This is a genomic window from Pontibacter sp. YIM B11418 (genome assembly GCF_059278805.1).
In genome coordinates this window covers 1-57,671 of the sequence record NZ_JCAEMH010000010.1, presented here as the reverse complement: position 1 = coordinate 57,671, position 57,671 = coordinate 1, and the positions used below count along the sequence as shown (strand labels likewise).

General features: G+C 51.4%; 46 protein-coding genes (1 of these 46 running past the window's edge). 16 read left to right on the top strand and 30 right to left on the bottom strand.

The features are described from left to right. From porU to AC4QZR_RS19440, 3 genes are all read right to left on the bottom strand, one after another. Positions 1 to 258 carry the start of a type IX secretion system sortase PorU gene (gene porU, locus AC4QZR_RS19450; RefSeq protein WP_494482401.1) on the bottom strand. Its footprint begins 3,300 nt before the window's first position, so 258 of the gene's 3,558 nt are visible here — the first part of the coding sequence; the start codon lies at positions 256 to 258; the stop codon falls past the left edge of the window. A gap of 202 nt (positions 259 to 460) precedes the next feature. Then, positions 461 to 1,183: a CDP-diacylglycerol--serine O-phosphatidyltransferase gene (pssA, locus tag AC4QZR_RS19445; protein WP_494482400.1), complete on the bottom strand. Its 723-nt coding sequence runs from the start codon at positions 1,181 to 1,183 to the stop codon at positions 461 to 463. An 8-nt stretch (positions 1,184 to 1,191) separates the two neighbouring features. Next, the gene (locus AC4QZR_RS19440) at positions 1,192 to 1,830 is read right to left on the bottom strand and encodes an MBL fold metallo-hydrolase (protein WP_494482405.1); all 639 of its coding nucleotides are present in this window, start codon (positions 1,828 to 1,830) and stop codon (positions 1,192 to 1,194) included. An 81-nt stretch (positions 1,831 to 1,911) separates the two neighbouring features. Between AC4QZR_RS19440 and AC4QZR_RS19435 the strand changes: the two genes are divergently transcribed. The 5 genes from AC4QZR_RS19435 to AC4QZR_RS19415 all read left to right on the top strand — a co-directional run bounded on the left by AC4QZR_RS19435 (position 1,912) and on the right by AC4QZR_RS19415 (position 9,582). Continuing rightward, a complete protein-coding gene (locus AC4QZR_RS19435) occupies positions 1,912 to 3,003 on the top strand; it encodes an NAD(P)/FAD-dependent oxidoreductase (protein ID WP_494482399.1) in 1,092 nt (363 codons plus the stop codon). A 4-nt stretch (positions 3,004 to 3,007) separates the two neighbouring features. Then, the gene (locus AC4QZR_RS19430; RefSeq protein ID WP_494482398.1) at positions 3,008 to 6,211 is read left to right on the top strand and encodes a hypothetical protein; all 3,204 of its coding nucleotides are present in this window, start codon (positions 3,008 to 3,010) and stop codon (positions 6,209 to 6,211) included. 7 nt (positions 6,212 to 6,218) lie between these two features. Further along, positions 6,219 to 7,370 carry a serine hydrolase domain-containing protein gene (locus AC4QZR_RS19425; RefSeq protein WP_494482397.1) on the top strand — a complete coding sequence of 384 codons (1,152 nt, stop codon included), beginning with the start codon at positions 6,219 to 6,221 and terminating at the stop codon, positions 7,368 to 7,370. Positions 7,371 to 7,527: 157 nt separating this feature from the next. Then, on the top strand, positions 7,528 to 8,409 hold the full coding sequence (locus AC4QZR_RS19420; protein ID WP_494482396.1) for a YicC/YloC family endoribonuclease: 882 nt from the start codon (positions 7,528 to 7,530) through the stop codon (positions 8,407 to 8,409). Between the two features lie 369 nt (positions 8,410 to 8,778). Continuing rightward, positions 8,779 to 9,582: a M57 family metalloprotease gene (locus AC4QZR_RS19415; RefSeq protein WP_494482395.1), complete on the top strand. Its 804-nt coding sequence runs from the start codon at positions 8,779 to 8,781 to the stop codon at positions 9,580 to 9,582. Here AC4QZR_RS19415 and AC4QZR_RS19410 read toward each other — a convergent pair. The 18 genes from AC4QZR_RS19410 to AC4QZR_RS19325 all read right to left on the bottom strand — a co-directional run bounded on the left by AC4QZR_RS19410 (position 9,562) and on the right by AC4QZR_RS19325 (position 35,783). After that, the gene (locus AC4QZR_RS19410) at positions 9,562 to 9,774 is read right to left on the bottom strand and encodes a hypothetical protein (protein WP_494482394.1); all 213 of its coding nucleotides are present in this window, start codon (positions 9,772 to 9,774) and stop codon (positions 9,562 to 9,564) included. The two genes, AC4QZR_RS19415 and AC4QZR_RS19410, sit on opposite strands and share 21 nt — an antisense overlap. A gap of 19 nt (positions 9,775 to 9,793) precedes the next feature. Then, entirely contained in the window at positions 9,794 to 12,436 is a 2,643-nt protein-coding gene (locus AC4QZR_RS19405; RefSeq protein ID WP_494482393.1) for a S8 family serine peptidase, read from the bottom strand. Positions 12,437 to 12,601: 165 nt separating this feature from the next. Beyond that, positions 12,602 to 12,976, bottom strand: a complete 375-nt coding sequence (locus AC4QZR_RS19400) for a VanZ family protein (protein WP_256488483.1) — start codon at positions 12,974 to 12,976, stop codon at positions 12,602 to 12,604. A 22-nt stretch (positions 12,977 to 12,998) separates the two neighbouring features. Then, positions 12,999 to 13,379 carry a glycine cleavage system protein GcvH gene (gcvH, locus tag AC4QZR_RS19395; RefSeq protein WP_494482392.1) on the bottom strand — a complete coding sequence of 127 codons (381 nt, stop codon included), beginning with the start codon at positions 13,377 to 13,379 and terminating at the stop codon, positions 12,999 to 13,001. A gap of 59 nt (positions 13,380 to 13,438) precedes the next feature. Further along, complete coding sequence (sov, locus tag AC4QZR_RS19390; RefSeq protein ID WP_494482391.1) at positions 13,439 to 20,569, bottom strand: T9SS outer membrane translocon Sov/SprA; 7,131 nt, start codon at positions 20,567 to 20,569, stop codon at positions 13,439 to 13,441. 72 nt (positions 20,570 to 20,641) lie between these two features. Continuing rightward, positions 20,642 to 21,235 (bottom strand): Holliday junction branch migration protein RuvA, encoded by a 594-nt coding sequence (ruvA, locus tag AC4QZR_RS19385; protein WP_494482390.1) that lies wholly within the window; start codon positions 21,233 to 21,235, stop codon positions 20,642 to 20,644. Next, the gene (locus AC4QZR_RS19380; protein ID WP_494482389.1) at positions 21,236 to 23,509 is read right to left on the bottom strand and encodes an NADP-dependent malic enzyme; all 2,274 of its coding nucleotides are present in this window, start codon (positions 23,507 to 23,509) and stop codon (positions 21,236 to 21,238) included. A 296-nt stretch (positions 23,510 to 23,805) separates the two neighbouring features. Beyond that, entirely contained in the window at positions 23,806 to 25,314 is a 1,509-nt protein-coding gene (locus AC4QZR_RS19375; RefSeq protein WP_494482388.1) for a lytic transglycosylase domain-containing protein, read from the bottom strand. 6 nt (positions 25,315 to 25,320) lie between these two features. Then, complete coding sequence (gatA, locus tag AC4QZR_RS19370; protein WP_494482387.1) at positions 25,321 to 26,757, bottom strand: Asp-tRNA(Asn)/Glu-tRNA(Gln) amidotransferase subunit GatA; 1,437 nt, start codon at positions 26,755 to 26,757, stop codon at positions 25,321 to 25,323. Position 26,758: 1 nt separating this feature from the next. Next, positions 26,759 to 26,971: a twin-arginine translocase TatA/TatE family subunit gene (locus tag AC4QZR_RS19365; protein ID WP_188502295.1), complete on the bottom strand. Its 213-nt coding sequence runs from the start codon at positions 26,969 to 26,971 to the stop codon at positions 26,759 to 26,761. A 20-nt stretch (positions 26,972 to 26,991) separates the two neighbouring features. After that, positions 26,992 to 27,207, bottom strand: coding sequence for a twin-arginine translocase TatA/TatE family subunit (gene tatA / locus AC4QZR_RS19360; RefSeq protein WP_303414055.1), 216 nt, complete (start codon positions 27,205 to 27,207; stop codon positions 26,992 to 26,994). Positions 27,208 to 27,933: 726 nt separating this feature from the next. Beyond that, positions 27,934 to 29,169, bottom strand: coding sequence for a murein hydrolase activator EnvC family protein (locus AC4QZR_RS19355; RefSeq protein WP_494482386.1), 1,236 nt, complete (start codon positions 29,167 to 29,169; stop codon positions 27,934 to 27,936). A gap of 83 nt (positions 29,170 to 29,252) precedes the next feature. Continuing rightward, the gene (gene lolB1, locus AC4QZR_RS19350; protein WP_494482385.1) at positions 29,253 to 29,996 is read right to left on the bottom strand and encodes a lipoprotein insertase outer membrane protein LolB1; all 744 of its coding nucleotides are present in this window, start codon (positions 29,994 to 29,996) and stop codon (positions 29,253 to 29,255) included. Continuing rightward, positions 29,989 to 31,761 (bottom strand): tetratricopeptide repeat protein, encoded by a 1,773-nt coding sequence (locus AC4QZR_RS19345; RefSeq protein ID WP_494482384.1) that lies wholly within the window; start codon positions 31,759 to 31,761, stop codon positions 29,989 to 29,991. The genes lolB1 and AC4QZR_RS19345 overlap by 8 nt, the downstream gene beginning before the upstream one ends. Positions 31,762 to 31,773: 12 nt before the next feature. Continuing rightward, complete coding sequence (locus AC4QZR_RS19340) at positions 31,774 to 32,781, bottom strand: sugar phosphate nucleotidyltransferase (RefSeq protein ID WP_494482383.1); 1,008 nt, start codon at positions 32,779 to 32,781, stop codon at positions 31,774 to 31,776. Between the two features lie 155 nt (positions 32,782 to 32,936). Then, positions 32,937 to 33,386: a dUTP diphosphatase gene (dut, locus tag AC4QZR_RS19335; protein ID WP_494482382.1), complete on the bottom strand. Its 450-nt coding sequence runs from the start codon at positions 33,384 to 33,386 to the stop codon at positions 32,937 to 32,939. Positions 33,387 to 33,402: 16 nt separating this feature from the next. Next, on the bottom strand, positions 33,403 to 34,896 hold the full coding sequence (locus tag AC4QZR_RS19330) for a lipopolysaccharide biosynthesis protein (RefSeq protein ID WP_494482381.1): 1,494 nt from the start codon (positions 34,894 to 34,896) through the stop codon (positions 33,403 to 33,405). Positions 34,897 to 35,000: 104 nt separating this feature from the next. Continuing rightward, complete coding sequence (locus AC4QZR_RS19325) at positions 35,001 to 35,783, bottom strand: enoyl-CoA hydratase/isomerase family protein (RefSeq protein ID WP_494482380.1); 783 nt, start codon at positions 35,781 to 35,783, stop codon at positions 35,001 to 35,003. Positions 35,784 to 35,981: 198 nt separating this feature from the next. Between AC4QZR_RS19325 and AC4QZR_RS19320 the strand changes: the two genes are divergently transcribed. Further along, a complete protein-coding gene (locus tag AC4QZR_RS19320) occupies positions 35,982 to 36,941 on the top strand; it encodes a DUF3078 domain-containing protein (protein WP_494482379.1) in 960 nt (319 codons plus the stop codon). A 93-nt stretch (positions 36,942 to 37,034) separates the two neighbouring features. Then, positions 37,035 to 37,379, top strand: coding sequence for a hypothetical protein (locus AC4QZR_RS19315; protein WP_253402019.1), 345 nt, complete (start codon positions 37,035 to 37,037; stop codon positions 37,377 to 37,379). Between the two features lie 681 nt (positions 37,380 to 38,060). Here AC4QZR_RS19315 and infB read toward each other — a convergent pair. The 3 genes from infB to rimP all read right to left on the bottom strand — a co-directional run bounded on the left by infB (position 38,061) and on the right by rimP (position 42,987). Beyond that, complete coding sequence (gene infB, locus AC4QZR_RS19310) at positions 38,061 to 41,135, bottom strand: translation initiation factor IF-2 (protein ID WP_494482378.1); 3,075 nt, start codon at positions 41,133 to 41,135, stop codon at positions 38,061 to 38,063. Positions 41,136 to 41,252: 117 nt separating this feature from the next. Beyond that, a complete protein-coding gene (nusA, locus tag AC4QZR_RS19305; RefSeq protein WP_188502283.1) occupies positions 41,253 to 42,506 on the bottom strand; it encodes a transcription termination factor NusA in 1,254 nt (417 codons plus the stop codon). A gap of 7 nt (positions 42,507 to 42,513) precedes the next feature. Next, positions 42,514 to 42,987, bottom strand: coding sequence for a ribosome maturation factor RimP (gene rimP, locus AC4QZR_RS19300; RefSeq protein WP_494482377.1), 474 nt, complete (start codon positions 42,985 to 42,987; stop codon positions 42,514 to 42,516). A gap of 310 nt (positions 42,988 to 43,297) precedes the next feature. On the opposite strand from rimP, the gene AC4QZR_RS19295 reads away from it, so the two are divergent. The 3 genes from AC4QZR_RS19295 to AC4QZR_RS19285 all read left to right on the top strand — a co-directional run bounded on the left by AC4QZR_RS19295 (position 43,298) and on the right by AC4QZR_RS19285 (position 47,045). Then, positions 43,298 to 44,428, top strand: a complete 1,131-nt coding sequence (locus AC4QZR_RS19295; RefSeq protein ID WP_494482376.1) for an endonuclease/exonuclease/phosphatase family protein — start codon at positions 43,298 to 43,300, stop codon at positions 44,426 to 44,428. Positions 44,429 to 44,545: 117 nt separating this feature from the next. Then, positions 44,546 to 46,039, top strand: a complete 1,494-nt coding sequence (cysS, locus tag AC4QZR_RS19290) for a cysteine--tRNA ligase (RefSeq protein ID WP_494482375.1) — start codon at positions 44,546 to 44,548, stop codon at positions 46,037 to 46,039. Further along, complete coding sequence (locus AC4QZR_RS19285; RefSeq protein WP_494482374.1) at positions 46,029 to 47,045, top strand: M28 family peptidase; 1,017 nt, start codon at positions 46,029 to 46,031, stop codon at positions 47,043 to 47,045. Before cysS ends, AC4QZR_RS19285 begins: the two co-directional genes overlap by 11 nt. Before the next feature lie 47 nt (positions 47,046 to 47,092). Here the strand turns inward: AC4QZR_RS19285 and AC4QZR_RS19280 are convergent, their stop codons facing one another. Continuing rightward, complete coding sequence (locus tag AC4QZR_RS19280) at positions 47,093 to 47,752, bottom strand: DUF4136 domain-containing protein (RefSeq protein ID WP_494482373.1); 660 nt, start codon at positions 47,750 to 47,752, stop codon at positions 47,093 to 47,095. Positions 47,753 to 48,031: 279 nt separating this feature from the next. Here AC4QZR_RS19280 and AC4QZR_RS19275 point away from each other — a divergent pair, with 279 nt between their 5' ends. The 4 genes from AC4QZR_RS19275 to AC4QZR_RS19260 all read left to right on the top strand — a co-directional run bounded on the left by AC4QZR_RS19275 (position 48,032) and on the right by AC4QZR_RS19260 (position 52,175). Continuing rightward, entirely contained in the window at positions 48,032 to 49,090 is a 1,059-nt protein-coding gene (locus tag AC4QZR_RS19275) for a class I fructose-bisphosphate aldolase (protein ID WP_494482372.1), read from the top strand. Positions 49,091 to 49,260: 170 nt separating this feature from the next. Further along, positions 49,261 to 50,160 carry an acetyl-CoA carboxylase, carboxyltransferase subunit beta gene (gene accD / locus AC4QZR_RS19270; protein WP_253403327.1) on the top strand — a complete coding sequence of 300 codons (900 nt, stop codon included), beginning with the start codon at positions 49,261 to 49,263 and terminating at the stop codon, positions 50,158 to 50,160. 311 nt (positions 50,161 to 50,471) lie between these two features. Next, a complete protein-coding gene (locus AC4QZR_RS19265; protein WP_494482404.1) occupies positions 50,472 to 51,188 on the top strand; it encodes a YiaD family glycine zipper/OmpA-like lipoprotein in 717 nt (238 codons plus the stop codon). A 321-nt stretch (positions 51,189 to 51,509) separates the two neighbouring features. Further along, the gene (locus tag AC4QZR_RS19260) at positions 51,510 to 52,175 is read left to right on the top strand and encodes a YiaD family glycine zipper/OmpA-like lipoprotein (protein ID WP_253402039.1); all 666 of its coding nucleotides are present in this window, start codon (positions 51,510 to 51,512) and stop codon (positions 52,173 to 52,175) included. Positions 52,176 to 52,240: 65 nt separating this feature from the next. On the opposite strand, the gene AC4QZR_RS19255 is transcribed toward AC4QZR_RS19260, so the two are convergent. Both AC4QZR_RS19255 and AC4QZR_RS19250 read right to left on the bottom strand, forming a co-directional pair. Then, positions 52,241 to 52,903: a DUF2238 domain-containing protein gene (locus AC4QZR_RS19255; protein WP_494482371.1), complete on the bottom strand. Its 663-nt coding sequence runs from the start codon at positions 52,901 to 52,903 to the stop codon at positions 52,241 to 52,243. Positions 52,904 to 52,992: 89 nt separating this feature from the next. Next, a complete protein-coding gene (locus tag AC4QZR_RS19250) occupies positions 52,993 to 53,685 on the bottom strand; it encodes an MBL fold metallo-hydrolase (RefSeq protein ID WP_494482370.1) in 693 nt (230 codons plus the stop codon). Positions 53,686 to 53,874: 189 nt separating this feature from the next. Between AC4QZR_RS19250 and AC4QZR_RS19245 the strand changes: the two genes are divergently transcribed. Further along, on the top strand, positions 53,875 to 54,582 hold the full coding sequence (locus AC4QZR_RS19245) for an endonuclease III domain-containing protein (protein WP_494482369.1): 708 nt from the start codon (positions 53,875 to 53,877) through the stop codon (positions 54,580 to 54,582). Positions 54,583 to 54,663: 81 nt separating this feature from the next. Here AC4QZR_RS19245 and AC4QZR_RS19240 read toward each other — a convergent pair whose 3' ends face one another. The 3 genes from AC4QZR_RS19240 to AC4QZR_RS19230 all read right to left on the bottom strand — a co-directional run bounded on the left by AC4QZR_RS19240 (position 54,664) and on the right by AC4QZR_RS19230 (position 57,472). Further along, the gene (locus tag AC4QZR_RS19240) at positions 54,664 to 55,905 is read right to left on the bottom strand and encodes a serine hydrolase (RefSeq protein ID WP_494482368.1); all 1,242 of its coding nucleotides are present in this window, start codon (positions 55,903 to 55,905) and stop codon (positions 54,664 to 54,666) included. Positions 55,906 to 56,133: 228 nt separating this feature from the next. Further along, positions 56,134 to 56,652, bottom strand: coding sequence for a GNAT family N-acetyltransferase (locus tag AC4QZR_RS19235; protein ID WP_494482367.1), 519 nt, complete (start codon positions 56,650 to 56,652; stop codon positions 56,134 to 56,136). Positions 56,653 to 56,794: 142 nt separating this feature from the next. Further along, positions 56,795 to 57,472 carry an HAD family hydrolase gene (locus tag AC4QZR_RS19230; RefSeq protein WP_494482366.1) on the bottom strand — a complete coding sequence of 226 codons (678 nt, stop codon included), beginning with the start codon at positions 57,470 to 57,472 and terminating at the stop codon, positions 56,795 to 56,797. A gap of 16 nt (positions 57,473 to 57,488) precedes the next feature. Here AC4QZR_RS19230 and AC4QZR_RS19225 point away from each other — a divergent pair. Next, positions 57,489 to 57,671 (top strand): hypothetical protein (locus AC4QZR_RS19225; protein ID WP_494482365.1); only part of this gene is annotated, 183 nt, incomplete at its 3' end.

Sequence of the window (57,671 nt, the reverse complement as noted above, 5' to 3'; positions counted from 1 at the left end):
GATGCCCAGCGACTGCAGTAGCGCCCTGTCGATGCGGTGTATACCTGACTCGGTTACGCCGATCTTGTACCAGCTGCCTGTGCTGAGAACCGATGATGTGGCAAATTCGCTTTGACTATTTTCTGTGCTCTGTGTAGTATGAGATGGTTGCGCTGTACTTTGCTGAGTGGTTGTTATACCTCCCTGTGCCCTTGCATGAGGGGCTAGCAGGTTGCAGCCAAATAGCAGACAGGTATACAGCAGAGGAAAAATCCGCATGGCAGGCGCAGGTAAATGAAAGGATAATACGCTTTCTAAATTTACAGAAGATTATCCTTTCAGCTAAATAAATCGGCGATAATTGCAGTTACGGAGCAGACAAGTAGGTGGCTGTCTGCCAGTCGTTGGAAGTCGTATACCTTAGCTCTGCTATACCTGCTCCTACCTTAAGCTGATCCTTGTACCGAGCAAAGTATACCCTCTACTCCAGCGGAGAATTTGAAGGGACGGGCGTTTTTTTAAAGATCGACAAGATAACGTAAAGCACGATGATCAAAGGTATGGCGGCGAATTTAGCGAGTGCTAACAAGATAACGGACAGACCAAGGAAAATGAAGCGGATAGCGTTGTCTTTCCAGGTCAGGTTCTTGAATTTAAGCGCAAACAAGGGCAGTTCCGCCACCAGCAGGTATGAGAAAATGACTGTTACCGCCAGCAGAAAATAAGGGTTCAGGATGATGTTGTCGTAGAGGTTGCCGGAGGTGGCCAGTATAAGCGGCAGCGAACCAATAAACATAGAGCATGCCGGCGTTGGCACTCCGATAAATGACTCAGCCTGCCGTGTGTCGATGTTGAATTTAGCCAGGCGCAGCGCCGAGAAGATCGTGATCAGGAAACCGAAAAACGGCAAAATATCAGTTGGTATACCTAGCACAGAAGCTTCGGTCTGCGATAACAGCCCAAACATAATAGCACCCGGTGCGGCTCCAAACGAAACCATGTCCGCCAGCGAGTCGAGCTGCTTTCCGATCTCGGAGTAAGCATTCAAGACACGGGCTATCATGCCGTCCATAAAATCGAAAATGGCTGCTATACCTATGAGGTAGGCGGCATATTCCAGCCGGAAGTTAAAGGCAAAATATAGCGCCAGGCAACCGCAAAACAGATTGATGCACGTGATGGCGTTAGGTATGTGTTTTTTCATCCGGAGGGCTAGCGCAGAAATGGGTTATACTTTTTTTCGTACGCAATGGTGGTTTCAGGTCCGTGACCCGGGTATACCACGGTGTCATCCGGCAGCGTAAATAGCTTGGTTCTGATACTGTTGATCAAGGTATCGAAGTCGCCGCCAGGCAGGTCGGTGCGGCCAATGCTCCCTTTGAACAACACATCGCCTCCGATGCATACTTTGTCAGCGGCGCTGTAGAACACCACATGGCCGGGTGCGTGTCCGGGGGCAAATAGAATCTGAAGCTCGGTGTTGCCAAACGTAATGGTATCGCCTTCTTTCAGGTAATTGGTAGAGGCTTCTATGCCGCTGTACATCTGAAAGCCATAATTCGGGGCGTATACCGGTACTGAGCGCAGCGTCTGCAGTTCGTCCTCGTGTATCTCCAGCTCCACCTTGTAGGTATCGGCCACAAACCTGTTGCCCAGCACATGGTCGATGTGGCAATGGGTGTTGAGCAGGCGTACTACTTTCAGATCGTTTGCTTCGATGTAGCGTTTTAATTCTTGCTGTTCGGTTAGCTCATAGCAACCAGGGTCTACCACCACGCATTCCTTAGTGTCGTCGTGCAGCAGGTATGTGTTTTCCTGGAAGGGGTTAAATGTAAGGCAGGTAACGTTCATGTTCTTCTCGTTCACAGGGCGCGGGCCCACAAATTCGGCTTCTAAGTTACGAACTTCAGGCGTAAGTCGTAAATTGCCTGTATGAATTATGACTTCGTAGTCGTGGGGCATGGCATTGCCGGCGCCACACTGGCCTATACCTTACGCAAACAGGGCCAGCAGGTGCTGGTGATTGACGAGCCCAAAGCCAACTCCGCCTCCCGTGTAGCGGCCGGACTCGTAAACCCGGTGGCGGGCAAGCGTTTCGCCAAGTCCTGGCTCGTGGATACGCTGCTGCCTTATGCCGACAGCTTTTACGACGAACTGGAGACTCGATTCGAGCAGCAGCTTTTCATACATAAACCGATTTACAAAGTATTCTCTACCATAGAGGAGCAGAACAACTGGATGGCCAAAAGCGCCGAAGGCAACTGGAGCGAATATATTGGCGCCACCTATACGCAGAGCACGGGACAGGACGCTTCTATACAAGACCCATTCGGCGGGATCATGATCAGCAAGGGTGGTTACCTGCGCATTGCCGATACGCTGGACCTCTTGCTGCAAGACTTGGAACAGGATAACGCGCTGCTGCCGGAGCGTTTTGAGATAGAACAATTGCAACTGACGGAGCAAGGTATAGCTTACAAAAACATAACAGCAAGGCATCTGGTTTTCTGTGAGGGCTGGCAGGCGGTGAACAATCCGTACTTTAGCTGGTTGCCGCTGCAGCCTACCAAAGGCGAGGTGCTGGAAGTGCAAACACAGGATTTTAACCCGGAGTGCATCTATAATAAAGCCGTTTACGTTGTTCCGGTAGGAGAGGGCCGCTTTAAGATAGGGGCCACCTACAACTGGCGCCAACCCGACGAGCTTCCAACCCCCGAGGGCAAGGAAGAGCTAAGCGAGCGCTTTGAGCAGATTACCACACAAACTTACCAGGTGAGCAGGCACTGGGCCGGTATAAGGCCTGCCGTGCGCAACCGCCGTCCGCTTGTTGGGCGGCATCCGGAGTATACACAACTGAGTGTGTTCAACGGCATGGGATCCAAAGGTGTGCTGATGGCGCCATACTTGGCTGATGTGTTTGCCAAAGCATTGATTGGAGGGGGAGAAATACTGCCGGACGTACACATTTCGAGATATTATTCGTTATATTACGACTACATAAAACACCATAACCCTGAACTCTAAGCGCATGCGTTTTCCTATAAGGTTATTGTTACTGTTCCTGTGCTGCGCTGCGGTAGGCGAAGTGGCTATGGCCCAGCCTAATGTGCAGACTTTTGGCCGGAGCCGAATTCAGTATAAGAACTTCGATTGGAAGCTTTACAGCACCCAGAACTTTAACATATACTTCTACGAAGGCGGTGACCAGTCGGCCCGTAACGCAGCCGAGCATGCCGAGCGCGAACTCAAGCGCATCACCAGTTTTATTGGCTACTATCCTTACTCCAAGATTACGCTCATCGTCTACAACTCGATGACGGATCTGAAGCAAAGCAACATCGGTATGCAGCGCGACCAGTTCCAGACCGGTGGCGAAACGCTCTTTCTCAAAAACAAGCTGGAACTGGCCTACGACGGTACCCAAACCGACTTCAAGCGCGACCTGAGCTACCAGCTGACCGAGCTTCTGTTGAACGACATGATGTATGGCGGCAGCCTGAAAGAAGCCCTGCAGAGCAGCTACTTGCTGCGCCTGCCTGACTGGTTTATCAGTGGGGTGGCGGCTTACACTGCCGAGGGCTGGAGCCTGCGCATGGACAACTACGTGCGCGATATGCTGATGGTGAACAGCAAGGCCCGCATGGAAGACGTGCTGGCCCGTGACCAGCAACTGGGCGGTCAGGCCATCTGGAACTACATTGCGGAGCGCTACGGCTATACCTCCATCCAGAACATTCTCAACCTGACCCGCATTACCCGCGATACGGAGGTGGGCATCACGAGTAGCCTCAACATTCCCTACAAGCGATTTCTGCAGGACTGCCACAACTACTACATGCAGATCAACACCCGCGGCGAGAATCCGCTGGTAAGCCTGCCTGCTGAAAATAAAGTTTTCAAGAAGAACAAAAAAGACATCCACTATACCCAGCCAGTGCTGAACCCGGCCGGGACGCTGATGGCCTATGCCGAAAACGAGAATGGCAGTTACCAGATCATCGTGAAAGAAGTAGGCAGCAACCGCAGTCGTGTGGTATGGAAGAGCGGGTATAAAACTGTAGACCAGCGGATCGACTACAAACTGCCGGTTCTGGCATGGCGTACCAATACCCAGCTTGGTTTTGTGGAGGCAAGACGTGGCCAGATGGTGCTGCGGCAGATCAACTCGACACGTCGCCGTTCCCGTATTCCAATTTTTGACGACATCCGTACCACAGCTGTTACCCTCAGCCAGTTCTCGCAGGTGCGCGATATGAGTTATTCTGAAGACGGCAATACCCTGCTGATAAGTGCGGTGCGCGATGGACAGACGGACTTATACCTGCTCTCCAGCGGCGGTCGTATGCAACAGCAACTCACCAATGATATTTACGACGACATTCAACCGGTTTTCCTGAAAGGAGGCAGTAACAACATCGCTTTCAGTTCCAACCGCTTTGTCGACACAACAGGCCAGACAGCAACAGGAAGTTTCTCGGGTGTGGTGAATAACTACGATATTTTCCTGATGCCACGCGACGGAGGCAGTGCGCGTCAGATCACCTTCTCGATTGCAAGCGAGTTGCGGCCGCGTGCCACAGCAGACGGCAACCTGGTATACCTGAGCGAAGAGACCGGGGTGCGCAGTCTGTACCAGTACAACATCGCCACAGGCGCTCGCCGTCCCTTAACCAACTTCCTGCAGGACATCGAAAGCTACGACCTTAGGGGCGATGCAAATGCCCTGGTGCTGACGGCCACTGACGATGCCCGCAGCTTTGTGTACGCTTTCCCGACATTCAGCCCAACCACCCAGGAGGCACTGCCAAAAACATCCCGCCAGATCATACTGGAAACCCGCGCCAGAACCTCTGCCTCAACTGCCGCCACCGCCCGTAAGATCGTGGAGGGGGCCATACCCAAGAAAACCCAGCGACAGGGAGAGGTAGACATTGAGAACTACCAGTTTGAGAGCGACGCCAAAGAGCAGCAGCAGGCCGAAACGCAGGCAAAAACACAGGTCGCAGCGCCACAGCGTGCCCGCACCACCGACGGCGGTGTGCCCATCGCTGGCCCTGTCGATTATGACTTGCGCTTCAGTGTGCAGGAGGTGATTACGTCGGTATATGCTGATCCGCAACTGGGCTTTGGTATAGTAGGCGGTGTGAACATGAGCGATCTGTTTGAGAACCATCATATCCGGGGCAACGCCTTTGTGCGCACCGACCTGGAAACCAGCCGCATGTTCGCTGAGTACATGAACCTGAAAAATCGCTTCGATATCGGATTGCAATACCGACGCGATGTGATCGTGGGCCAGGCACCGGAGTTTCCGGGCTCTGTGGTGCGCTTCGGTAAACACGAGTTCTCCCCAACACTGGTATACCCGCTTAGCTACAGTACCAGCATCCGCATGCAGCCCCGGTTCGTGAACACACGCTTCACCTATATCAACAGCTTCGTGACGCCAGACAGGGTCGATTACTTCGGTGGCGGCAGTGTGGAATTGGTGTACGACAACTCCGTGGTGCGCGGCGTCAACATGCTGGAAGGCACCCGCATGAAAGCAGGCATCATGAGCCTGAAGAACTTTGAGCACAGCTCGGAGAACTTCAGCAAGTTTTACCTGGATGTACGCCGCTACCAGAAAATACACCGCCAGATCATATTGGCGGGCCGCATCAATTATGGCGCCTTCTTCGGCAATGCACCCAAAAACTTCCTGATCGGAGGGATGGACAACTGGCTTTTTGCATCAGAGGACGACGGTACAGCAACCCGTGAGGATGTCGTGGTAAGCACACCTGCCGACCTCTTTTACCTCGATTACACCACCCCGCTGCGCGGCTTCAATTTCAACGCACGTCGTGGGTCCAAGGTGCTGCTGGCCAATCTGGAGCTGCGTGTGCCTATTGTGCAGTACCTCTATGATGGGCCAATCCCGTCGGGCTTCTTCCGCAACCTGCAGTTTACCGCCTTCGGTGACGCCGGATCGGCCTACAACGGTACCAACCCCTTCACAGGCAACAACTCCATCAACACCCGCGTGATCGGCGGCCGCATTGACCAGACAAACACGAGTCCGTTTGAGATCACGGTGATCAACTACCGCAACCCATTCCTGTTGGGCTATGGTGTGGGAGCACGCACCACTTTGTTCGGCGTGTATGGCAAGGTCGATATGGCCTGGAGTGAGGAAGATGATTCGCGGAGAGGGCCTAAATTTTACATCACTTTAGGTTACGACTTCTAGTAGGGGCATGAACCGGAAAACCAAACGATTTGGTATTGGCTTTATTCTGGTACTCGGACTGGCGGCCGCCTGGCTGCACATGGCCGACAAAAACTATGTGTACAAGGCGCTATACCATAACTTCGCTGATATTGACGACAACCTGATTTTTCATCAGCGTAGGATAGAGACAGCCGACACGCCACAGCCCTGGCCGCTTGCCACCAGGTATAACCAGCTTTCCCCTCCAAAAGAGCTACAGCAGCTCCACGAACAATTAGAGTCAGTGGCTTTTGTGGTCGTGCACCGCGACTCGCTGCTGTATGAGCAGTACTGGGATGGCTATTCGGAAGAGTCGCTGAGCAATTCCTTCTCGGTGGCTAAGAGTATTGTGAGCATCCTGGTAGGTATAGCTCTGCAGGAAGGGGCGATACAAAGTATAGACCAGCCGGTAGGGGACTTTTTGCCAGAGTTCAAAGAAGGAGCCAAGGCAAAAGTCACAATCCGGCACTTGCTCTGGATGAGTTCCGGCTTGAACTGGGATGAATCCTATGCTAACCCGCTTTCCGTTACCACAGAAGCCTACTATGGATCTGACCTGAAGAAAGTAGTCCGAAGGCTGGAAGCGGTGGAGGAACCGGGGCGGAAGTTCTCTTATAAAAGCGGGGATACCCAGGTACTGGGATTCGTGCTGGAAGCGGCCACCGGGCAGAACCTGGCGGACTATGCCGAGGAAAAACTGTGGCGTCCGCTGGGAGCCGAGCAAAAAGCCGAGTGGAGCATCGACCACCCGCTTGGCAATGAGAAAGCCTACTGCTGCTTCTTCTCCAATGCCCGCGATTTCGCCCGTATCGGCCAGCTGTACCTGCAAAATGGCGTCTGGCAGGACGATACCCTGGTTTCGCCGGAGTACGTGCAGGCCTCCATTACCCCAAGCGGCCTGACCGATGCCAACACTGGCAAACCGACTACGCACTATGGCTACCAGTGGTGGCTGTTGCCGGATTACAAAGGCCAGTTTGTATTTTACGCGCGCGGCATATTGGGCCAGTATATTATTGTCATACCTGAGAAAGAGCTCGTGATCGTGCGGCTCGGCAAAAAGCGGGGAGAACGCCAGGACGGCCATCCTTCGGAGGTCATGGCCATGATTGATGCTGTAAACCAGATGGTGCCCTAGTTGTAATGCCTTGCTCTAAGCAAGGGCCTTCAACTAATATTTTCCCTACAGTAGTGGAGGCGCCATTACGGTGCCAGTTTTAAGCTTTTGGCTTTCCGGCTGCGTATAAGTGAGGAATTATACCTAATTTGCCGGAACATCATACTTTAAAGTGCTTATGTTGCAGTCCATGACAGGCTATGGCAGTGCCCGCCTCGATACTGACCAGTATTCCCTCCACGTCGAAATCAGATCGCTCAATTCTAAGAGTATGGACCTGACCGTGCGTCTGCCACGCTTCCTCTCGGAGCATGAGTACGAGATACGCACCATGCTAACAAAAGCGCTTGTGCGCGGCAAAGTGAGCATCTGTGTTGACTATACCAAAAACAAAGCGCAGCGAGCCAAGAGCAATATCAACAAAGAGCTGCTCAGGGCCTATTACGAAGAGTTGAATACTGCCGCTGACATGGTGGGAGGCTCTAAAAACGATCTTTTCCGACTGGCCCTGCACATGCCGGATGTGCTGCAGCAGGACCAGGGCGAAGATGAGGATGGCGAAGCTGATTGGGATACCGTGCAGCCACTGGTAGAGCAGGCGATCGAGAGCATCAACGTATTTCGGGCCGACGAAGGGAAAGCTTTAACCACTGAGATTATGTCCTACATCGATCGTATCCGGATACTGCTGGCCGAGGTGGAGAAGCAGGACCCGGTGCGTATGGAGCATATCCGCAACCGCATCAAAAATCACATCATTGAAGTGTCAACCTCCGAGCATTACGATCAGAACCGTTATGAGCAGGAGATGATCTACTATATGGAGAAGCTCGACATTGCGGAGGAAAAGGTTCGCCTGATCAACCACCTGCACTACTTCACCGAAACGGTATACCTGCCAGAGCCAACGGGCAAGAAGCTGGGTTTCATTTCGCAGGAAATTGGCCGAGAAATAAACACGATCGGCTCTAAAGCCAACGATTCGGCCATACAGCATCATGTGGTGGAAATGAAAGAGGAACTGGAGAAGATAAAAGAACAGGTCAACAACATTCTGTAGCAACACCAGCTACAGCGCTTACCTAAAGCAGCTACCCACAGGTAGCTGCTTTTTTTTGTGACCATACGTTGGAATGTAGCCTTTTGGGATCGATGTTTTAACACATATGGAAGAAGAGAAAAGTGCATGAATTTTTTTTTAATTTTTTTAATTTTTTTTCAGCTGCGGGTGCTCGATGTTATTGCAACCCAGTTTCATAAGCATACTTAAATTCTTATATAAATTATATTTAATGTTTGTTATGTTCGAAACCTTTTTTCGAGCTCATAAACACTGTTAAAACGCTGGTTTTCAGTAATTTCTGGGTGTTGTTTAGTGGGTTTCTTTCTTATATATTTCGTCCATGTTTAACTATAAAAATATATTTTAATGAAAACAACACGTTTACTTTCGCTCCTGGCCCTCGCGGTCATGTTTGGTTTCTCCTCTTGCCAGAAAGAAGAAGCCGATGTAACAGCCAACGAGATTTCACCCCTTGCTATGGCTAAAATTTCAGAGATGGGTTTCAACACAGACAATGTGCAGCGCACTGAAGGTGGCTACATTGTGGAAGGTGACATCTTCTTCTCTGAGAGCGACCTGCAAACCTCTCCTGAAACCACTGCCCTGCGCGTGGGTGAGGAGGAGCAGTACCGCACCAACAACCTGGTAAGCGTGGGCACCAGCCGCACCATCAACGTGGCCATCACCACCAGCCTGCCTTCTTCCTATGTAACGGCGCTGGACGAGGCCATCCGCCGCTTTAACGCAGAGAGCCTGCGCCTGAAGTTCCGCCGCGTGTCTTCCGGCTACAACATCCTGATCTCGAAGGCGCCAAGCGGTTCCTCTTATCTGGCCTCGGCTGGCTTCCCGTCTGGTGGCAACCCTTACAACTCCGTGAAGGTGAACTCTGACTACCTGGGCACCAACCCGGGCACCAACTACCTGGCCACGATCCTGGCGCATGAGATCGGTCATACCATCGGCTTCCGCCACACCGACTACATGAACAGAGCCTACAGCTGTGGTGGTTCGTACTACAATGAGGGCGCCTCTACCGTAGGTGCTGTGCACATCCCGGGCACGCCAACCGGCGCCGATCCGAACTCCTGGATGCTGGCTTGCATCGGTACGGGTGTGAACCGCTACTTTAACTCAAACGACAGAACTGCCCTAAGATACCTGTACCAGTAGTCGGGTTCTAAATGCTAACAGAAAGGCATAGTCCCTCGAGAGGGGCTGTGCCTTTTTTTGTGCCCCTGATTGTGCAGGTATAGGTATATCTGCTACGCCTGCTATAGTGGCAGATAGGTATAGGTATAGGTATAGGTATAGGTATAGGTATGCGGCTCGGGAAGAAGAGACAGGTGGTCCTATACCTGACATAGAATGGGTAGATGTGGCTTTACTGCACCAGCATTTTACTCGACAGGACGTTGCCTTTGTCAGTGGTCAACCGGAGGATGTAGAGCCCGGGCAGGAGGCCTTTGGTCTGTAGTTCCTTCAGCATGCCTGTTTCCTGCGATTCCCGCACCGGCCTGCCCAGGTGGTCTATTACCTGCAATCTTACAGTCTCGCTTTCCATGGCTACAAACACGGTTTTGCCAGCCGCTACCGGATTAGGATATACCTGCACAAAGTTTTGCGGGGTATGAATTACGATCTCTTCCTGGCTGTAGATCGTTTTACCATCCACAGTGGTCGCGCTGGCACGGTATACATTTCGGCCAGGTGTGGGTTTTTCGTCCAGAAGTTGGTATTGCAAGTTGGTCGAAGGAACGCTGGTTTGCACTGCCTTAAAGTTACCTTTCTCCAGGCGCTCAAGTCGGATGTTTGCCAACAAGTACGCGGTACTGAGGCCCAGAGAAAATTGGGCTTTGTCAGGGGTAACCAACTGGTGCGCCTGGAAGCTGCTTATGTAGCAGGGAGATGATTCAGAAGCTGCAGCGATGCTTCGACTGTAGGCTGCCTGGGTGCCCTGAATGAGAGGCGCTACTGCCAGGTAACTCCCCTGTAGCATGCTTCTATCGATAATGGCAAGGGTGTCTGATGTCTTCAAAAGTGGCTCCAAGTGAGTCGCACCTAGCTGGAATAATTGGTACTCCTGCGCATTGGGCTGTCTGGACCAGTGCACCATCACCTGCTTCCCGCAGTTAAAACCGATCTGCAGATCCGAAGGCCGGGCGAGGATAAACTCTTCTGTTTGCAAAGCTATACCTTCATGAAGCAGGCGCAGTTGCGCCCGCGCCGCCGTATCAGGCGTTTGCCAGGTATAGCTGCCCTGAATCATGTCTATGCCCTCGGCGATGGAATACCAGGTATCGGATCCATGCAGGCGGTACTGCAGCTTGGCATACCCAGCAACGGTGCCGGACTGCCAGGCAAGCCGGTTGGGCTGGCCAGCTATGAGTGTAGAGGCAGCGACAGGGTATAGCCACTCTGTGCCCTGCTCCAGTTCATACACCAGACTAAAATCTTGTACCCCCTGCGCTACACGGAAACCGGATATCTGCAAGGTATAGGTGCCGGCTGCCGGCGCTTCAATCGTGACCTGCTCTACGTTGTTCAGGCGGTCCACGCTGCGGCGGGCCGGCTGCTGTAGGGAGTCGGGGTGAGGGAAAGTGCTCAGGACCCAGGGCTGCCAACTCTTATCGGAAGGCGTAAGGCGCAGCACCAGATCCAGGTCATTGACAAGCGCTTTTTCAGCGTTGGGCTCCGCTTCAGTGTCATGCCATACCAGCGTCGCCTTCAGACGCCGTACTCCTTTGGGCACAGTCAGTTGAAAAGTGCGCGTTTGGCCTGCTGCCACCGCATCCAGTTTGAAGCGTTGTGCTTTAATGCTTCGAAGTGCCCCGAGGGCATCGGCATTGCCAAAGCCTGAGGCGAAATCGGGACCAGGGTTCCCCGCATCCTCTGCACTATTGATCAAGGCGGCTTTTACCAGCGAAGCCGGCGGCAGACTGCCGTGTAGTGCTTTGTAAAGCTGCTGTACCAGCAAGGCTATACCTGAGACCACCGCAGCTGATTCCGAAGTGCCCGCAGCGCCATGCGCCACCAGTTCCGGTTTGATGCGGCCATCGTAGGCAGGGCCCTTGGAACTGCGTATACCTACCTGCCCATCCGGGTCCAGTGCCCCGACGCTCAGTGTGTTTTTGGAAGTCTTGAATTGACCGGTCAGGTTGGCTATACCTGGCAGGTTGGCATAGGTGCCGCTTGTCTCGGCTTTGTCGCCGCTGTTGCCAGACGAAAATATGTGAAGCAGTTCCGGATGCTGGAAGCTTTGCTGGTCGTAGGCCTGTGCTTCCAGTCCGTAGTAGTTCTCCACACCCACGCCATACGAGTGGTTCTGCACGCTTATATCCTGGCTCAAAAGGGTTTCGCTGTCGTCAGGGAACAGCTCTTCGAAACTGGAGTGAGCGATATGGGCATGCTGCGTCACACCTTTGCCATTGGGACCCGTGTTGCCTGCACCAGCTATCAGGGTGGCCATGGTGGTAGCGTGCGAACTGTGGTTTCCCGCTATGGACTGCGGATCCACAACGCGGCCCTGCAGGTCGATATCGGTTGGGTCGAAGGCAGCCTCTTTCACTGACACGGCCATACCTTGTCCGGCTATATCCCGAAAGGCCCCATGTGCCGCATAAATATTGTTCACCACGAAATCAGTGTCTTTCAGCTCCAGTTCCTCCACGGCACGGCGGTTAGGCTTGTCCACATAAAGCACTTCAGGCGAAGCGGCCAGTTGTAACAGTTGCGCTGGTTTAATGCCGGTTATCAGCAGGGTATTGCCTTGTGCGCCGGACTCTTTTACAGTGGCATTGAGTTGTTGCTGTTGCAGCCAGGTAAAGAACGCTTTCTTGCTGGATACCTGTATTCGGTACGAGGCAGCAGGAGCGGCCTGATGGAGTTGCTGCAGGTGAGGTGCGAGCTTGTGGGCTATTTGCCTCGGAAGCAGGGCTTGTTGTGCCTGCAACTGGAGCGGGAGCAGCGCCAGCAGGTAAAGTACAGGTATGCAAAGTGTTTGTTTCAGTTGGTAGCGTGGTGGCATAGAGCGGACGTAAGTGTAAAGCTCAGTTTCTAACTTAATAGAATAGCACTAAAGCTACTCAATCGCTACCATATAGGCAATAGCGAATAAAGCCTGATCTGCTGAAAATCAAGCCTATACCTGTGTTTGAACACGAAGAATTATTGGAGAGATAGCCTGCTTGCGCTACAATTGGTAGATCCACTTAAAGAGCAGGATGCCAATTATACAGCCAATGGTGTTGCTTAGCACATCTACAATATCGCCCTGGCGGCCAGGTACAAAAAAGTGCTGCAATAGTTCGATCGCGATGCCAAACATAGAGCTCACGAAAAAAGCCGTGCGGATGGCGAAGAGTTGCACACGCATGTAGGTATACTGCTTTTTGAGGCCCACCACCATCAGGTACGTGAGCACGGCAAACATAAAAGCGTGGGCAAACGAATCAAAAGAGAAAATCTCCCAGATGGAAAGGGAGGGCATAGAAGAGGAGGGCAGCAGCGTCAAAACCATGATCACTGCTGCCCAAATGATGGTAAAGAAATTATACCGTAGGATCAAGCCTGCCTCTATACTTGAAAAATTACTGACCGATTACTTCGCGGTAACCTTCAGCCGTCAACAGGCCTTCGATTTCGCTTTTGTCGCTGATAGACAATTTGATGATCCAACCGTCGCCGTATGGATCAGAGTTTACCAATTCAGGGCTGCCGTCCAGCTTCTCGTTGAATTCCTGCACGGTACCGCTCAGTGGGCTGAACAGGTCAGACACAGTCTTTACTGCCTCTACCGTACCAAAAACATCGTTCTGGCTGATTTCTTTGTCCACCGTGTCGATGTCAACATACACGATGTCACCCAGCTCGCTCTGAGCGAAGTCGGTGATGCCAATGTAGGCTACGTCGCCTTCTATGCGAACCCACTCGTGGTCTTTGGTATACTTTAGGTTGTCAGGTAAATTCATATCTATTGCTTTGGGTTAAATGATGTCCAAAAATACGCTCTTTTTCGCAATGCTAAAAATTATTGCAGACTAACTCGTAGCTGTACTCCACCTTCCGACACACTGTTACGGAACGAAGTAGATATTTTAGGGTCAGACACCGTGCGCAGCAGGTAGAACTGTATGTTCACGCGCTGGCTCAGCACATAGTCCACGGTTGGGCGCAGCTGCAGCTGGCGGGTACCGTTGGTGATCTGGTTCTGGCTAATCTCGTTCCCCTGTTCGTCCTGCGTAATGGCCCGCTGCACGGTCTGGTTGTCACGCACCGACATATCCATCCGCACGGTCAGCTCGTTCTCCAGCGTGCGTCGCTCCCCGCCTATCTTGAAAGGTATACGGAAGTTAGTAGTGGCATATCCGAAGCCGAAGGTATAATCCTTCACGTTGGTTTCAGTTACCTGGGCATTGGTCAGGTTAAGCGACAGGTTACGTTCTATTCTATACCCTATGCGGCCGGTCAGGTTGGTGTTGGTTCGGAAGTTTACACCCAGCAGTTCCAGTCGCTCCTGTACCGTGAGTTGGTTCAGGATGTAGTACGGAATCAGCTGCCCAAACTCGTTGGTGCGCGTTGGGTAGTCGCCCGGGTTGTTCTCATAGGCCAGCGAGGTCGTGAAGCTCGTCACGTTGTAAGTCGAGTTGTAGGAGTGCGTGAGGTTTACCTGGCTGAACCAGCGTTTGAAGAACTCCAACTGCGACAGGCCATTGTAATCGATGCGCCAGTTAGGTATAGGCATCCGCTTAACCGGGTTACCGCCCTTGGCCTTGAAGCCACTGGCATCGCGCCCTTGGTAAGCGTACAGGAACGACTGCAGGAGCACATCCTGCGAGTTCAAGGTATAGCCTGAGTCGCTGGCTGCCGCATTGGCGTTGGTGAGGCGGTCACGTATCTCGTAGCGGTTGCGGATAAAGTTGTCGAATGCGGCCGAAGTTCCGTCTGCTGTAGGCTCGAAAATAGTGCCCAGCGCAAAGAAGGACGTGCTGAACGAGCCGGTGTTGATCGGGTTCTGTCGCTCATTGACGGTGCCGATATTTCCGAAGTCATCAAACTGCTTGCGGTAGAATACCTCTTCGATCTCCGACATGTTGCGGCGCGCATCAAGCTGCAGGTTAAAGTTTCGGAATGGCTCCATGTTAGCCCTGGCCGTGAAAGTCTCGGTATTGATGCCACTGAATGGCGTGTTCAGGTATTGGCTGCTGTCGGTATACCAGCCGCTGGTAAAGGCGCGGTTATAGAGCTCATCCAGGTCGTACTGGCGACCCAGTACAAACGGAAGTCCCGGCGCATCAAAGCCATCGTCGAAGCCAAACATGTGGGTGCGCGGCAGGTAGCCCGGCATCATAGTGCCCTGGTTTTGGAGGTATGTGAAGTTCACAGAGCGGGTCATCATCAGGAAGCGGGCCAATCCCTTGGCAAGTTTCATTTCAGAGCGCTTCTGTACCACGCTATCGCCTGGCGCTGGCACCGGTGGCCCTGCTTGCGGCTGCGTCGGACTGTTCACCTCTTTAAGGAACTTCACCTTGTTGTAAAGCTTCACCATGTCAAAGCGGCCATTCACGCTGAACTCGGTGTTGTTCTCGGCGGTGTTACCCAACTGGAAAGCAGCATCCTGGTTCAGGGCAGTAGAACCCGCCGTCCAGATGTAGGTAACAGCATAGCGTGTTTCGGCGCCTAGCCAGTCGGTGAGCGGGAATTTATCAAACGGCACCTTGTAATTGGCGGCTACCAGCTGATTGAAGTGCGTGTTACGCCCCAGATTGCGCAGGTTATTCCAGATCACTTTGTTCTTATACCTGAGCGAGTCCACGTCGCGGTTGATGCGGTAATCCGGTTCGTCCACCACGGCACGGTTGGTGGCCGTGTAGTCCAGCGAGAGGCTCTTGCTGATGTCCCACTTGAGGTCGTAGATACGGTTGAAGAAGAAGTATTTCTGGAACGTAGGTTCTATACCTCGGGAAGTGATCAGGCCCGAACCTGGATCGCGGCGCTGCAGGAAAGTTTCGTTATACCTGCGGTCGAGGTCGGCGCGGAAGGCAAAACGGCTTGGCAGCGGCGTAAAGTTCAGGTCTTTGATCAGGCGCATGTACGGCGACTTGAGGCGCTCGCTCTTAGCAAACAGCTCGTAGTTGCGCGGCGTGTTGGTATAGGTATAGGCTACCGCTCCGGTATAGGTGCGGGTAAAGTCGCGGTCTGTTTCGATGTTGGTGAACAGGCGCTCGGCATAGGAGTACGAGAAGGACAGGTTTTCGACATCATACGGGCGCACCTTGGCCTCCGGGTTGGTCCGTTCTTTCCGTACGTTCAGCAGACTCACGCTTTTCCGGGTCTCCCGGGTACTCACTTCCTGCCTGTACTCCCGCTGCGCTTCGTTGGTCTCATACCTGGTCAGCGACTGCTCCAGCGGCACGTCCTTGTCGAGTGGGTCAAACTGCGGGGCGCTATTCATGGTGCCATACTGCACCGATACCGGCACTTTTATGCCTAACTTTTCGGGCAGGAACTTATCGGCTACAATGTTGGCGCTTACATCAAATATGGCTGTGTTTTCGCGGGCCCGCTGGGCGATCTTCTGCTGCAGGGCACCGAAACCGATGGTGGTGTAGCTGCCCGTGGCTGTGATGTTGGCAAAGTCGGCCAATTTGGTGTTGAGGCGGGCATTGGCGGCCCAGCCCGAATTGTTTCTAAAGTCTGTCACGCGCAGTTCGTTCACCCAAACGCAAACCGATTGCGGACGGGCATCCTCGCCGGGCACGGTAGGGTTGCGCAAACCGATCATCACACTTTGAACCTCACTGAAATCCGGGTTACCCACCACGCGGATCATCTTGCCACCCTCGAGCATTACTTCCCACGGACGGCGGTTGTCCCAGCCTCCTGCGGTTCGGTTTCGCTCTACTTTGGCATTCACAAAATCCTCCAGGGCAACATCCACTTCGTTCTCGGCCAGCCAGATACCTTCGCGGCTAGTCGTTCCGGCTGGTGTCAGTTTGAGCGGCACCACGTATTCGTAGTAGTTTTGGGTATAGTCCGTACCAATACGCACAAAGGCCTGCACATCATTATCGCGGGTGTTCGGGTCGCGGGTCTGGGCATGCAGGAACAGCTTGAGGCGCTTGTAGATCAGCATGTCGATGGACAGGTTCTTATAAACTGCCTTGGAGAAAGAATCTTTCAGATCCTCCACGCACAGCTGCATCGCCTGCTCGTTCTGGCGGCGGTTGTTGGTGGCAGCATAGTCGCGCAGACGCTCTATACCTGGAGGCATCACGTAAGGGATGATCGTTTCATCCTGTACTGTTTCGCTGTTCTCTTCTATGTTCACGGTGGAAACAGTAAACGAGCGGGCATCGTCGGTACAGTTCAGGCAAGGGTTGCCGTCGGTGATCGGCTGCAGGAAAGTACGCCACTGGTTGGCCACAAACTGGAACTGCACAAAACGGAGCACCACCGGATCGGCAAACTCAGTCATGTACATACGCATGAAGCGGATCGATTTGAAACCGCTGATGCCGCCCACATTGCCCGTTGGCTGGCGCACCGGCACACGGAACTGGTACCAAGTAACGTTTTCGCCGGTTTTGGTATCCACGATCTTGTCTACGATGTAGTTCTCGCCTACGCTCATACCGCCCGGCTGCAGTTTGATCTTGTACTCATAGTACTGCTCCAGATCGCTGATCACGTTGTCGCGGTTCAGGTCTTCTTTGTCAGGGAAGGCGTAGTTAGAAAAGCGACTCTGCTCCGGCGAGTTGCCTTCCATACCGTTGAAGCGCTTGTAGCGCTCCAGGATGCCGGCATTCTGCTGGTCATAGGCCTCATCGAGGTGGTGCAGAAAGTTGTCGGCCGAAGGGTCAGAAAGGACAGTCTGCGGTGCTCCGCCAGGTATACGACCCAAGAAATCGCGCTGGAAAAACTCACGCTCTGCGTTGTCGCCTAAACCATCCAGACCGATGTCCTGAAAACCGCGGGCGCCCGGTACGGCCGAGAAGGCATCGGTCAGGAACTGCTGCGTGGTCACGCGGCCCCATTCGGTGGTTTGCATGTTTTGGTTATCGGTAGCGGAGGTCGGCAAGCCGTTCTCAAATGAATAGCGGTTGTCTTTCAGGATATCCTCCGACACGTTACCCAGGTTGATCACCAGTTCACCACCATCGTTGCTCGCTATCGGGTTGCCGTTCGCGTCTTTGCGTCCATTTGGTCCGGTCAAGAAAGGGTCCATCAGCCAGAACTCCACATATTCAACGTTGGCATTGTCAAAGTCCGTGTCGAAAGTAATCTCGCGGCTGATACCGCCCCAGTTCTTGCGCGGATCGTTCTGTAGTCTGCCCTGTCCATCCAACTCTGGGTTGTAGTTGTACTGTCCGCGCTCCTGTGGGTAGTAGGCCACATCAAAGGTATACTCGTAGGCGTTGGCTATCTCACGATCGCGGCCCGGGAACACCTCATACCGTTGAACAGGGCGTACATAGTGGTTCTTGAGTTCCTCGTCGCCGATGTTGCTAGGGCGCAGGCCTTCGCTGTCGCGGTAGAAGATCTGGTCGATAGTATACCAGGCTACGCGGGCGCGGTTGTAGGCATACCCCAGGCCTTGTCCCTGCGCCAGTGGGGCAGGAGTGGCCGCCAACCGCCAGGTGGTGTTGTTAAAACCACCCAGACTGAAAGGCGTTTCGGCTCCCTCGAAGTCATCCAGGTATGAGGTACCGTCCTCGTTTACCGGCGACTCAGTGGCAGATGGCACAAGATGTGCAAACTCACCGCTAAACGTCACACTCGACGGTACTTTGGTCTGAATGAACGGGATCATGTCCGTCATCTTCGTCAAAAAGCGCGACTCCCGGTTGAAGTTCACGTCTAGGCCGTATACTGTGTTGTTGGTTGGTTCGTCACCTATGCTCACGCGGTTGATGTAAGGCCTTTCGTTGAGGTGCAGTACCGTGCCACCTAAGTTCAGGTCGTTGTTTACACGGTAGTCGAAGCGGGCGCCCAGCAGGGTGCGGGGCTGTATGTTGAGCAGTTCGGCTTTCTCGTAGGTTACGCGCAGGTCGCTGGCCGAAGCGATGTAACTTGGGTTAAGAATTTTGATACGGCCAAGGTCATAGAAAACCTGGTAGTCAGTGCCTTCTTCGAGGCGCGTGCCACCGGAGTATACCGCCACAGAACCTTCGGCAATTCGGAAGCCTGGTAGCATGATCTCATCTGTAGAACTCGCTTGGAAACGACCCTTGAGATAGAACTTTGCTTTCAGTGTGTTCTGCTGCGCGTCCGTCTGGGTTTGTTCGTAAAGTTCCTGGAAAACGTAGCGCTCAATCAGGTCCTGCCGCCCTTCGAACTGACTAGCCAGGTATGAGCCAAATGGTTCCACAACCGGAAAGATGATGCGCCCTGTTTCAGGGTCAATGGTTATACCTTCCAAAAAGTCAAAGTTGCCGTCGCGTGGTTTGTCGTTGTTCGTGTTGACATTGTCCAGGTTGAGCACTTCGATCAACGGGATGTTCTGAATAGGGCTTGGCTCTTTCAAGCTGGTGATGTCCACACCTGTTTCATCGTCTTTGTAAACGATCTGCAGCTGGAAATTCTGACGGTTTACCTGTGTTGCGTCCAGACTGTAGACGTTCTTCATCATCAGGTCCCAGGTTGGGTATTCTAGCGCCGGGTTAGTCGCCTTCAGCAACTTCATATGGATCACCTGATCGTCGCGCAGGTTCTGGTAATCCTCCATTAACTCACCTACCTTGTAAGTCTGTCCGTTGTAGGTATACTCAAAGGCCACGCCCAGTACCTGGTCGGGCAGCAGCGCGGTGGTCAGGGAAATGTAACCCAGCTGCGGGTTGAACTTATACTCACGCGGGTCCAGGCGTCGGGCGCGCACATGCTCAAAGTCAATGGCTTTCTGCAAACCAAGGCTGTTCAGGTATGAGTCCACCTGGTCGTTGTTGCGGGCCTGCGGGTTGGTGTTGATCAGGCTATACAGCGCGTTGGCGTTGTTAGCGGCCGGAGCCAGCGGATTGCGCTCAAACTGGTTTCTAAATGGATCGGATTCGCCTAAGTCCATGTAAGCGACCATGTTGCGCAGGTTCTCAGTGCTGCGGTTGTTGTTGGTTACGTATAGCTCCAGACGCCGGATCACGATGCCAGAGTTCACCAGCGGCAGGTTCTGCAGCGTTTTGTCGTAGCGGCCCCGGAAGAACTGCGACAGGAAGAAATGGCGGTCGCGGTCATAGCTGTCTGCCCGGATCTCAAAAGGCTTGTTCTGCGCCCCGTTCTGAATTACTACTTCATCATTACGGCCACGCACGTTAGCGGCAATCGTCGTCACGCCCAAGCGACCGAACTGCAACTGCGTTTTTAAACCAAAGAGGTTCTGGGCGCCCGTGATCAAAGAGTTGTTGAGCGGCAGGCTCACGTTACCAGCCTCTACCTTACGAATGATCTCCTCCTCGAAGCCGGTGTAGTCCAGCTTCATGTTGTTCTCGAACTCGAAGTTGGCGTTGTTGTCCCAGTTGAAGTTGAGGCGCATTTTCTCCCCGATCTTACCCACCAGGTTGAGCGAAATGTTCTGATCGAAATCAAAGTCGCCGGTGCGCTGCTGCCGGAGAGGTATAGAAGGGTTCTCGTTGCGGTTAAAGCGGGCTCCGAACTTCAGGTTGACGTTACCATTCGGCTGAATATCCACAAAGTTGCCTCCGAACACGCGGTCAAACACCGGGCTGATGTAGATCTTCGGAACCAGGCGGCGTCCACTTACTACGCTTTCGCCATCCAGGCCGGCTGACTTGGTGCGCCAGTAGTCGCGGATGGCCTGTTGGCGCTGGTAGCGGTTGTATTCCTCCCACGACATGGTGGAAGGCAGGCGATAGTCCAGCTCACCCATGCGCTCGTTGATGTTGTACTGCCGCAGACTGTCGTCGAGCTGTATTTCGAGCTCAATGTTAGAAGGCTGACCAAGCAGCAGGGGAGAAGCACTCGGGCGGGTGCCGAAAGGGTTCCCAATGCGGTCGCTTGGTGTAAAGGTCGGGCGGCGGCTCGGAATGTAGGGCTGTAAGCGGGCAGAGTCCTGCGGAATGGTATCCTGGACGAAAAAATCTGAAAAAATCAGGGTGCTATACCTGTTGTGAGAGCGCAATGCCGCGGCCTGCGACCACCATGCCAGCATAGTGATAGCAGCAACCGTTGCAAACAGCAGGCTGTTTTTTTTACTTTTCCAGATCAAGTTGGGCTCTACCGATTAAGAAGACTTTAAGGCAAATTTTATTAGTTCCTCTACGCTCAGGCTTCTGTCTTCCCGCTTAATGATCGCATCAAGCGTTTTCTCTGCCACGTTCTTAGCAAAGCCTAGTGTAACTAAAGCTGATAACGCTTCTGCACGAGACGTATTGTGTGCTGAAACGGGAACTGCTGTGCCACCAGCCAGCATGGTTTCTTTCTTTATTTTATCTTTTAATTCCAATATAATACGCTGCGCGGTTTTAGCCCCTATCCCCTTCACCTGCTGTATGGTGCGCACGTCCTCACGCACAATGGCCTGCTGCACTTCGTCCACCGAAAGCGACGACAAAATCATCAGGCCCGTGTTTGGCCCCACACCTGAAATCGAGATCAGTAGCAGGAAAGTTTCCCTCTCGGCGGCTGTCGTAAACCCATACAAGGTATGGGCATCCTCTTTGATGTGCAGGTAGGTATGCAGCTTGCAGCGCTCCCCCTCAGGCAGTGACGAGTACGTGTTCAGGGAAATTTTGATCTGATAACCTATGCCATTGACATCGACAACGACATAGGTTGGATCTTTCAGAGCGAGCTTACCGTCAATGTATGCGATCATCTATATATGTTTATTATTATAGTTCTGAGCATCTACGACAGCAATGGACACCATGTTAACAATCTCACGGATAGAACTGCCCAATTGTAGAATATGCACAGGCTTGCGCATACCCATTAGTACCGGTCCAATTGCCTCAGCACCACCTATTTCCTGCAGCAGTTTATAGGCGATGTTACCTGATGTAAGGGTCGGAAAAACAAGTGTATTTGCTCCCTTTTCAGCCAGTTCACTGAACGGATAGTGCTCACGCAGCAGGTTCTTGTTCATGGCCGTATTCGCCTGTAACTCACCGTCTATCAGCAGGTCCGGGTATCGCTGCTTCGCCTTGCGCACTGCCTCAGCCCCTTTGTTAGGTATATCACCCTGAACGGAGCCAAAGTTAGAGTACGACAGCACAGCCATACGCGGTTCCGTGTCGAAGAAACGAACGGCACGGGCAGTCAGGCCGATGATGTCCACCAGTTCGTCGGCAGTTGGGTTGACGTTTACAGTGGTATCAGCGAAGAAGTACGGTTCCTTTTTGTTAAGGATGATGTACATACCTGCCACTTTGTTTATACCATCCTCAACCCCTATTATTTGTAAGGACGGCAGAATGGTTTTGGAATAGTCGCGGGTAAGACCTGAGATAAGCGCATCTGCTTCGCCTGTTTCGAGCATCATGGCGCCGAAGTAGTTGCGGTCACGCATCTGCCGACGGCTGTCGAACAGGGTAAGCCCTTTGCGCTGACGTTTCTTATAAAGCAGTTGGGCAAACTCTTCCCGCTTGGCATCTTCCTCGTACGGGTCGATGATCACACAATCGTGCAGGTCGAGGTTGGTTTCCTCTATGATCGCGGCAATTCGGGCTCTGTTACCCAGCAGGATCGGGTTCGCGATGAGCTGCTCTTTCACGATTTGGGCCGCTTTCAGAATCTTATAGTGGTCCGCTTCTGCGAAGACTACCGTTTTAGGATCTTTCTTGGCCTGGTTGGTGATACGGGTCATCAGTTTCTGGTCGATGCCGATGCGCTCCTGCAGTTCAATCTCGTATGCCTCCCAGTTGGTGATAGGGTGCTTGGCCACGCCGCTTTCCATGGCTGCTCTGGCTACTGCCGGCGACACTGTGGTGATCAGGCGCGGATCAAGTGGCTTTGGTATCAGGTAGGTACGGCCGAATGAGATAGTGTTGTCTCCGTAGGCTTTGTGCACCAGTTCCGGAACAGGCTCTTTCGCCAGATCAGCCAGGGCGCGCACAGCAGCCAGCTTCATGGCTTCATTGATCTCCGTGGCGCGCACGTCCAAGGCTCCTCTGAAAATGTAAGGGAAGCCCAGTACGTTGTTCACCTGGTTCGGATGGTCGGAGCGGCCGGTCGCCATGATCAGGTCATCCCGGGTATCCATGGCTAAATCATAATCAATCTCCGGGTCTGGGTTGGCCAGCGCGAAAATGATCGGGTTAGGAGCCATCAGTTTCACCAGTTCTGGCGCCAGTACGTTGCCAGCTGAAAGTCCGATGAACACGTCAGCACCTTCCATGGCCTCCCGCAGTGTGTTGATCTTGCGGAGGGTTACGAACTGCGCTCTGTAGATGTCGAGGTCGTTGCGCTCCGGACGGATGATACCGTCCTTGTCGAACATGACGATGTTATCCAGCTTGGCGCCCAGAGCTACGTATAGCTTAGTGCAAGCAATGGCAGCTGCGCCCGCGCCATTTATCACAATCTGGATTTCTTCAATTCTTTTGCCCGCCAGTTCCAGTGCGTTGAGTAGGGCAGCTGAAGAGATAATGGCCGTGCCGTGCTGGTCGTCGTGCATGAGCGGAATGTTCATCTGCTCCTTCAGTGCGTTCTCTATCTTGAAGCTCTCAGGGGCTTTGATGTCTTCCAGGTTGATGCCACCGAAGGTAGGCTCCAGCGACTTCACAATGCGGATGAACTCTTCGGGGTCGGTGCAGTCGATTTCAATATCGAACACGTCTATACCTGCGAACTTCTTGAAAAGAACGCCTTTGCCTTCCATTACTGGTTTTGATGCATCCGGCCCAATGTTGCCAAGTCCAAGTACGGCAGTTCCGTTAGATATTACCCCTACCAGGTTTCCCTTGGCGGTATACTTATAAACATTCTCTTTGTCAGCAGCTATTTCTTTGCAGGGCTCAGCTACTCCAGGAGAGTAAGCCAGGGCCAGGTCATGCTGTGTACTCAGCATTTTAGTCGGCACTACTTCTATTTTGCCGGGTTGCCCCTGCATGTGGTAGTTGAGTGCGTCCTCTTTGTTTACTTTGATCATGGTATGCGTTATTGGTGTTGTCTCGTGTTAGTTGTTCCCTTGCGTTGTGTGGCTCCTGCGCCGGGCAGAAGCTTAAAGCCAAGTTGATAAGATTTTATGGTTTATCAAAGCTGTAATCGACAAAGATACACCCTGAACAATCTTCATCTAGCAGAATATTGTTTTTTTATCAGGCTGCTGAGGTTATGCTGTTATCTGATGGCTCGTATGGCAATAAGCTGATAAAACAGGAAGGGTATAAACGACGAAACACCCTTCCGTGAGAAGAGTGTTTCGTTCGATCTATACCTGTTAACTTAGCTAAGGATGAGTTGCTGTCCCGGTTTGATGGCGCTGTTTTTGAGTTTGTTCAGCTTCTTTATTTTTTCGACCGTTACGCCTTCGTGACGTTGGGAGATCGTCCAGAGTGTGTCGCCTGGTTGCACATGGTAAACGCGCTCGGGTTGGGTTTTGCTTGGAGCAGGCTTAGCTTTGGCCGGCGTGCTGGCTGCCTTCTGAGTGCTGTTTCCTGCAGATGCCAGCAAAACCGGAGCTGCTTCCGGAGCGGGCTGCCATACCAGCAGTTTATCCTGCACTCTGATAGAGGAACCGTCCAGCTTATTCCATTCCTTCAGATCCTCTAACGTGACGCCGTGCTTGCGGGCAATCGTATACAAGTTATCTCCGCGCTGCACAATGTAGGTTTTTTGCACCAGGCTGTCTTTAGGTGTTTCCTTGGCAGTGGCAGCGGCTAGCATAACGGGTGCTTCGGCTGGTACAGTGTGTTTTGCAGGAGGAGGTGTTGGTGCAGCGGCGAGTAGAATGCAGCTCTGCTCAGCAGCCAGCAACTTGGCAGCTTGGGCCGGGATGCGCAATTTATAATTACGGGTCGTAGCTGGAAGCTTCGGTTTTTTAATCTCCGGGTTCAGGGCCAACAGCGCCAACGTATCCACGTGTAGCTCAGTTGCCAGTTTCTCCAGATCCAGTGCCTGGTTCACAGTCAGGTGGGTGTAGTCAGCTGCGTAAAGGATAGAGTCAGAGAAGATGTTGTGCTCCGGGGCGTACTTCATAGCATAGATCACCGCCGTCATAGACGGTATATAGTTGCGGGTTTCTCTTGGCAGGTATGGGTAAATTTCCCAGAATGTCTTTTTGCCACCGCCTGCTCTTCTGATCGCTTTGTTCACGTTGCCCTGACCGCAGTTGTAAGCAGCCATGGCCAACTCCCAGTCGCCGTACGTGCGGTATAGCCTGCTCAGGAAGCGCATCGCCGCATCCGTAGATTTCTCTATGTCCATCCGCTCGTCGATGTACTGGTCCTGGTTCAAGCCATACTCTTTGCCAGTCGACTTGATAAACTGCCAGGGACCAACCGCGCCTGCCCAGGAGGCCGCTTTCGGGTTCAGGCCAGACTCTACAATGGAAAGGTATTTGATGTCCTGCGGCATGTTATACTTCTTCAGGTACTTCTCGTAGATCGGGAAATACACATTTTCGCGGGAAATCATGGTGCGCGTATACTTTCTGTTACGGACAGTAAAGTAATCGATGTGATTGCGCACAAATTTATTGAATACTAGGGGGATATCGGCCTCTATACAGCTCAGCCTGTCCTGAATCACCTCGTCAGGCTCATAGGGGATATACTCCACGAGCAGCGCCAGTTCCTCATCTGAAAGGAAGGTAGTGTCTGCCTGTGGTTTCTTTAAGGAATCCTCTTCTATGAGTTTTTCGAACCTGATCGTATAGTCAGAAGCCTGGGCATGGATCGCCCATATACTTCCAGCCAGTGCTGCAAGTACTGTAAAGAGTCTAAACTGCGTCATTATAATTTATGCTTCAACGGTTAGCTTGTCCAGTATGCAATTTGAGAAAGCCAGCAGTTGCGGCTCCTCAAATGAGCGGGTCATTAACTGCAACCCGATGGAAAGGCCGTTCGCATCGCGACCTGCCGGAATAGAAATGGCAGGAACACCAGCAAGCGAGGCCTGAACCGTAAAGATGTCAGCTAAATACATAGCCAACGGATTCGCCGTATTCTCCTCTATCCTGAAGGCCGTAGTAGGAGCAGTAGGCAATATAAGAAAATCATAATGTTGCAGCAACTCATCCGTCTTATCTTTTATGAGACGGCGTACGCGCTGCGCCTTGGTATAGTAGGCGTCGTAGTAGTCGGCGCTCAGCACAAAAGTGCCCAGCATAATGCGGCGCTGCACCTCCGGACCAAAGCCCTCGGCTCGCGTTTTTTTGTAAAGGGAGGTAAGGTCGGTTGCGTTCTCGCTGCGGTAGCCATACTTCACCCCGTCAAAGCGACCCAGGTTAGAGCTGGCTTCAGCAGTCGTGAGGATGTAGTAAGTTGGCACCATGAAGTCCAGGTATGGAAACTCCACGGCTTCTACCTGGTGGCCTGCCTCCTGTAACATGTCTTTTACACCCAGGAGGATTTCTTTCACCTCCGCGTCCAGACCCTCACTTTCGAAGCAGTCGCGGATATAACCAATCTTGTATTTCTTGTCTGTCTGCAGCATCTGGCTGTAAGCGGGCACCGGGCGGTGGCTTACCGTGCTGTCATACTCGTCGCTGCCAGCCATTACTTCCAGCAGCAGGGCGGCGTCTTCCACGCTTTTCGAAATAATGCCGATCTGGTCAAAAGAAGAAGCATAGGCGATCAGGCCATAGCGGGAAATGCGCGAATAAGTAGGCTTCAGACCTACCACACCGCAAAAAGAAGCGGGCTGGCGAACAGAACCTCCGGTATCAGACCCAATAGAAGCCAGGCAAAGGTCTGCCTGTACAGCTACGGCTGATCCTCCAGACGAGCCACCTGGTACGCGGGTCGTATCGTCGGCGTTGAGCACAGGACCGAAGGAAGAGTTTTCGTTAGAAGCTCCCATCGCAAACTCGTCACAGTTCTGGCGACCGATGATAATCGCATCTTCAGCAAGCAGGCGCTGCACTGCCGTAGCGGTATAAAGCGACTTAAAACCGTCCAGGATCTGGCTGGATGCCTGCAGACTATGGCCTTCGTAAGCCAGCACGTCTTTAAGGCCGATCACCATACCTGCGAGTTTGCCGGCGTGGCCTGAGGCGAGTTTCTTGTCTACGGCGTCGGCCTGGGCAAATGCTTCTTCCTCGAATAGCTCCAGGAAAGCGTTTAGCTCAGGCTTCTGCTTGATATTATGAAGGTAGTGCTCTACCAGCTGTCTGCACGAAAGTTGCCCGTTGGCAATATCGCTGCGAATGTCACGAAGTGAGTGGTATGATTTCAAACTAGTCAGGCTTTTTTATGTCCTTGATGGAGCGTTCAAGCTCGTCCTGGATTTCTTTTTTTGCATCGTTAAAGCTACGCAGACCGCGACCAGCAGAACGTGCCAGGCCTGGGAGCTTGTCTGTGCCAAAAAGGAGAAGTACTGCGGTTAGTACAACAAGTAATTCTCCTCCCCCTATGTCTCCCAGGAAGAGGAGGATTGTACTAAGAATCATAAAATATTATTCTGAAAAGATTACTTCGTAGTGTTGCTGTCGTCTTTAACAGAGCTTTCGATATCAGACTTGATCTCTTTGGTGGCGTCTTTGAACTCACGGATGCCGCGACCCAGTCCTTTCGCAAGTTCAGGTATACGCTTGGCGCCGAACAGTAAGAGAATAGCGAACAAGATCAGGACTACCTCTGTGCCTCCTAAACCTCCGATAAATGCAAAAATGTTGGTAATTACCATGGTCTTAAAGTTTTAAGAATGAATAGCTGCAAAAATAAAGCTTATATTTTAATTTAACCCACATTTGGAAACATTAGTTTAGCCCCAGGTCATTATCTAGGGAAATCACCCTGAGGCAGCTGTAGGGCAGGACACGTGAATGTCTTTTCAAGATACGATGCAAGCAAGGTGCAACCTCATATGTCAATAGGCGTATAGAGGGTCAAATTAATCTGATATCTTGCTGCTGGCGAGATATTCCAGCGCTTATTTGTGCCTGTCTTTTTCCCAAAATGAAAAAAACATTTCCGGCAGAGGGAAATTCTAAACAATAGGCGTAAATATTCCTACTGATAATCAACTAGTTAATGGTGTTGGTGTTTTTGGCAAGCTACTTGTAATAGGCCATATACAACGGAATTACACTACATCGCCTAACAGAGGGATAGAACTAAGAATAAAAATAAATATTAAGTTTTTTTAATCTTCTGTTTGCAAGTGTAATTTAAAGGTTGTAAATTAATCCATAGAAATTTAACGCACCCCCTTTGGTGGGGAGAAAGTGTCTAAATATAATTTTAAGTTTGTTTTCATAGCTTGGAAAGGCACCCTGCTTTGTAGGGTGTTTTTTCTTTTATAGGGGTATAGAAAACCAAACTCTTATCGAAATACAAGCTAAAAAGGCACGGCCGGGCATCTTCAAAGATGCCCGGCCGTGCCTTTCTTTTACCAGGTATAACAGCAGGTCTACTTCGGCCTGATCCAGCTTTCCGGGTTTAGGTTGGTATTGTTTTTCCAGAGCTGGAACTGCAGTTCGGTCGTGCCGTTGGCGTCGGTGTACACCGTCCCGATCACATCTTTATGCTTTACGACCTGTCCCTCTTTCACAGTAACAGTGCGCAGCTTTGCATATACTGCAAAGTATTCGCCATGCTGCACCATTACAATATTGTTCATGCCCGGCACGCTGGCCACTGTTAGTACCTTGCCTTCGAATATGGCGCGCGCAGGCTCTCCCTGACCGGTCTGAATATCAATTCCTCTGTTTTCTACCACCACACCCTTCAGTACCGGGTGATTGTGGCGGCCAAACTTCTGCGAGATGAAGCCACGGTCCACAGGCCAGGCCAGTCGTCCACGGTTGCCTGCAAATGACGAAGAGATAAGGGCGGCTTCCGGAGTGAGCGTGATCTTGCTGGAGCTTCCGCTGGTGGCGCGTCCTTCTTCTCGGGCGGCACGGGCGGCACGGGCGATCTCCTCTTTCACAATATCGGCTATGAGGTTGTCCAGCTTTCTAACGGCCTGCTGGCGTTGTGCCACTTCTTTTTTGAGTTGCTCTTCCTGCTTGCTGAGCTTTTGGATCATGCCATCCTGCTGGGTGCGCAGCGACAGTAGGTTTTTGTTCTCCACCACCTGCTTATTAAGCAGACCGCGCTTCTCTTCCCGCTGTGATTCCAGTGTGCGCAGCTGTCCTGTGAGGGCCACCTGTACCTTGTTAATTTGTTCTACCTGTTTCTTGCGGGCCTCGGAGTACTGCTGAAGGTAACGCAGGCGGCGCACCATCTGGTTGAAAGAGTCAGCGGCAAACACGAACATGAGTTTGTTGTAGCTGTTAGCAGTCTTGGAGGCAGCGTAAACCATGGTGGCATACTCGGCTTTCAGGCTTTCCAGGTCGGATTGCAGTTCACCTACTATACCTTCGGTTTCTTTCAAGCCTGTTTCCAGCAATTTTATTTCGCGTGATATGGTGCTGATAACGCCTTTCTGTACCGTAATTTTTTCCTGTATGGCGTTGAGCTGGCCAATAGAAGCCTCTTTCTGCACCTTGGTTTGCTGCAGAATGCGGTTCGCTTCTTTAATACGGTTTAGGTTTTCCTTTTTCTCTTTCTCGAGCTGCGCCTTCGATTTTTGTTTCTGGGCTTGGGTAACCAATGGCAACAGCAGGATAATCAGGAAAAAGGCTGATTTGTAAAGGGCCTTCATCAGAAATAGGGGTATACTACACTTAGCCTACAAATATGGCAAAACTATATTGCCCGTACCAGAACCCCGCCTATTTTATTAGGCTAAAGTCGCTTGTAACCAGAAGGAACACTGAAAGGAAACTCCAGTACGTCCTCAGAAACGGTAACTTTGGTGTGGCTTAGATTGAAGTCAGATATCTGGCCCGACTGTAGAATCTGAGCCAGCATGTTGTAGGCAAAAGGGACGTCGCCCAAGGGCTGAAAACTCTCATACTGCACCACAATGCTATTGCCCGATTGCTGGTCTTTGACGTTGAGCTGCTGTAGTTTCAGGTTTTCGGAGCTGATGAAATAGTCGAAAAGCAGGTTTTTGCGCAACTGCTGCACGTGCTGCATCTGGCCCTGGCTGGTGGCTTTTTCGGAGCCGTTGGCCTGGTAGTTGCCTAGCAGAATAGCTTGTACTACCTGGAAGTCAAGCGCTACGTTGAAGCGCTTGCTCAGAAAAGCATAGTCTGTGGCGGCATACTCCCGTTGGATGCGATTCATCATGTACACCGAGTCGGGCGTGAGCTTGATGCGGGCAGCCTCTATACCTAAGCCCGGCAGTACCGAAACCCAGATCACACTGTCCTTCTGCATGCGCAGGGCATAACCCGACGAAGTGCTCTGGCCTTTGTCATCAAACTTGAGCTGGCCGCGGGCATTCAGGTATGTGAATTCCAGGTTTTGGACAGTGACATTGCCAACAGTTTCAGTGGTGGCGGTAGCGGCAGTCGGGATCGTTTCTTTTTTGCAGGCGGAAAACAGGAGTATGCCCAGCAGGCATAGCAGGAGCTGTTTATTCATAGAGTTTCTTTTCTTTTATCTTTCTGTCCAAGAAAGCGGATGCCTCTCCTTTGAGTTTGGCTTTTTCCCACTGCCTCACCGCCTCGTCTTTTTTGCCCATCTTGAACAGCACATCACCGTAATGCTCTACAATGGTCGCATCCTCCGAAACAGCAATGGCCTGTTCCAGGTATTTCAGCGCACTCTCGTAATCTTCCATCTTGTACAGCACCCAGGCATAGGTATCCAGATAAGTAGGGTTGGCAGGGTGTTGCTCAACTAAACGGCCAGCCATGGCTTTGGCTTTAGGCAGTTGCTCGCCTCGCAGCGATAGAAAGTAACTGTAGTTGTTAAGAACGTGCTCATTGTTGGGGTCCTGCGATAGCACGGCCTCATACGCCTCGTCTGATTTTTTATACTCTTTGATGGAGTTATAGGCATCTCCTAACTGGGCGTTGAACTGCGTCACCAGCTCGGGCTCGCTCGCCGAAAGGCGCTTGCCGTGCTCCAATGACTTGGCGGCCTTGGCAAAATTCTTCTCGATCAGATGCCCGGTGCCGTTGTAGAACCAGAAAACGGCCTGGTTGGGGAACAACTCCAACGCCTGCTCCGAATGCTTCACCAAATCGCCCGATTCGCCCAGTTCAGCGTCGAGCAGCACGATCTGCTGCCAGATCTTAAAGTGCGAGTCGTCGAGCTTGACAGCCTTGATGTAGTTGCTCCGGGCTGCCTCTTTTTTGCCCGTGATGGTTTGCAGGTCGCCGGCTACCGCGTAGGCTTTTGCCTCCTCGGGGTGCGACGCGATCGTGAGGTCTGCCAGTTCAAGGGCTATATCTTCTATGGCCGGATTAGGGAGCTGGCGGATGAAGTCCACCAGGATGCGCACTTTGGTGTCGATGTCGAGGTCGGTGCTGGCAAACGCAATCTTCACCTGGTTTTCAGATTCCTTCAGGTTGCCTTTCTGGCGGTGCAGGTCTGAGAGCATCAGGTGCGCAAAAGGATTGTTCGGCTCGATGCGCAGGGCACGGTTGATCGTTTCGATGGCGATGTCCGGCTTTTGGCTAGCATTGTAGAGCTCGGCCTGGGCCAACAGGTAGCGAATCTCCGTAGGGTTAGCCGCAATCAGCTTTTCGCCTTCCGCAAGGGCTTTCCCAATGTTTTTCTGGCGCAGGTAGATCTGCTGGCGGTTCATGGAAAGCTGCTCCAGCGCACCGTATTTTTTCTCGATGCGGTCGTAGGTCTTCAGCGCATCATCATACTTGGACTGTGCCAGGTATAGCTCCGCCAGGTTGAATAGGTACTGCTCCTGTTCAGGCACGTTGCGCATCAGGTCGTTGTAGGCCTGAGCCGCCTCGGTGTACTGCTTCTGCTCGGCGTGCAGCTGCGCCAGCAGCAGGTAATAGTATGGATTTTTTGAGTCGTTGGCGATGGCGGCCTGTGCAAATGTTACACCCGCTTTCGGGTTCTCCATCAGCATGTAGGTCTCAGCCAGCTTGTAGTTGAGCGCCGCGTTAGTGGGGGTAACGGCGTAGGCTTTCTGAAACTGGCTAAGTGCCTGCTTGTAGTCCTCCAGCATAAAGTATTTCATGCCCTCCAGAAACAATGCCTCGCTCAGCAGCTTTTCCTGCTCGCTGGGTTCGGGCTGCGGCACAGGTATGGCTACCTGTGCCGTCTCGGCCTTCTGCTTGCCCTTTCTCTTTTTTTTCTTAGACTGGGCCTGGCTTTCGCCGGTCGCGACCAGTGCAAAGCAGCAAGTAGCGAGCACAATGTTTCTGAATCGGGTCATAAAATAGGTATGCTAATCTTTGAGCGTGTTGTAGTCGCCAAGGCTCAGGTCTGACTGGCGGCCTTCATAGGAAACAAAATTACCTACCATTGAGTTTGCTATGTTCCCGTTTTTGATGGTCGACTCCTTCTGAACGATGGAATTGCTCAGAATAGACGCCAGTACGCTGGTGTTGTCTCCAATAGAAACGTGCGGACCTACAACTGAATTGTGGATCACGGCATTCTCTCCGATATACACGGGTGGGATGATAACAGAGTTCTGGATATTGGCCGACGCGGCTACCAGGTCTTTCTCATCCTTTATATACTCTAAATAGCGTTGATTTGTGTAAACGGTTGCGTCTTTATTGCCGCAATCGAGCCATTCCGAGATTACGGCAGGAATAAATTTCGTGCCTTTGTTTTTCATGTTCTCCAGGGCATTCGTCAGCTGGTACTCGCCCTTGTCTTTGATGTCGTTGTCGAGCAGGTACTGCAGTTCGCTGCGCAGATAGGCACCATCTTTAAAGTAGTAGATACCGATGATGGCCATGTCGGACACGAATTCCTGCGGCTTCTCCACAAAGTCGGTGATCTCGCCGTTGTTGCCCAGCTTGACCACGCCAAACGGACGGGGGTCTTCCACGCGCTGCACCCAGATAGTGCCGTCGGCGTTGGTGTCGAGTTTGAAGTCGGCTTTGAAAAGGGTGTCGGCAAAGGCTACTACTACCTTGCCTTCCAGTGAATCCTGCGCACACATGATGGCGTGTGCCGTGCCCAGGGCTTCTTCCTGGTAAAAAATGCTGCCTTTTGCGCCCACTGACTCAGCGATTGCTTTCAGGTCGCGCTCTACAGCCTCACCGAAGTGACCGATAATGAAAGCCACTTCCTCAATGGGCTCATGGCATACTTTTGCAATGTCTTCTACCAGGCGCTGCACGATTGGCTTGCCTGCAATAGGTATAAGTGGTTTAGGAACTGTAAGAGTGTGGGGGCGCATACGCTTGCCCATACCTGCCATAGGTACAATAATCCTCATAGCTATTTGTTTATGGATTGAAAAATGTAGCCGGACGTGCTGCCCGGCCACTATTGGTTTTGATTAATACTGTATTTTGAATGTTTGGTTTTAGCCCTCACTAAAAAGCAGAAAAAGGGCAGGCTATACCTTGTGTTAATGGCGACGCTGCTGAGCTACTTCGTGCCCGTGCTGCCGTAGCCGCCAGCACCGCGCTCAGTGTTTGTCAGTACTTCTGCCTCGGCCCATACCACACGCTCGTAGCGCGCTACCACCATTTGGGCCACACGTTCGCCGTCCTCTACCACAAAGTCCTGATCAGACAAATTCACAAGCAGTACCTTGATCTCACCGCGGTAGTCCGCATCGATGGTACCCGGGCTGTTCACGATAGAGATGCCATGCTTGTAGGCCAGTCCGGAGCGGGGTCTGATCTGCGCCTCGTGTCCTTCGGGCAGCTCAATGAAAAGGCCGGTCGGTATAAGGGCGCGCTGCAGTGGCTTCAGAGTAACGGGTGCTTCTAAATTGGCACGCAGGTCCATACCTGCCGAGTGCTCCGTTTGGTAAGAAGGGAGCGCATGCTTGGATTGGTTAATGACTTTAACCGGTAAGTTCGTTGTGTTCATCTATTAAAGATAAAGATTATTTTTTAGATAGGAAGTAGGCCCGCTCTCGCAGCCAGACCACTGCCAGGAAAACGCCCGAAAGCGACAGGTGGTATGCATGGCGCAGCCAGAAGTTCTCGACAGGTATAAAATAAGCTGCCGCCACCAGTCCCGTAGCCAGTGCAATGTAGCCCAAAATGGTTTTGACAGGGTAGGGGATCGGGTAGTGCACATTGCCGAGTAGGTAAGTCGCCAGTGCCATGCCTACATAACAGATGAGCGTGGCGATGGCCGAGCCCATATAGCCCAGCACAGGTATAAGCAGCAGGTTGAAGATGATGGTAATGGCTGCACCGCCAAAGCTGATGTAAGTACCGAAATGCGTTTTGTCGGTGAGCTTGAACCAGACAGTGAGGTTGTAGTAGATGCCCAGGAACAGGTTAGCCAGCAAAAGCACCGGCACCACCATCAAACCGTCATGGTATTCAGGACCGATCAGCAATGCGAAGTCTTCGAGGTTTGTTGAGATAAACAGGTAGATGAAAGCACAGGCAATCACAAACCATTTCATGACCAGAGCGAAGGCTTGCGGCGACTCCTTCTCTTTCGCTTGCGAGAAGAAGAACGGCTCGGCGGCATAGCGGAAAGCCTGTATGGTGAGCGTCATGAAAATGGCGAGTTTGTAACAGGCGCTGTATATACCTACGGCCGCCATGTTGCTGGTGCCCGGATAGAAACCTTCGGGCAGATAACGCTCCAAAAGTATCCGGTCTATCACTTCGTTGACCATGCCGGCCAGCCCCATGAACAGGAGCGGCCATGAGTATTGCAGCATCGGCTTGAGTTGCTCCACATCCAGCCTGAAGCGGAAAATGCGCAGCTCCTTCCACAGCATGGGCAGCAGCAGTGCATTGGCCACCAGGTTAATCAAAAAAATATAACCAACTCCAAAATCTGGATTGTACAGGTATGCGGCTAGCGGTTGCAGACTCGTGAGGTACTGTCCTTCGTAAATGTGCCGCAGCAGGACCAGGAAAAAAAGATTGGCCCCTACTGTCAGCATGATGTTGGCCAGCTTAATGGAGGCGAATTTGATGGCTTTGTTCTGATGCCGAAGCCAGGCAAATGGTATAGCCACCAGCGCATCGATTGCCAGCACAAGCGCCAGCCAGACGATGTACTCACGGTGTTCAGGGTAGCCGATGTAGTCTGCAATTTGTTGCGAAAAGAGCAGCAGTATACCTGTGAGAATCGTGCTGCTGACCAGAATGGCGCTCAGCACCCGGTTGTAAACTGTTTTCGGGTCTTGCTCAGGTTTATTGGCAAAGCGGAAAAAAGCCGTCTCCATACCGTAGGTATACACGACATTGAAGAAAGCCACGAAAGCATACAAGTAGGAGACCACCCCATACTCTTCGGGAAGGAACACCCGGGTATAGACCGGCACAAGCAGGTAGTTGAGGGCGCGGCCCACAATGCTGCTAAGTCCGTAGGCAGCTGTTTGCCCGACCAGTTTTTTGGCGATGCTCATGCGTTTGTTTTAGGGCAGGGAGGTATAGGTATCAGCTGAAAAAGACAGAACGCGCTATACCTGCCATTTATTGATAGGTATAGCGCGTTGCTGCAGGTATAAGATTAAGCGCCTTTGAATACAGGCTTGCGCTTCTCCAGGAATGCATTGGTGCCCTCAATAAAGTCTTGTGAGGAGCAGCAGCGGGCAAACGAGTTGGCCTCTGTCTGATAGCCATTCTCGTCTTTGTCGTACACGGCGTTCACACAGTCGATTACCAGGCCAATGGCAAGTGGGGCCTTAGACACGATCTTGTTCATGATCTCCATACACTTTGGCATCAGTTCTACAGCAGGCACTACGTGGTTTACCAAACCAAGTGCCTTGGCTTCGTTCGCGCCAATCATGTCGGCCGTCATCATCAGTTCCATCGCTTTGCCCTTACCGATCAGCTGTGTCAGGCGCTGCGTTCCCCCGTAGCCCGGTATCAGGCCTAGGTTTACTTCCGGCTGACCAAAACGGGCACCTTCGCTAGCAACGCGCATGTGGCAGGCCATGGCTAGTTCGCAGCCTCCGCCGAGTGCAAAGCCATTCACGGCAGCGATCACAGGCTTGGTGCAGCGTTCGATCATGCTGAAAACCTCCTGACCGCGCTCTGCAAAACTGCGGGCGTTTACGTCACTAAGTTCTGAGATCTCCGAAATGTCAGCACCTGCTACAAAAGCTTTTTCTCCGGCACCGGTAAAGACGGCTCCCTTCACAGCAGGATCGTCATAGACTTGCTGGATGGCAGCCTTGATCTCCCTGATGGTGTCGATGTTGAGGGCATTTAGCTTATCTGCACGATTAATGGTGATGATAAGAACGCCATTCTCGAGGTTGAGCAGCAGGTTTTCGTATAGAGACATAGTTGAATACGGTATGGTATTTAGATAACAGCAGCAAATATAGTAGTGATTTAGCTAAATCCCTAAAGTGCAATCCGGCAATGGCTCAGTTCTAATGGTCCTTCCCTAAAGATTCACATCAGCGTCGTCCCTCTGGTCTTGATTTGTTATATTTGTGCAATTTATAAATACAGTACGCTCACGTTATACCTTATTTTCATGCTTAAGGCTTTATTGCGCTTTTTTTTTCTGTTTTCCGTCCTTTCACATGCTAGCTTTTTCTCCGCATCAGCTCAGGACGCGCCGGTCGATACAGCGGCGGTGCCGAACATCTGGGACTTTGGCGGTACCGGCACGGTCAACTTCAGTCAGGTGAGCCTGAGCAATTGGGCAGCCGGAGGACAGAGCTCGCTGTCAGCCCTGGGTATACTGAACATCTACAGTAACTATAAGAAAGGTAAAAACACCTGGAACAACACCCTGGACCTGACTTATGGCACTGTGAAGCTACAGGAGCAGCGCCTGCGCAAGAGTGACGATCGCCTTGAGCTGAACCTGAAGTATGGCAGGCAGGCTTCGAGCAAGTGGTTTTACACGGCCCAGCTCAATACCCGTACCCAGATCAGCCCGACCTATACCCCCGAGCGCGACTCGGTGGTCTCTAACTTCATGGCGCCTGCCTTTGTGCTGGCCTCCATCGGTATGGACTACAAACCCAATCCCAAGCTGTCGGTTTTCATTTCACCTTTTACCGGCAAATTCACGGCTGTGCTCAACCAGCGCATGGCTGACTACGGGGCTTTTGGGGTGGAGCCCGCTCGGAGTGACCTGGAAGGCAATCTTATACCTGGCACCGGGGAGCGACTGCGCGAAGAGTTCGGGGGCTTTGTGAATGTGCGCTTCAAGAATGATATATTTAAGAATGTGACCCTGCAATCCAAAGCCGATCTGTTTTCTAATTACCTGCAGAATGCCAAGAACATTGATGTGAGTTGGGAGAACCTAGTAAACTTTAAGGTGAATAAGTTTTTGTCCGCCAGTCTCTTCGTGCATATGATCTACGATGATGATATTTTGATCGATATTGACCGCAGCGGTGATGGTACAATGGATGGGAAAGGGCCTCGTTTGCAGCTGAAAGAAACCGTGGGAATAGGATTATCTTATAAATTCGAATAGTAAACTTTTAATTACCACTTCTTGTTATTCACTAAAAATGTATACTTTAGCGCATAATGTACGTTGTATAGATACATTATCAAAAGTGGATTTATGAAAAAAATCATATCGTTACTATTCTCTCTTTCTTTCCTCCTGTTTGTGTCCGATGCAATGGCACAAACTTCCAGTTCTTCGAGCACTTCGCTGAACTCCGGGAAAGACGAATACTGGGGTACTGCCCGGGTGCAGGAAAAGGGTACTACCGCTGATGCCGTCGGTGCACGCGCTTCAGGTATGGATGCACGTTGGAATGCTTATGAAAACTCGAACCGTACCCGCTTCACCAAAGACCGCATCAAAGGGAGCAAGCGCATGGAAGCCATTCTGAAAAAAGAGAAAGAAATGCACCGCAAACACAAGCGCGACAAGCGTCGTCTTGCCCGGTATTCCTTGTAATAGAACACCCCGAATGCATTTAAAAGCCCCGCCTGATTAATCAGGCGGGGCTTTTTTTGATCCTGTATAGTATAAGCGAGGCGCGCAACATATATGGCTTGGTTTTGCTATACATTAAGACAGGATTTGAGGTATAGCCTTACCACTAAAGAAGGGTAAAGGTGAGACTTGATTTAGAAGCTGGCAAAGCTCTTTCAAAGTATAGCTGTACTATTTCAGCAGGTATAGCTTGCGATTGGTCAGTGCATTTGATTTTCCTATACCGGATTCGGATTGACCAATCCGAATCCCAACTGTATCGGGTCTCCAGACCCGCGTAATCCATACTTTGATTTATGGGGATGTGGACAATCTCGAAGAGCGTTTCCTTAAGTTCATAGAATTGGGAACAAGGGCCTCGATAAAGCTTCGGGGCATGAATGTACCGAAGAGCATCTACTTATGTTGACAGAATTAGTAGATAGGATGGTTTCATTACCTCAAACGTGCTCTTAATTATGTAGGTATAGCGCTGCTGTATTCAGGTATAGCCCTTCTCAGGTAAAGCAAGTGGTCAGGTATAGCTATTATTTTTCAGGTATAACCAGTGCCCGCTGCTTCAAGATGGCTTTGCTGACTGGCCAAAAACAAAAGGCTCCCGCTTTCGCAGGAGCCTTCTTTATGATTCATGATGCAGCTGTATTACAGCGTACGCTTCACTTCTTTTTCTACGTAAGCTTCGATTACGTCACCGATTTCGATCTCGTTGTATCCTTTCAGGCTGATACCGCATTCGTAACCCTGGCGCACTTCAGACACATCGTCCTTGAAACGCTTGAGTGCCAGAATCTCGCCGTCGTGTACCACAATGCCGTCACGTACCAGACGTACTCTGGAGTTACGCTGAATAGAGCCATCGGTGATCATACAACCTGCAATCGTACCAACTTTGGTGATGCGGAACACATCGCGAACTTCGGCGTTGCCCGTAATCTCCTCTTTCATGGTAGGAGCAAGCATACCTTCCATTGCGTCTTTCACTTCGTTGATCGCATCGTAGATGATAGAGTACAGACGAACGTCGATCTGCTCCTGCTCTGCCAGTCTGCGGGCGTTCTGTGAAGGACGTACCTGGAAACCGATGATGATCGCATCAGAAGCCGAAGCCAGCAATACGTCAGATTCAGAGATAGCGCCTACGCCCTTGCTGATGATGTTCACCTGCACCTCGGCAGTAGACAGTTTCAACAGGGAGTCAGCAAGTGCCTCTACGGAACCGTCCACGTCACCCTTCACAATTACGTTAAGCTCCTTAAACGTACCGATGGCCAGACGACGACCGATTTCATCCAAAGTGATGTGCTTGCGGGTACGCAGGCTTTGCTCACGCTGCACCTGTGCCCGGTTGGTGGCGATTTCACGTGCCTCGCGCTCCGATTCCATCACCTGGAATTTGTCGCCGGCCTGTGGCGCACCGTCCAGACCCAATAGCTGTACCGGAGTGGATGGGCCTGCCTCTTTCATTTTGCGGCCGCGGTGGTCGGTCATGGCTTTCACCCTACCGTAGTGGGAGCCTGCCAGTACCACATCACCTACCTTCAGCGTTCCGGTCTGTACCAGCACTGTTGCTACGTAGCCACGGCCTTTGTCAAGCGATGCTTCGATAACCGTACCCACTGCATTTCGGTCCGGGTTGGCCTTAAGCTCAAGGAGTTCGGCTTCCAGCAATACTTTCTCCAGCAGGTCAGGAATGCCCTGTCCCGTCTTCGCAGATATTTCCTGCGACTGGTATTTACCGCCCCATTCCTCTACCAGGATGTTCATCTGAGCGAGCTCTTCACGAACCTTATCCGGGTTAGCAGCTGGTTTGTCTATTTTATTCAGTGCGATGATAATAGGGGAGCCGGCAGCTTGTGCGTGGTTGATGGCCTCTTTTGTCTGTGGCATCACCGAGTCATCGGCTGCTACCACAATGATTACAACGTCCGTTATTTTGGCACCACGGGCACGCATGGCCGTAAAGGCTTCGTGACCCGGTGTATCCAGGAAGGTAACGGTACGCCCGCTCTCTGTCTGCACCTTATAGGCACCGATGTGCTGCGTGATACCGCCGGCCTCGCCAGCTGTTACGTTAGCATTTCGGATGTAGTCAAGGAGGGAGGTTTTACCGTGGTCAACGTGACCCATGATGGTTACAATTGGGGCACGATCCAACAGATCCTCTTCGTTGTCTTCTATTGTATCTTCAAGCGCCTGCTCATCCTCTGATGTGATGAAGTCAACTGCATAGCCGAATTCGTCTGCAATGATAGTGATGGCTTCGGCGTCAAGGCGTTGGTTAATAGATACGAACATCCCCAGCTGCATACATACCTTGATGACATCATTCACACTCACGTTCATCAGCGCTGCCAGGTCATTAGCTGACACGAATTCTGTTACACGCAGGGTCTTCGACTCTGCCTGCTCCATCAGGCGACGCTCTTCTGTTGCATCCGCAATAGCAGAGCGCTTCTCACGACGGTACTTGGCACGATTACCACCGCCTCCTTTGCCGCCGCTTAACTTCGCAAGCGTAGCTTTGATCTGCTCCTGGATTTCCTTATCCGTTACTTCTGCTTTTTCTACACGTGGTCCCGGAGCATTGCGTGGTCCACGGCCGCCTGGGCCTCCGGGTCCGCCACCGCCAGGACGCTGTCCCGGACGATTGCCCTGATAGCCTCCGCCTCCGCCACCCGTATGCTGGATAGGGCGAGCCTGTGGATTGGAAACACTTTGTCCCTGGTTCTGGTTGCCACCCTGTTCCGGGCCGGCCACAATAATGCGCTTGCGCTTTTTCTTCTTACCGGCCTTCTTGTCATCAGAAGACGCTACCGGCTTAGTACCTTTTCTACGGGAGCTGTCTGGCAATTCAATCTTGCCCAGCACCGTAAGGCCTTTCAGCTGGTCGGCTTTTGCTGTAATTGTTTCTATTTGTTCTGGTCCTTTTTCTTCAGGAGTAGCAGGTGCCGGCTTTTCCGGTGCCTGTGGTGCCGCTGCTTGCGCAGGAGCCGGTGTTCTTTCAACTGGTTTTTCAGCTGGTTTCTGTTCCGCAGCAGGGGCAGGAGGCGTTGCCGGTTGCTGTGGCGTTTCAACTTTTGGAGCTTCCACCTTAGGGGCTTCAGCTTTAGGTGTCTCTACTGCTGGAGCGGCAGGTGTTTCCTGCACAGGCGCTGCCGGCTTCTCCACTGGCTTCTCTACCTGAGGGGCAGGGGCTGGATGCTCTGGTGCTTTCGCTTCCGGGGCTTTTGGCTGTTCCGCTACAGGTGCCTTTGGCTCTTCAGGCTTCGGGGCAGCCTTCGGTATCGGACGGCCTTTGGCGTCAAGCTCTATTTTGCCGAGCACCTTTATACCTGGAAGCTTTGCTTCAACAGGCGCCGGTGCTGGCTCCGCTTTTGGCTTCGCCTCTGCGGCTTCGCTTTTCGGCTGGTGCGCGTTCTTGATCAGGATCTCCTGCTCAGGCTCCGATGTTTTCTTTGGCTCGTGATGAGGCTCCGATTCCACTATCTGGTTGCTTTGTGGTTTCTTGCCGATGTTCAGTTCTTCCGCTTCAATCTTGTCTTGCATGGAAGAGGCGAACTCTTTAGCCAGCATACCGAACTGCTCTGCCGTGATTTTGGTGGTGGGTTTGTTTTCCACGTCAAAGCCTTTAGCAGAGAGGTAATCCACAATGGTAGCTGTACCAATGTTTAAAGTAGTTGCAACCTGTTTGAGCCTCCTGATTTTGTCTTCTGCCATGTTCTGATATACTGTCTTTATTATTGTGTTAATATACTATAGTTGCCTTGCAAGGTATAGAACTACGCCCCGTCCCGAATATTTTTCAAAATTACAGTAACGGAGCGCAACTCACAACTATTGATTGTCTTCTTCTTCCAACTCTTCGCGCAGGATGGAGAGCACGCTGTCGATCGTCTCTTCTTCCAGTTCTGTTCTGCGAAGCAGGTCTTCTTTCGAAACGGCCAGTACGCTCTTGGCTGTGTCCAGACCGATGCGACGCAGTTCTGCGATCACCCAGTCCTCGATCTCGTCCGTAAATTCCTCCAGGCTGATGTCTTCTTCGTATACCTCAGACTCACGGAACACGTCGATCTCCATGTCAACCAGTTTGCTGGCCAGTTTGATGTTCTGTCCGCCTTTACCGATCGCAAGCGATACTTGGTCCGGCTTCAGGAACACCGATACACGGCCGTTCTCGTTGTCTATCTTCATGCTGGTGATCTTAGCAGGGCTAAGCGCACGCTGAATGTAGAGTTCCAGGTTGTCGGTGTAGTTGATCACGTCGATGTTCTCGTTCTCCAGCTCGCGCACGATGCTGTGGATACGGGAACCCTTCATGCCCACGCAGGCACCTACCGGGTCAATACGGTCGTCAAACGATTCTACGGCTACTTTGGCACGCTCGCCGGGCTCACGCACAATTTTTTTGATCGCAATCAGGCCGTCGTAGATCTCTGGTACCTCGTTCTCGAACAGACGCTCCAGGAATGCTGGAGATGTACGGGAAAGGATGATCTTTGGATTACCGTTCACGATCTCAACGCGCTGTACCACAGCACGCACTACGTCGCCTTTGCGGTAACGGTCTTTCGGGATCTGCTCACCCTTCGGGATCAGCAGTTCGTTTTCTTCCTGGTCGAGCAGCAGTACTTCGCGGTTCCATACTTGGTATACCTCACCAGAGATGATCTCGCCAACAAGATCCTTATACTTCTGGAACAGGAGTTCTTTCTCCATGTCCTTGATGCGCTGGATGAGTGTCTGGCGTGCGGTCAGCACAGCGCGGCGACCGAAGTCCTCCAGCTGTATCTCTTCCGATACCTCTTCACCCACTTCAAAGTCAGGCTCTATTTTCTGCGCCTCCGATAAGGCGATCTTATCATGATCCCAGATGTCCTCCGAGTTGTCGTCCACGATTTCGCGGTTACGCCAGATCTCCAGGTCACCCTTCTCCACGTTCAGGATGATGTCAAAGTTCTCGTCGGTGCCCCACTTTTTGCGGATCATGGTACGGAATACATCCTCCAGGATGCGCATCATCGTCGGGCGGTCTATGTTCTTGAATTTCGCGAATTCAGCGAACGACTCGATCAGGACTGAACTGTTCATTATCTTATCATTTAAATGAGATTACAACATTTGCTTTTACAATTTCCCCGAAAGGTATTTGCACAGGCTCATACGTTGCCTTTTTGCCTTTTTGTTTGATTTCTTCTGTCAGGTTTATACCTGTTTCTGTTACTTCTTCCAACTTGCCGGTTTTTTCGGTGCCATCCTGCATTTTCAGCTTCAGATTGCGGCCGATGTTTCGCTTATACTGCTGCGACTGCGTGAGCGGAAAATCCACCCCCGGTGAGCTTACCTCCAGCACATAAGAAACCTCCTCGCCATACTCCTCTGCGATCTTCGCATTAACGCGGCGGCTGATGCTGGCGCACTGGTCAATTGTGATGCCCTGCTCGCCGTCAGCCAGCACGGTTATCTTGGGGCGCACCGCCGAATCAGACACTGCCACATCTACGATGAACAGGTCATTTTCCGGTAGGCTGGCTTCCACCATTGCGCGAATACTTTGTGCCGTTATTGCCATATTAAATTAAAGAAAATAAAGAAGGGGACCTCGCGTCCCCTCATCTCCTTGGAAATAATGTCACAAATTTACTATAAAAACATTATATAAACAACAATATGTGTGGAAGTGCGCTGTAAATTATCTGGTTTCTGGAGATTTCGGACGGTATTTGAGCGCCTATAGCAGGCTACCGAATGGGCTTCGGTTCGGTAACATGAACCAGCGCGCGAAAAGTTCTGCTTTTTAAAAACGGTACTGCCGCCGCATCTGAATATATTCTGAAGCGAGGCTTGATATTCCTACAGGCATAATTTGTAAGTTTGCCACCGTGGCAGGTACATTCAAACGCATACGCCGGAAAATCTGGCTGATCCTTAACATTCTGGTAGTGCTCTGGCTGCTGCTCGGGGTGCTGAGCATGCGCGTGCCTCCCTACGAATTCTGGCCTGCGGGCTTCATGGCTTTCTCGCTTCCCGGTGCGCTGGTACTCAACTTCCTGTTTTTCATTTACTGGCTGCTGAAGCGCTCATGGTATGTGTTTCTGCCGCTCGCTGTGATCGGCCTTGGTTGGAACCACTATGGCCGGCTGGTGTCTATTTCATGGGACAAAGAGTTGCCTGCTGACGCTAAAACCCTCGAGGTGCTCAGCTTCAACGTGCATATATTCAATGCCTACGACAAAATAGTGAAAGGCGTGCCGCGTGTGTCGGAGGAGATGGTGGATTGGGTAGCCACCCACCCTGCTGATGTGTTCTGTTTGCAGGAATTTTACAGTCGCGTCAACTCCACCGAGTTCAATAATTTTAACCGGATCGGGAAAAGGTATAACCGGTATGTGTTTGCGTCAACCTACCAGAGCGATCGTATTGTTTCTGACGTCGGGGTGGTGATATTCTCAAAATATCCGATCATAAGAGGTAATACTTTACACTTTTCAAACACTTCAAAGCGCAGCGCCAACCGGGCCGCCTGGGTAGACATCAATGTGAAAGGAGATACGGTTAGGGTATACGCCGTGCATCTGCAGTCGATGAGCATCCGGGCAGCAGATATCGAAAATACCTACTCTGCGATAGGCGACGAAGTGAGCTTTAAGAAAGAAAGTCGCAATCTGGCCCGTCGTTTGCGCATGGGTTTCCGGGCAAGGGCGCTGCAGGTACAGCAGCTGCTCGATCATGTGAAGACTTCACCTTATCCGGTTATTGTGACGGGCGACTTCAACGACATTCCGTTTAGCTATACCTACAGTCAGTTGGTAAGCGAGTTGAACAACTCGTTTGAGAAAGCCGGCAATGGAGTGGGGGCCACTTACAACGGTCCGCTGCCCTTCCTGCGTATTGATAATCAGTTCTACAGCGACGGCCTGGAGGCCTACGATTTTAAAACGCATTACGAAATGCCGCTTTCTGACCACTTCCCGATCTCGGCCACCTATGTCATCAAGCCGAAAGAGGAGTAAGGCACTGACGGTATATTTTCTTAATTTTGAACTTTGGTTTGCCAGCGAGGTTAACCGGAAAGATCAAGTATAAACAGAAGGCATGCCCTGTTCGCATGCACTTCCTATACCGATACCATGCAACACAAACTCAACCTGTATAACACGCTCACGCGCAAAAAAGAACTGTTCGAACCGCTGCACGCGCCCTTCGTGGGAATGTATGTCTGCGGGCCGACCGTGTACGGCGAACCCCACCTGGGCCATGCCCGCAGTGCCGTTACCTTCGACGTGCTGTACCGCTACCTCAAATACCTGGGCTATAAGGTACGCTACGTGCGCAACATCACCGACGTAGGGCACCTCGAAAACGATGCCGACGAGGGAGAGGACAAGATCCAGAAAAGAGCCAAACTGGAGCACCTCGAGCCGATGGAGGTCGTGCAACATTATACCAATGTGTACCAGCAGGACATGGCGACACTCAACGCGAAGTCGCCGGACATAGAGCCACGTGCCTCGGGCCACATCATTGAGCAGATCCAGATGATACAGGAGATACTCGAGAACGGGATGGCCTATGAGGTGAACGGATCGGTCTATTTTGACGTGCCGGCCTACCACAAAGATCACAATTACGGCAAGCTTTCCGGTCGCATCATCGAAGACCTGCTGAGCAATACCCGCGACACCGAGGGGCAGGGCGAAAAGCGCTCGCCGCTGGACTTTGCGCTTTGGAAAAAAGCATCGCCGCAGCACATTATGCGCTGGCCTTCGCCCTGGAGCGACGGCTTTCCGGGCTGGCACCTGGAGTGCTCGGCTATGAGCCGCAAGTACCTGGGCGAGACCTTCGACATCCACGGTGGCGGACTTGACTTAATGTTCCCGCACCACGAATGCGAAATTGCGCAGAGCCAGGCCAGCCACAGTCACAGCGATGCCGCCCGCTACTGGGTGCACAACAACATGATCACGGTGAACGGCCAGAAAATGGGCAAGTCGCTGGGCAACTTCATCAACCTGAGCGAGCTCTTCAGCGGCAACCACCAGATGCTGGAGCATGCCTACAGCCCGATGACCATCCGCTTCTTTATTCTGCAGGCGCACTACCGCAGCACCCTCGACTTTAGCAACGAGGCACTACAGGCCGCCCAGAAAGGGTACAGAAAGCTGATGAACGGTATGCGTGTACTTGAAAAGTTAAGTTATCCGGAAGAAGGTGTAGGCACACCGGATGAGAAGCTGAACGATGAGCTGCTGAAACTGACCGAAGATTGCTTCCGTGGACTGAACGACGACCTGAACACGGCCCGCGCGATCGCCTCGCTATTCAACCTCCTCAAAAAGATCAACAGCCTATACCTGGGTCAGCTGCAGATCGGGGCACTGACGCGCGGCACTTTCGATACCATTCGCACGACCTATACCGAACTGGTAACCGATGTGCTGGGTCTGAAGGATGAACCGACTGCTGACATGGAAGAAATGCTGGAGCTGGTGCTTGGCTTTTACAAAGAAGCGAAAGAGAACAAGGCGTATGACAAGGTAGATGCCATCCGTGCTGAACTGAAAAAGCAGGGCATCGTGATCAAAGACTTGAAAACCGGAATTGACTGGGCTTATGAAGAATAATATGAAGCTACTGGCCATGCTGCTGTTTGGAGCGATGGGGCTTAACGGCTGCGACTCTTCCGAAAACGGAAACAGTAGCGAGCGTGTGGCAACCACCGAAGTGGAGGAGGCTGCCGCTGTGCAAGCGCCTGAATTTAATGCGGACTCTGCTTATTTCTTTGTGGATCGGCAGGTGGCTTTCGGGCCGCGAGTACCGAACACGGCCGAGCACTACAAAACAGGAGAGTGGCTTATCGAGACGCTGCGTGGCTACGGTGCTGAGGTACAGGTGCAGGCTTTTCAGGCAAAGGCTTTTGATGGCACTATGCTGAACCTGCGCAACATCATCGGCACCATCAACCCGAATGCAACCAAACGGGTACTGCTGGCCGCTCACTGGGACACACGTCCCTTTGCCGACAAAGACGACAAGGACCAGAACAAACCCATTGACGGCGCCAACGACGGTGCCAGCGGTGTTGGTGTGCTGCTTGAGATTGCCCGTACCATTCAGGCTGCTGAGCAGAAACCGGGTATAGGCGTCGATATCATTTTCTTTGATGGGGAAGATTACGGACGCCCGGATAACAGCGATCATCCTTACATGCAGGACGACTGGTGTCTGGGTTCGCAGTACTGGAGCAAGAACAAGCATACCCCGAATTACAAAGCGAACTACGGCATCCTGCTCGACATGGTGGGAGCTGAGAACGCCAAGTTTGCCCGTGAAGGTACCTCCATGCAGTACGCCCGCAACATCGTGGACAAGGTATGGCGCGCCGGCAATCGCATTGGTTACTCCGACTATTTTAAGTATGTGAATGCTCCGGCCATTACCGACGATCACTATTACGTGAACACAGTGGGCGGTATACGCATGATCGACATCATCGAGTACAACATGGCGAACCAGGACGACTACTTCGGCCACTACCATCACCGCCATACCGATACGATGGACATTATCAGCAAAAACACTTTAAAGGCAGTGGGCCAGACCGTGCTGCACGTGCTGTACAACGAGTAAGGCTATACCTGACCAACACAGAGAAGGCGCTCCTTGGAGCGCCTTTTTTATTTTTTAACAACAGAGGGCAGTACGTTGTCTTCCGTCATTTTCTGCACAGTCAGTTCAGCAAACTGATTGGCTGCCTTGCGGAGGCTGCTAGGGCTGTGCGACTTGGACTGGGCTGACCAAACCAGCCGGTCAGTATTGGCATCGTAGAGGTTGGTTTCGAGGTAGTATACCTTGTCTTCGGTGTAGTAACCGGGGTCGTAGAGCGTAGGGTACCAGTAGGTATAATAGCCCCTGAAACTGCCATACCACATAAACCGCGTCATGGGGCGGTACCCCATGTTGCCAGGCACGTAACGGGTTTCAGTTTGCTCATCTACCAGGGCAGCGGTGAGGATGGCGTCATGGCCGTTTTCTTTAATACGCTCGATGAGCAGGTTGACATCGGGTTGGTTTTTAGCAGTGGCTGAGGGCGGGAACAGGTCCATGCTGCGGGTCGCCTGAATGCCACGCATCTGCAACTGGTCTACCAGGTCATTTTCTACTTCCTGCCGGGCCAGCACATTATCGGTGAGGGCTGCCACAACTACCCGCCGGTAATTCTGGGCTTCGATCTCCGGGCTTTTCCAGGAGCCCAGAATCTGTGTAGAAGAAGAGCAGGCGGCTATACCTGCCAATAGCAACAGAAGCCAGGCGTATGTAAGACGTTTATGTATCATGTCATGGCGCTAACGTTCTTATACCTAATGCTTTGTATAACGAGTATAGGGTTGTTTTAGATTTAAGATAACAAGGTATAACCCTGCCCTATACAAGCAGACGGCGAGATGATGTTATTTAGTGCCAGGTATAGAGAAACATTTTAGCGAGGTATGCGGTATGTTGGGGCAGTATACCCGTGCTGGTCATCAGAAGGCATGATAATTTCTGAAGTATACAAAAGCGTTATATATTTGTCCTGCAATTCAATACGTCCCTTTATTAAAACCATTAAAAAAATGTCGTACGATAACATCGTTTCCTTACTAGGCTCTGAAGCGGAGAGCCTGCTTCAGTATGAAAGCAAAACAATTTCCAAGGACCTGATCCATGCACCGGGACCTGACTTTGTGGACCGCGTGTTCTCACTGTCTAACCGTAACCCGCAGGTATTGCGCAGCCTGCAACAGCTCTTCAACACAGGTCGTCTGGCGGGTACCGGTTACCTGTCTATCCTGCCGGTAGACCAGGGCATCGAGCACACAGCGGGTGCTTCTTTTGCTCCAAACCCGATTTATTTCGATCCGGAGAACATCATCAGGCTGGCGATCGAGGGTGGCTGCAACGCCGTGGCAACTACTTTTGGTAACCTGGCGATGATGTCCAGAAAGTACGCGCACAAGATTCCGTTTGTGGTGAAGATCAACCACAACGAGCTGATGACCTATCCGAACAAATATGACCAGATCATGTTCGGTTCTGTGGACGAGGCCTGGAACCTGGGCGCTACGGCCGTAGGCGCTACCATCTACTTCGGTTCTGAGGAATCTTCCCGCCAGATCATTGAGGTGGCAGAGGCGTTTGAGAGAGCGCACCAGTTAGGTATGGCCACCATTCTGTGGTGCTATACCCGCAACAATGCTTTCAAGAAAGACGGCGTAGACTACCACGTGGCCGCTGACCTTACTGCACAGGCCAACCACTTGGGTGTAACAATCCAGGCGGACATCATCAAACAGAAACTGCCTGAGAACAATGGTGGCTTCAAGGCGATCGGTTTTGGCAAGACGCACGAGAAAATGTACTCTGAGCTTTCTTCTGACAACCCGATTGACCTGGCCCGCTACCAGGTGGCCAACTGCTACATGGGCCGCGCCGGTCTGATCAACTCCGGTGGTGAGTCGAAGGGCGAGTCGGATCTGGCGGATGCCGTACGCACAGCCGTTATTAACAAGCGTGCAGGCGGTATGGGCCTGATCTCTGGTCGCAAGGCGTTCCAGAAAGACATGAAAGTTGGTGTGGAGCTGCTGAACGCGATTCAGGACGTATACCTGGCCAACGACATTACACTTGCGTAATCTGTAGCAGAACTGCTGATTATTAACTAATTTTACAGCCTGCTTTGGAAAAGCTCCTTTGTGAGTATTCCGGAGCAGGCTATATTTGTGCCCGAATCTGCCCGATTTGGAAAGAGGAGTGTGGCGGAACAACCATTTAATGTGCAGCATGCACGCCCGATACGATTATGATGCCTTGGTTTAAACGAGTAGAAAAAGGAATTAACACGCCGACAGAGGAGAAGAAGGAAACCCCGGACGGTTTGTGGTATAAGTGCCCGGAATGCAAAACGGTGACCAGCATGACCGAGCACCGCAAAAACCTGAAGACCTGCGTGAAGTGCAACTACCACGACCGGATTGGTTCGAAGGAGTATTTTGCCATCCTGTTCGACGACAACAAATTCACGGAGATGGACGAGGATATGAGTTCGGGTGACCCTCTGAATTTCGTAGACTCCAAGCCATACCCGCAGCGTACAGTTGAAACCGAGCGCAAGACCGGCTTGAAAGACGCCGTGCGCACTGCCTATGGCAAGTCCGGAGGCCGGGACATCACCATCGCCTGCATGGATTTTGCTTATATCGGTGGCTCTATGGGCTCTGTGGTAGGGGAAAAGATTGCCCGCGCCATCGACCATGCCCGCAAAACGCGCACGCCTTTCATGATGATCTCAAAATCAGGTGGCGCCCGCATGATGGAGGCCGGCTTCTCACTGATGCAGATGGCCAAAACCTCTGCCAAGCTAGCGCTTCTCTCGGAAGAAAAACTGCCTTACATCTCTTTGCTCACCGACCCGACCACAGGTGGTGTGACCGCATCATACGCCATGCTGGGTGATTTCAACATTGCCGAACCGGGCTCTCTAATCGGTTTTGCCGGACCGCGTGTGATCAAAGAAACGATAGGCAAGGACCTGCCGAAGGGCTTCCAGAGTGCAGAGTTTGTGCTGGAACACGGCTTCCTGGACTTTATCGTGGACCGCAAAGAGCTGAAGCAGCGCCTCGTTGACCTATTGGGTATGATCATGCCAGCCGCAGAAGAAAGCAACGGCACTGCTAAGATCCAAAAAGCTGCCAAGTCATCATAAGCAGATTGTATTAATATCTCGGACTAAAAGAGCCTGTTAGTGTCGCTGACAGGCTCTTCTGCTAGCACTCAAACATGACAAAATATAAGCTGGACAAGGGGGAACAAACCTTTTCGGCTCATGAAAGTAATAGTTTGGGTAAAGCACAATATTGTGCCTAAGTTTGGCATTAGTATTGCGAAAGCACAAAAGCGATGCAATGCGCAAATGTATTAACCAATACGACTATCAATCAAAAACCATTTTTTCAAATTTATCAAAAGACTATGAAATTAGTAAAACTATCGTTGACATCGATGCTGGCTGTTACCATGCTGTTCACTTCGTGCCAGACTACAGCTCCTACCACTTCTGGAACAGGCGATACGTCAACCACAACGGGTAACAGAACTGATACCAGCACGACTGGCCAGGAAAAGACAGGTATGAATAAAACCACCAAAGGCGGTATCATCGGAGCGGGCTCCGGCGCTGTAGTAGGTGGTATCATCGGTAACCGAATGGGCAACACCGCGGCGGGCGCTATTATTGGTGCTGCAGTGGGTGGTGCTACAGGTGCTGTGATCGGTCGCCGTATGGACAAGCAGGCTGAAGAACTGGAGAAAAGCATGGAAAATGCCAAGATCGAACGTGTAGGCGAGGCCATCCGCATCAACTTCGACTCAGGTATCCTGTTTGCCGTGAACTCTGCTGAACTGAGCGACAAAGCCAAAAAAGACATTGACGGACTGGTAGCGACACTGCAGAAATACGAAGGCACGAATATCATCATCGAAGGCCACACTGACAACACCGGTAGCCGTGAGCTGAACCAAGGGCTGTCAGAGCGTCGTGCGCAGTCTGTTGCCAACTATGCCCGCACCCAAGGTGTAGATGCATCGCGCATGCAGGCAAAAGGCTATGCGTTTGACCAGCCAATTGCTGATAACACAACAGCGGAAGGCCGTTCGCAGAACCGCCGTGTAGAGGTTATTATTATTGCAAGCGAGGAGCTGAAGAAGGCTGCTGAAAACGGTGAGATAAAGTAAGGAATCAGGTATAGCACCTGTACTGGAGCGCCTGTCAGCTTTACCTGACAGGCGCTTTTTTGTGCAGCAGATTTTAGCAGATAACTCCTTTAGCAGGCTCCTAAAGCCATTTATATAGTGTTTTTGAATATTCTTCTGTTGGTTTACGTATATACTTTGCCTAATGTAAGTTACCAATAGTGTGCTCCTAACATATTAAATAATAGGAGGTTAAGCGCATTGGGTAGTATAACTGCTATATGTAAATACAACATTTTAATGCATTTGGAGTATTAAGGGCGTAATCTGACAACTATAATTGAAAATTAAAAAACGAAGACAATGAAACATATCAGAATTTATTTGGCAGTACTTGCCGTATTCGGTTTATTATTTACTTCCTGTAATGCCAGCCGCACGGCCAAAGGCGGTGCCATTGGTGCCGGTAGTGGTGCCGTAGTGGGTGGTGTAATCGGTAAAGTGGCTGGTAACACAGCAGCAGGTGCCATTATTGGTGCGGCAGTGGGTGGTACGGCCGGCGCCCTGATCGGTCGCCACATGGACAAGCAGGCGGAAGAGCTGCGCCGTGACCTTGAAAACGCGAAAGTAGAGCGTGTAGGGGAGGGTATCAAAATTACCTTTGACTCAGGCATCCTGTTCGACGTGAATTCTGCTGAACTGCGTTCGAATGCGCAAACGGACATCCAGCAACTGGCCACTACGCTGAAAAAGTACGAAGACACGAACATTATTATCGAAGGCCACACCGACAACACGGGTAGCCGCGATCTGAACCAGCGTCTGTCGGAGCGCCGCGCTGAGTCGGTGGCGAGCTATACTACCCAGCAGGGCGTTTCGCGTAGCCGTATCACAACGCAGGGTTGGGCTTTTGACCACCCGGTAGGCGATAACTCTACAGCAGCTGGCCGTCAGGCTAACCGTCGTGTTGAGATCGCGATTTTTGCAAACGAGAAAATGAAGAAAGCCGCAGAGCGCGGTGATTTGTAAGCATTAATCAGACTAATGAAAAGCCAGCTATACCGCTACAGGTATAGCTGGCTTTTTTTGTAGCGCTAACTTTTAGAAGTAGCAGGTTGCTTGCCGAGACGCAGTACGATGGCAAGCCCGATGGCGATGACGGCTCCCATGAAAGCGAGCGCCATGTCTTTTTGCGCGTCCCAGATATCACCCTGCATGCCCAGGTAGGCCATGCCTTGCTCATCCCCATCATACACAAGGTCGGCCACTACCCATTCCACTATTTCGTACACCGCGCTCAGCGCCAGGACAAGTGATAGTGTGAGCACAATGCTCAAAAACACGCTCAAACTGAAGCCACGTCTCGCCACCTCATACAGCGGGTAGGTGAGCATGAGTCCGAAACCGAAGTGCACCAGGCGGTCGTAGTTGTTGCGCTGGAAATTGAATGGCTCTTTCATCCACTCGCCAAAGGGGTTGTCGGCATACTGGTAGTGGCTACCGTACACGTGCAGCATCATGAACAGGAAAATCAGGGTATAGCTGGTGTCGGTGAAGCGGAAGATGTTGTAAAAAGCTGCCAGTATGATCAGCACAGAGAGCGAGAGCGAGTTTTCGAGCAGCCAGTTGAGCAGATCAGGTGTGGTAAAACCCGTGTATGCCAGGAAACTCACAAAAATGGCGGTATAGGCAATGTGCAGCGGCCTGCGCAGAAAAGGCAGCTTGTTCTCGGAGCGTAAAGTCATTGTAAACGTCATGTGCCAACGGGTTTAGTGCGGGACTGCAACATTAACCTTCATTTGATACACATGTTTTGACTAATTGGATACAAGCCTTCAAAAAATCCTCAGGCCATCAGGTCTTTTTGATAGAACACCAGTCTGATCGGGTTGTCCTCCGGGTTCTGGGTCGGGTCGCAGTGGTAGCCGAACATCTCTACGCCATTCATGTAGGGGAGCAGCTTTTTGTAGAAGGTATGGCCTGTGTTTTCGGGGTTGAAGGTGATGTCGTGGTATACGCAGGTCGGCAGCGAAGACATGCGGCTCAGCCTGTCGAACAGGACGTCGGGCTTGCCCAGATCGCCGGAGTATACAATGCGGTTATCCTCTTCTTCGAAAATGTAGGCAAATGTCTGCAGCCCCTCTGAGTGCATGCCGTAGGTGTCGACGGCCTTTATACCTTCAAAATGCTCGAGCGGCATGAACTCCGCGTACTTGTCGGGGTCCTTCACCTGTATTTTCAAAAACTCGTATACCTGCGCTTTGAACTGGTCGGTTGGGTATAGGATGATTGGCTTTGGGTCTTTGTCTACCACATGCTTGTGCAGCAGCAGATTGGCCAGGCTACCGCAATGGTCGTTGTGGAGATGTGTGAGCAGGATATGGTCTACCCGATGCAGCAGATTTTTGTGTACCAGCGTCTGGTAGACCGTAAAACCGCAATCGAGCAGGACACACTTTCCCCGTACCGTCACCATAGCGGCAGAGTTCATGTAATCGATGTCAAAAGCCCCTCCTGTTCCTAGGAATTTGATTTGCATAGAATGAAAGTTAATGCCGTTTTTGGCTGGGACTAAAAGTATAGCGGGAGTTGAAATAAATTGTTGTATTATAATACAATTTTCCCAGATAAATGTTCGAACATCCACACTGGCCCTTTCCAGCTGATTTTGACGGTAACGCCATCAGCACAAAGCCGTTAATTAAGAACTGGCTAACCCACGAGTGCTATGGAAGGATATGAACTACCCGCTGAGGAGAAAATAATGATTACCCACGAGCTGCTGAATCAGGAGTACAAGCCCCTGACGCTTGATCCGCGCCGCAGTCACATGCACGAGCTTATCTCGACGATGCTCTCGCACCGCACTAACCATAAAGACGAAGAGAAGGCTTTCTATACCATGATGGAGCGCTTCGGAGACTGGGAAGGGGTGATGAATGCCCCTTTTGACGATTTGGCCGATGCCATCAGCACGACGCGCTACCCGGGGCAAAAGGTACCGCAGATTCAGGAGACCCTGCGCATCATCAAAGAGGAGCGGGGAGAGTTTAGCATCGATTTCCTGGAGGAAATGCCGGTGGAGGAGGCGCTGGCCTGGCTGACGCGACTGCCGGGAGTAGGGCTCAAAACGGCAACGCTTGTGCTGCTCTTCAACTTCAAAAAGCCGGTGCTGCCTGTGGATACGCACGTGTTCCGGGTGAGCCAGCGGGTGGGGCTGATCGGAGCCAAGGTCACAGCCAACAAAGCCCACGACATCCTGCTCGATATGCTGCCCAAAGATGCCCTGGTGCTTTTCAACTTCCACAAGCACCTGCTCAAGCACGGACAGCAGATCTGTACCTGGTCCTACCCGAGGTGTGAGAAGTGCGTGCTGAACGGCATCTGCAATTACTACAACCAGGTACGGGCTAAGGGGATTGATAAGGCCGCCTGAGGAAACCCATGCCTTGTTCTTTAACAAGAGGCAGGTATAGGTATAGCGAGAAGACTATACCTTATCAGCTTTACCGATGCTTTAGTTGTCCACCTCGCTCAGCGCAGGCCGGGTATCGTGTTCGTCCCGTTTTTCATATTGTACCTGAAACGCAGACAGGTTGGGTTTGAACTTGCGTTCTCTCTTCAGTTCGTGCTGGTAAATGATCTGCCCCAGGTGGAAGAGGAAAGGGTAGCCAACGGTGTCGTAGTCATACTTCCCGTCATTCAGCACGTCGTCGCTGTTCACATATACCGTAGCTGTGAGCATGTACTCCACCTGGTTTTCAAAATCAGCCACGTACGACACATCCGTCAGGAAACCATAGGACCAACCCACTTTGTTGAACACCCGCACATGCTCCGGCATACGGTGCGTTTTGTCCCGGAAGAAGAACTTTACATAGCTGTCATAAAAAAGCGAGGTGTCATACTTGGGGTAAGACGTCTCGGAAGGGTACTGCGACAGGTAACGGTACAGGAAGTTGTAATCGTCTTTGGAGAGGTTGAAGAGTTGCTTCCTGGGTACTGAGGCCGGAAACATCACCGACTGCAGTAGCTGCTGCAGATCCTCCAGGGGCAGCTTGTTGTGCTCCGTAAAATCAAAAGGCCCCTGTACCAGGGTGTCGCGGCTGTCGTAATGGGCCTTTCCCAGTTTTATGACCTGGCTGAAGTCAATGGAATCGGTGTTGTACAGCGGCGGTTGGGAATACCTGGTGCTGCCATCTTCATTCAGAAAGCGGACGGGGTTTGAGTGGCGGTTTTGCTCTGTCGTAAAGCCCATGAACTGCCGCACGATGCGGGAATCTTTGTAGCCCTTACTTTGTAGGCTTCGGTTGATCTCCTGTTGCCCTACCAGCTGGTACAAGCGGTTATAAGGGTCGTTCTCGCTGATCAGCAGGGCCCGCTTGATGAAATGCGCGATGGAGGGCAGGCCAGTGGCCGAAGTAGCGTCTGTGTAAAGCGACGTCTGCCCCACCTGGCTGCTGTCAAACACAACAGGCGTGTGCTTGTCTATACCTTTCTTCCGGAGCGTGTTGAGCTTCTCCAAGGCCATAAAAGCAAGGGGTAGCTTGACTGTAGAGGCCGGGTTGAAGTAAAGATCAGGGTCGTGATTAAAATAGTAGTTTTTGAAAGAAGGCTTATTATTCTTATCGCGGTTGATCTCGGTATAGATTATCTGCACGCGGTATTTCTCAGGGTCGCGGAGCAGCACATTTACACTGTCGTTGCCAGCTTTTATCAAAAGCTCCCGCAGAAATTCATCAGTTCTTTTTTGAGCCATGGAAGGTTGGAAAATGCAGAGCATCAAAGCTAAGAAGAGTATACGTTTGGTCATATGATGCCTGAAAGTTGTTCAGATTGCGTGATAGGTACTCTCCCCCAAACAGAGGCCATGTTTTGCTGGTTTAACGAACAGTGCTAAGCTAGCCATCAAGTGGTTTTACATTGACAAAGTGTTTTCTCAGTCAGGTTTCGCATTCAGCGTGCCTTTTTAGCAGAGCTCATACCTCTACAATTGAAGTTTCATCATGATATCGGTCTGCTCGTCATCACCTAATTTGAAAACATGCTTGTCAAACTCGACAAAGCCATTTTTCTTATAGAACTTGATCGCTCTTTGGTTTTCCTCCCAAACGCCCAGCCAAACGTACTCGGCCTTCATTTGCCGTGCCATTTGAATCGCGTGTTCATAAAGTAATTGACCCACATGTTTCCCATGATATTCTTTTAGCACATAAATACGCTCTATTTCAAGGCCTTTGTCGTCTTTCAGTTCCGTCTGTGCTTGGCCATAGTTTAGCTTTAAGTAGCCGACTACTTTATCATCAATTGTCGCGAAATAAAATTGAGAGTTACTGTCATGGAGTTCGGTCGTCAGTTTTTTAACAGACAATCCCTCATCCAAATACTTTCTCATATCCTCCGCCGAATTCTTAGCTGAGAAGGTCTCAGAAAAAGTCTGTCTGCTGATTTTTTGCAGTTGACTTATATCGCTTGGGGTAGCTCTTTTTATAGCGATGAAATCCATACTGTTTTCGGGCTTAGTGTTGAAGTTGGCACTGACGGTCAAGGGTAAGCGTGGTGTGGGATTATGGAGCAATACATGCCACCTGTTCTAAAGCTGGATAAATAACAAACTGCTAATCACAGCAATCTGATCCACATCACTCTTATACATTGTTACCCATAGGTATTTTAACTTTTGATTCGAATTCGGTTAAATCTTTACAAATTATCTCTGCACCCTTTTCAAGTAGTACTTTCTCATTTGAGATGCCGACTCCGACAAACTCCAGCCCTAAGTTTTTAGCTGAAACTAAGTCCCATATACCGTCTCCAACAGAAATAACTCTTTCAAAATTTTGCACATTGTAATAGTTGGCTGAATTCTTAATTGCTTGGCGTATAATTCTTTCTCTTTCCTGAATATTGTCTGAAGCTACTAGTTGCCATTTTTCAAACCTTATTCCAATAGATGATAATTTATGCTCTGCAGGTCTTCTTAGTGAGCCTGTAGCAAAGCAAACTCCAAATTCAGAATCATGGTGTAGTACCTCAACCAGCCTTTTTGCTCCTGCTATTTCTTCAAAATTCAGACACTTTATTTTTTCAGTTAGCCTACTCTCGAATTGGGAATATATTTTTTTTGAAAAGTTCTTTTTCCGTTCAGACTCATAAATCTCTTTTGCAATAAAACTATCTGTATGGTGCTTGAAAGATTTGAATTCCGATTTGATTTCTTCCACACCAATTTCGAACAATATTTCAGAGAATGCTTTTTGATGTTGTTCAACACTGTCAGTTAAAGTGCCATCAATGTCGAATACTATTAATTTGTTCTTTTGCAAAATAGTTTATTTAGTAATGGGTAACGGACTGGTGCAGTTGAAGCCCGTAGCGCAGGAAGGGTTAAGGCTGAACTTTGTGCTTGTTGCACAACCTATTGAAGATAGTCGTAAAAGGATATATTACCAAATCTTTGATGGGATGCAGGGCAGGAAAACTTTCGAGGACGAGCGGGAGCTGCGCTTCTCGCTCTCGGCGCAC

Coding starts and splice junctions, on each gene's coding strand:
- pssA (WP_494482400.1), bottom strand. CDS start 1,183: ATGAAAAAACACATACCTAACGCCATCACGTGCATCAATCTGTTTTGC.
- AC4QZR_RS19440 (WP_494482405.1), bottom strand. CDS start 1,830: ATGAACGTTACCTGCCTTACATTTAACCCCTTCCAGGAAAACACATAC.
- AC4QZR_RS19435 (WP_494482399.1), top strand. CDS start 1,912: ATGAATTATGACTTCGTAGTCGTGGGGCATGGCATTGCCGGCGCCACA.
- AC4QZR_RS19430 (WP_494482398.1), top strand. CDS start 3,008: ATGCGTTTTCCTATAAGGTTATTGTTACTGTTCCTGTGCTGCGCTGCG.
- AC4QZR_RS19425 (WP_494482397.1), top strand. CDS start 6,219: ATGAACCGGAAAACCAAACGATTTGGTATTGGCTTTATTCTGGTACTC.
- AC4QZR_RS19420 (WP_494482396.1), top strand. CDS start 7,528: ATGTTGCAGTCCATGACAGGCTATGGCAGTGCCCGCCTCGATACTGAC.
- AC4QZR_RS19415 (WP_494482395.1), top strand. CDS start 8,779: ATGAAAACAACACGTTTACTTTCGCTCCTGGCCCTCGCGGTCATGTTT.
- AC4QZR_RS19410 (WP_494482394.1), bottom strand. CDS start 9,774: ATGTCAGGTATAGGACCACCTGTCTCTTCTTCCCGAGCCGCATACCTA.
- AC4QZR_RS19405 (WP_494482393.1), bottom strand. CDS start 12,436: ATGCCACCACGCTACCAACTGAAACAAACACTTTGCATACCTGTACTT.
- gcvH (WP_494482392.1), bottom strand. CDS start 13,379: ATGAATTTACCTGACAACCTAAAGTATACCAAAGACCACGAGTGGGTT.
- sov (WP_494482391.1), bottom strand. CDS start 20,569: ATGCTGGCATGGTGGTCGCAGGCCGCGGCATTGCGCTCTCACAACAGG.
- ruvA (WP_494482390.1), bottom strand. CDS start 21,235: ATGATCGCATACATTGACGGTAAGCTCGCTCTGAAAGATCCAACCTAT.
- AC4QZR_RS19380 (WP_494482389.1), bottom strand. CDS start 23,509: ATGATCAAAGTAAACAAAGAGGACGCACTCAACTACCACATGCAGGGG.
- AC4QZR_RS19375 (WP_494482388.1), bottom strand. CDS start 25,314: ATGACGCAGTTTAGACTCTTTACAGTACTTGCAGCACTGGCTGGAAGT.
- AC4QZR_RS19365 (WP_188502295.1), bottom strand. CDS start 26,971: ATGATTCTTAGTACAATCCTCCTCTTCCTGGGAGACATAGGGGGAGGA.
- tatA (WP_303414055.1), bottom strand. CDS start 27,207: ATGGTAATTACCAACATTTTTGCATTTATCGGAGGTTTAGGAGGCACA.
- AC4QZR_RS19355 (WP_494482386.1), bottom strand. CDS start 29,169: ATGAAGGCCCTTTACAAATCAGCCTTTTTCCTGATTATCCTGCTGTTG.
- lolB1 (WP_494482385.1), bottom strand. CDS start 29,996: ATGAATAAACAGCTCCTGCTATGCCTGCTGGGCATACTCCTGTTTTCC.
- AC4QZR_RS19345 (WP_494482384.1), bottom strand. CDS start 31,761: ATGACCCGATTCAGAAACATTGTGCTCGCTACTTGCTGCTTTGCACTG.
- AC4QZR_RS19340 (WP_494482383.1), bottom strand. CDS start 32,781: ATGAGGATTATTGTACCTATGGCAGGTATGGGCAAGCGTATGCGCCCC.
- dut (WP_494482382.1), bottom strand. CDS start 33,386: ATGAACACAACGAACTTACCGGTTAAAGTCATTAACCAATCCAAGCAT.
- AC4QZR_RS19330 (WP_494482381.1), bottom strand. CDS start 34,896: ATGAGCATCGCCAAAAAACTGGTCGGGCAAACAGCTGCCTACGGACTT.
- AC4QZR_RS19325 (WP_494482380.1), bottom strand. CDS start 35,783: ATGTCTCTATACGAAAACCTGCTGCTCAACCTCGAGAATGGCGTTCTT.
- AC4QZR_RS19320 (WP_494482379.1), top strand. CDS start 35,982: ATGCTTAAGGCTTTATTGCGCTTTTTTTTTCTGTTTTCCGTCCTTTCA.
- AC4QZR_RS19315 (WP_253402019.1), top strand. CDS start 37,035: ATGAAAAAAATCATATCGTTACTATTCTCTCTTTCTTTCCTCCTGTTT.
- infB (WP_494482378.1), bottom strand. CDS start 41,135: ATGGCAGAAGACAAAATCAGGAGGCTCAAACAGGTTGCAACTACTTTA.
- nusA (WP_188502283.1), bottom strand. CDS start 42,506: ATGAACAGTTCAGTCCTGATCGAGTCGTTCGCTGAATTCGCGAAATTC.
- rimP (WP_494482377.1), bottom strand. CDS start 42,987: ATGGCAATAACGGCACAAAGTATTCGCGCAATGGTGGAAGCCAGCCTA.
- cysS (WP_494482375.1), top strand. CDS start 44,546: ATGCAACACAAACTCAACCTGTATAACACGCTCACGCGCAAAAAAGAA.
- AC4QZR_RS19285 (WP_494482374.1), top strand. CDS start 46,029: ATGAAGAATAATATGAAGCTACTGGCCATGCTGCTGTTTGGAGCGATG.
- AC4QZR_RS19280 (WP_494482373.1), bottom strand. CDS start 47,752: ATGATACATAAACGTCTTACATACGCCTGGCTTCTGTTGCTATTGGCA.
- AC4QZR_RS19275 (WP_494482372.1), top strand. CDS start 48,032: ATGTCGTACGATAACATCGTTTCCTTACTAGGCTCTGAAGCGGAGAGC.
- accD (WP_253403327.1), top strand. CDS start 49,261: ATGCCTTGGTTTAAACGAGTAGAAAAAGGAATTAACACGCCGACAGAG.
- AC4QZR_RS19265 (WP_494482404.1), top strand. CDS start 50,472: ATGCTGTTCACTTCGTGCCAGACTACAGCTCCTACCACTTCTGGAACA.
- AC4QZR_RS19260 (WP_253402039.1), top strand. CDS start 51,510: ATGAAACATATCAGAATTTATTTGGCAGTACTTGCCGTATTCGGTTTA.
- AC4QZR_RS19255 (WP_494482371.1), bottom strand. CDS start 52,903: ATGACGTTTACAATGACTTTACGCTCCGAGAACAAGCTGCCTTTTCTG.
- AC4QZR_RS19250 (WP_494482370.1), bottom strand. CDS start 53,685: ATGCAAATCAAATTCCTAGGAACAGGAGGGGCTTTTGACATCGATTAC.
- AC4QZR_RS19245 (WP_494482369.1), top strand. CDS start 53,875: ATGGAAGGATATGAACTACCCGCTGAGGAGAAAATAATGATTACCCAC.
- AC4QZR_RS19240 (WP_494482368.1), bottom strand. CDS start 55,905: ATGGCTCAAAAAAGAACTGATGAATTTCTGCGGGAGCTTTTGATAAAA.
- AC4QZR_RS19235 (WP_494482367.1), bottom strand. CDS start 56,652: ATGGATTTCATCGCTATAAAAAGAGCTACCCCAAGCGATATAAGTCAA.